Source organism: Bacillus sp. FSL K6-0268 (genome assembly GCF_038005425.1).
Classification (GTDB): Bacteria; Bacillota; Bacilli; order Bacillales; family Bacillaceae_G; genus Bacillus_A; species Bacillus_A thuringiensis_S.
This window is the reverse complement of sequence record NZ_JBBOTF010000007.1, coordinates 1-57,248: the sequence shown is the minus strand read 5'-3', so window position 1 is coordinate 57,248 and position 57,248 is coordinate 1. Positions and strand designations below refer to the sequence as shown.

Genomic DNA, 57,248 nt, shown 5'->3' with positions numbered 1-57,248 from the left:
TAAATGAATTCCATACTTTGCGGATTAGACGGGTCTGCGAATACGTGTAATTCATCTAAAAACAATGTCTTTCTCCCTGCTGTTCTCGTAATCTCATCCCATAGAAACGAAGTCGCATTGAACATCGCACAAGATTGTAAAGCTGAACCGACTCCTAGTCTGGAAATATCAAACGAAATGAGTTGATTACGTAAATCTACATTGGTAGGTCCATTAAAAATACGATTATTTGCACCTGAAACGTATTGTTTCAGTACATAGGAGAACAACTTTAATGTGTCGTCTCCTTCCTCGATTTTTTTCATCAATAGCGCATATAAATCTGCTAAAACAGGAAAATCCTTCGATTTCTTTTGCTCAAAGTCTGTATCAAATGTCATGCGAAAAGGCTCTGATTCGTATAATTCCACCAAGTAAGCATCTAATACCGCTAATTCATCAATCGTCATAGACGGACGCATAATCTTGAAAAAAATCTTCACTCTTTCTAAATGCTCCAGTAATGGATTTCCTTTCTTTTTTGTATCTCGCTCATAAAACACGTGTAACGGGTTGACACGCGTATCTGTGGTATTGGACAATTCAATCACTTGCCCGCCGAGTTTCTGAACAAATTCGCTATCTTCTCCTTCTGGGTCCATGTTAAAAATTCGAATCCCTTCCATAAAGTCGCGCATCAGTAACATTTGCTTCAATTTGGTTTTTCCGTACCCCGATTGCCCTAAAATAATGCCATTTCGATTCTGTAATTCCCATTTATTCACCACAATGAGCGATTTTGTTTTGATATTTCTTCCCATCGCAATCCCACGTTTGGTAAACAATTCGGTTTCATCAAAAGGAAAGAAAGTAGAGAATGCTTTTGTATCCATATTTCTTCTCGTATATTCTCCTACCTTATTTTCCAGAATGGGCAAACAGGATTCAAAAGCATCTTGCATACGTGCACTCGGCACATAGGCAAAGAGATTACGAGCTGAAAACGCATTGTTTACCTTATCCGTTAATTTCTTTAGCTGTTCGAGACTCTCGGCATGAAGCCGAATCAGGAAATGCACGAGTAACATGCCACCTGTATCATTTGCCACTAAATCCTCCAGCATATTATTGGCGCTCTCTAATTCCTGTTCCGCTCGTTTTCTCATTTCAGGATTTAATTTTCCCGACAGCAACCTTGCTTCTAACTCTTCAATCGAATTACTAAAGTTCTTAATCATATCAGCAGAAGAAGTTGGTTCTACATGATAGGTAAAGGAGATATTTCCTTCTAACCGATACAATTTGGATAAAAACCCCATGTAGCTACTTGATGGATAATCCGTCATACAAAGGATACGTTCATATCCCTCTCCCACCCGGATATAATCTATTTCTTCCTCAAATATAGCTGGTGCAATCTGATCCGCTACAGAAAAACGTTGAAAGGTTGGTTCTTCTTTTTTCTCTTTTCTCTTGAATCGTAACATCCGCTATTCCCCTCCTTTTATGTTTGGTCTACTTTTGGCATGTTTCACTGTAATATAGGGCGAGGACACTTCTTTAAAACGATTAATACGTGCTTGATAGTTGTTAAAATGCACCTGAAGAATTTGAACAATCTCATGAGCATTTAAGATATGGCATTCCAGACCATCTTCTGAAAGTTCCGTCAAATTCTCTCGCAACATCTCCGCTCTTTCTAAGAGCGTTTCCAGCCCGTTTTGAACGCTCTCTTCGCTGCCCTGTACTTTCTCCCTTAAAAGAAGGTAGTGCGCCTTTTTCAGCGTATTCTGAGCGTGTGAGGAGTTCTCTAAATAAGAAACATAGCCACTTCTTAATAATTGACGCATGGCATTCGATTCTTCTTCTATCTTTTGCTTCTGATCTTCCACATAATCCGATAAATCAACAGGTTCTGCCAGTACTTCAATTTGAAATTCACATGGAATCCCTGATACAATCGCACCAAATTCCTCCATCAACTCTAGTTTGTCTTCCTCACCCATTAACTCCAAGTTCATCGTCCCCACCCGAATGCCCACAATCAAGGTTTGCTTTTTCGTCAGAATCGCTTGATGATACAACGTTTGAATCGGAATTAAATCCTGCGTTCGTTTTGCTTGTTGTTTCTGTTTTCGATTTTCTTGCCATTTTTGGAAACCCATTTTCTCACCTACCTACTCTTTTTTATATAACAAGATCGTTTGTTTCTTTCTTTTTCGCTGATGAAAACGAAATACATCTAGCAAGTACGCACCTGCTTTCACGTTACATCCTTGAATCGCTGGTAGCACAAGTAACCCCGTAAATAGAACGAACAAAACTAAACCTAATCCAAGTTGCACAAAAATATGAATCGGTAACAAATACAATGTTCCGCCAACAAGTGGAAGGAAGAGAAGATAGTAACCTATCTCCTTCCACCCTATACCCGTATTCGGAATTAACTCAAACTTCGCCTCAATATTTTTTGGAATATGAATGTGTTTTGGACTCATCTTTCTTTACCTCAACTTTCCAACTACAAAATTCACAATTAATGTTCCCATAAAAATAACGCCTGTCACCATCACAATGGATAACATATCGCCTTTGCATTCTGCTTTCTCCGATGGGTTATTTGCCAGCTTCATTTTGATTCCTTTCCATCCAAACATACAAGCTCCAACGGATGGGGCAACGAATAGAATAATAGTCGAAACAGCATCTACAATACTTTTAATCTTTTGTTTAATCTGGTCTTCTTCACCAGCGGCAAAAGCAGTATGTGGAGTAAATATAATGACACATATCATCGTAAACATTGCATACTGCCAAATGATTTTATTTTGAAACAAGTTTTTTACTTTTTGTTTCATGACAACCACTCCCTCTCTTCTCTCCTCATTTTACGTCTAGCTCTCTCCAATTCGACTTTGGGTCAATGATAAACACCTGCCCTTTCTTACTTTGCTCAGCTGTATAGAGCATACGTGCGTAAGTATAATCCCCCATTCCCACTACACTTGCCCTCCTTGTTCAATTGGCGCCTGCTTGGATGTGTCTTCTGTAGATGATGGTTTCTCGGGTTCGTTTGGTGGTTCAACAGGTGGGTCTTGCTTTTGTTCTTCTACTACTTTGACTACCACTTTCGTAACAGAAAGATTTCCTGCTTGATCGGCTGCCATCACTTCTACTGAAATATCTCCTGCTTTGCTCGTATCATACGCTCCAATCGTTACTGTAGGGTTTGCATCCTGATTATCTTGTACGGTAACCAACTCTTGTGGTAATAATTTTGCTCCGACTTTTACGGTGACATTCTCTTTTGGTGTCATCACAGGCGCTTCCGTGTCTTTATTCTCATTTACATCTATTACTTTCACCGTAACCATGACACTTGCCTGATTTCCAGAGCGATCTACCGCAATAACTTCTACCTGTATCTCTCCTGCTTTGCTTGTATCGTACTTGCCGACAGAAACAATTGGATTCGCATCCTTGTTATCACTTACAGTAACTAAATCTTGTGCGGAAAGAATATGACCAACTGTCACTGTAATGTTCTCTTTCACTTTGATCACAGGCGCTTCCCTATCCTTATCTGCTTCGGGGTCGATAACGGTTACTGTTACCCTGATACTAGAACGGTTACCTGCTTTATCAATGGCAACCACTTCTACCTGCATTTCCCCCGTTTGACTTGTGTCATAGTTTCCGTTAATCGACAATAACGGACTCTGATCCATGTTGTCGGTTACGGTAACCAAATGATAAGGATTTAGATTCTGTCCTTTTTGTACCGTTAGATTCTCTTTTACTGTCATTTTTGGTGCTTCGCTATCTACGATTGGTTTCGGCTTTTCTGGCTCTATAGGCGGGTCTACGGGAGGTTTAGGCTTATCTCCCCCATTTCCACCTGTAGGTGTTATGATAACGGGCGGTTTGGGTTTATCCCCTCCTCCATCATCTGTTGGTGGCATAATGACTGGTGGCGTAGGCTTATCAGGTTCTGTTGGCAGTTCTACCTTCACCTTCGGCTTTTCTATATTGGTTGGTGACGTAGGTTTTTCAAGTGAAATGGATTCTTTTGCATTTGATGTATTTCCTAATGGTGTCAAGATAACTGGCGGTGATGGTTCTATTTTTGGTGGTTCGATTGCAGGCGTTGGTAACTTTTCTGGCTCTATTTTCGATTTTTGATTCGTTTGAAGAATCGTTGTTAATTGCTTCGTTTCATCTTCTGTTAAATATTTTTTTGCTATAGTGGTAGATATAGGTGAAGATTCTTTTTTAGAAGATACCTGCATGACATTTTCATCAGTAGGATGCGATTCTTTTTCTCCCTCCTTCTCTTTCCCTGACTTCTCCTTTTCCTTCTCAGGCTTCTTCTCTTTTTTTACTTCTTCTGTTTTCTTTTTGCCTTTTTCTTTAGATGACGCTTCTTCTTTTCCAAAACACCCAGTAAGAGAAGACAGCGCAAGCACTGTCCCACTTACAATCGTAACTTTCTTCAGAAATGCTTGTTTCTTACTCATTTTGACCCCTCCGTTTGTATAGTTCTCTAGTCATCTAGTGATTGCAATCTACCTGCTTCATTGGTACTTTTCGAGGAAGATAATACGTATCGAGTACAATCACTTCATTTTGTAGTAAAAAAAGTTCCATTTGATCATATCCACTCATTCGACTAAAATATTTTGCATCATCCATACTATTTGTGCCAAAAAATAGCGTTTGATTGCAATCCCCAGCAATTTGATTGGCAACCTGTTTTCCGTAAATCTGTTGAAGAACAGCGTGTGACTGAATAATCATGGAAACATAAATTCCTTTAGCTTTCACAACTTGTAGAACATGCAAGAGATTAGGAATGGGATACAACTCATATTCTTCTAAATAAAGGTGTACATCTCTTTCTAATGTTTTTTCTTGTAGTAGGTCAAAAACCTTTTGAAGACGCTCTCCCCGCTCTTGATACGTACTATCAAATAGATTAGCAGAAATATATAACACAAACTTTTGTTGTGTAGCGTTCACTATAATGCCTTGTAAGCGTTCTTCAAATTGCGGATGAAGGAGATCCAATTGTACGATTTCATATCCCTGCTCAGCCTTTGTTTGATTGGTAGCATAATAGATTTCCTTTTTCCTACTCTCTACAACGATGATGTTCTTTTCTTCTTTCTTTACATTTGGAATGGTATACCATCGTGTTTTTCCTGCGCCAGTAGGACCAACGACGTACACATTCGAATGATTTTCTTTTTCAAACTTGATTTCAGTAGCCCCGATTAACATTTCTTTCACCTATCTTTCTGATTTTCATTATAGAAACCATATCAGTAATATAGCTATCCATGTTGGAATGGCTAGTAAACATGCATTCTTACACCCTCTAAAAAAATGGAACGTTTCTTCCGCCTCATAAGAATCTTTCTGAAGCCTTTCTTGGGACAGATATTCCTTTTCCTGTACCAACCCAATATTTTCCCTTTCAAAAATATAGCTTTGACCCATTCCTTCTCCAGACTTTCGAACCACCAAGGAGTGTTTCTGCAATGGCTGACTCATATCCCTTCTCCCCTTCCTAGCCTTTTTGGATATTGCTGATAGATATCATGTTTTCGAAGAATAGAAACTAACTGTTCAATAATCCCTGTCCTTGTCATACGTTCTGAAGGATCAATTTTCTTAAAAATATGATACGATGGGTGATTTTCTCCAATTGACGTCATTAACTCTGCTACATATTCCTCTTGTTCGGTTGCTTTCTGTAGCAAGTCTAATGTCTGGTCTACATCAACATACAGAAGTTCTCCGCTCTTTTTTTGAAAATACATCATACAGCCTGCTAATAATTCTATGGCTGATTCTACCCAAAACCCTTCTCGTTCCGCTGGTTTGACAAATGTTCTCGCAATTGCCATTGCCTGCATATATTCATCCAAGTGGAGGGTATACATCTTTCCTTTCCCAACTGTACCGCCTACAAATCGCTTCTGGTTTTGGTTATACATGCTTACACCACGCATTTTTCTCCCTACCTTCCCTTTTAGATTATTCTCTCAACTGACACCCTTTATACGATTCCGTTTCCCACCAACCCTTTGTCGTTGAAAATCATTCATTTACTTGTGTCAAATAGTTACTTTCTCGGTAAAATACGCACAACTTTGTGCTGATTCATTATCCCGATTGTCAAACAATTCCCGGTAACCCCTCATCAAGCCCATCCATTCTTCTTTTGACATTTCCTGTGCTTCAGAATAACCGATTCCTACAGCTTTGGCATACGAATCAATTGTCCATTCTATCGTGTAACCACTGCCTTCTAGTAAACGCTGATTTCGTTCAAAAGATAGAATCGTTTCTTTGTCAAACAAACATCTTACTAACTCTGTTAGATAACAAGATGACCCGTTTTTCAAGAGAAGACGTTGATCTGTCAATTCCTTCTCCTCAAACAATCGCTCCTGTCCGTTTTCATCAAATACTTGAAACAACACATCGACACTCATGGAGCTCACGTCTTCTCCTTTATATACAATCGGTTCATTCGGTATAAATACATAGTCATAACCTAGTCGATATTTCACCACTGTACTTCACCCTTTCCTACAATTGATATCCTACTCATTCGCCTTTTTATTTGTACGATAGGCACGAATTGCGACAAATCCACCTAATAACATTACAACTCCACCAATCCACATCCAATACGGATTCTCTGCTTTTCCACCTGTCGTTGGAAGCTTATGTTCTACTTTCTTTGGTGCTGGTTCTACTGCTTTCACAATTGGCTTTTCTTTTACAGGCTGTTCTACTACTTTTGATTGTTCAAGCTGTGGTTGTACGGACTTCTCAGGTTGTTTACTTGGTTGCTCTGATTTCGGTTGTTCCGGCTTACTTTTGAACTTCACTGTTTGCCCTTTATCCTGAATGTCAGCGTGCGTTGCAACTAACACATCATTTTGATATACGTCTTCAAATACCACTACTTCTTTCCCCTCAAGTGCAGAAGCATTGAATGTGAAATCTAACGTAACAGAACCATCTTTTTCTTTCGCAGTAAATGTCGTTTCTGATGTAACTTCCTTCCCATCTACTTGTAATGGTTTGTTTGTTGCTTTATCCATGAGCTTTCCTTTCACTACATATTCTTTCCCTGCGATAAGGTCTTTGTACTCGACTTTATCTTGAATTGTTACCGAATCTGTAGCGTCTAACTCTTTTGATCCATCCGCTTTGTTTAGAGCTGTTGTTTTCACTTCAGGCTTCACAAACTTGACTGTTTGCCCTTTGTCGTTGATATCCGCATGTGAGGTAACCATTTTTCCGTCTTTGAATAACTTCTCAAATACCACAACTTCTTTTCCTTCTAAACCAGTTGCATTACATGTGAAGTCTAACGTAATCGTACCGTTTGCTTCTTTTGGTGTAAACTTCGCTTCCGCTGTTACTTCTTTCCCATCTACAACGAGTGGTTTCCCAGTTGACTTATCCATTACTTTACCTGTAAGCGTGTATTCTTTCCCTACTAATAGGTCATTGTAGTCCACTTTATCTTGGATTGTAACAGATTTAGACGTGTGCATTGCTTTTGCCCCATCCGTTTTATCCGTAGCGGTTGTTTGAATCGATGGAATCTTTTCATCTGCGACAATATGTTTCACGATTTCCCCATTTTGCTTGATTTCAAAAGAGAAGGTTTCTTCGTTCAACATGAACCCTTCGGGCGCTACAACCTCACGGTACGTATATGTACCGAACGGGATTTTACTAAACTTCGCAATTCCCTCTGCATTTGTCTTGCCTTGTGCTACGATGTCACCTTTTTCATTCCGAATCTCAAATTCTGCATTGGGAAGGTTGTGATTCCCATCAGCCACATCTACCTTTGTGATTTCTAGCTCGCCATAGATCGGCGCATTCTTTGCTTCTAATTCGATTGTCTTTCCGTGTTCTGCGATTTGGAATGGGATTGGTTCTTGCGATAACACATATCCTTCTTTCGCTTTCGATTCTACAAATGTGTAAGAACCAAATGGAATGTTCTCTACTTTGATTCGACCATTTTCATCTGTTGTATGCTCGCTGATGACTTTCCCTGCACTATTTTTCAATTGGAATGTAACACCTGCAACTTTCTTTTCTGGATGTTCCGCATCTACTTTCAGCAATTGTACGTTCCCTTTAATTTGTTTATTTTCAGCTGTCCACGTTACAATCTCACCCGTTTTGACTTCTAACGTTTGCGGGGTATCATTTAAGATATAACCAACAGGGCTTTGTATTTCTTTTACTACGTAAGAACCCATTTCAATGTTATCTATCGTAGCCATACCCTCTGCATTTGTTGTGATCGTTCCCATACTCTTCTGGTTGCTAGCTAACACTTCAAATACTGCTCCTGCCAGTGGTTTCTTGTTTTCATCCACTTTAAGGATTTTCAAACCGCCTACCGCTTTCCAAAAGACTTGTAAATCCTGACTGACTTTCTCTTGACTACGTTCTAATAGAACCGTTGCATCCTGAATCACACTTGTACCTTTATACATCACCGCATGTTGATTTGTCAGGTTGGCAGTTACTCGTAATGACAATTCCGCACTTTTAGAGGATTTCGGCACTTGTACACGGAATTTTTCACCTAGTTGGAATGTTTCTTTTGCTTCTCCCTGTTCTGTGACAACTCGTGTTCCAGCTGGTGCTTCTTGCAATTGAATCTTGTACTCACCTTTTTTTGCATTCGTTTCTACAGCATATGTTGTGGTTTCAAAATACTCACCATGTAACGTAGCTTCTTGCTTATCTGTTGGTTGTACATTCATATAAACATCTTGTGTGTCTCCTGTATGATCCGCCGCATACGTAATGGCTTTCGTTGCTTGCTCCACAGCTGCATCTTTAAATTGCAACTCACCTGTATTGATTTGTCCAAGTGCATGCCAAATGCTCAGCTGCGTTGCATAATGAGCCTGTTGCCATGTAGAAACTCCTAGTTGTTCAGGCGTTTTTTGCGGATATCCATTTAACAGTACACGGTAGACAACATCATCCGTTCGCCCTACCTCTGGTAAGTCTGTACCATTTGGAGACTTAAGCCCATATACTAAGCAATACGCAATTTGACCACTAGCGTTTTTCAAAAGCTCTGTACGGACATTTTTTCCGTATTGTGGACTGTAAGCCCACTTCATCTCGTAATTTTCACGATGAATTACCTCCGCACTCGCAGATTTCATCGGAATCAGTACACTGATGAAGAACATACATAAGCTCATCACCAAGGCCAAGGATTTGGAATACACGAATCTTTTCGTCATTGTTAGTAGCTCCTTTTTGAGTATGAAATTTTTAAAGGTCTAAATAGATTTAATATTTAAAAAATTCAGTCTAAGTTGAACAAAAAAATATACTTCATGAACATAGTTTCTACTTGCAGTTAAAAATGATTGAAATCTTTCCTATTTCCTATACAATGTACATTGAATGTATATTGTATGGGTATACTTATCAAGTTAATCAGAATTACGTAACTTTGGTTCGATAATATGTTGGACTAAATAGTTCGCTTACAGGTAGATTAAAATACTCTGCAATTATAATAGCTCGAGATGCAATTGTACTTTTTTTGCCTACTTCGATTTCATGAAAAACACCGCATGGAATATTTAAGTCTTTTGAACATTGGTTCATCGTAATTCCTTTACTTTCGCGAACTAACCTTAAATTCGTTACAATATTTTGATGAACATTCATACTTAACACCTCCCTTGGTTTTTATCTTATATCATCTTTAAGCTAAAAACAAGTAAAAATCACATTTTTTTATGTATTTTTTACAGATTTATTTCTTGTTATTTATTTTCGCTTCACTATCGATTTTATATTTTTTAATTATCAATGAAAGGAATTGGTATTTGTGGGAGTTTTCGGAACTAGATTAAGACAATTACGCCTAGAGCGCAGATGGAAAATGAAGGATTTTTCAGAAAAAGTTAGTGAATTAAGTGATTCCACTTTTACTGTGAACTCGTTATCAAATTGGGAACTAAAAGGCACTGAGCCACCATATGACATTCTAGCTGTAATTTCAAAAGTTTTAGATGTCAGCACAGACTATTTAATAGGAGCAAGCGACAACCCGTTAAATATTTCTATTTCAGATGAACAACAAGAAAGATGCAATCAACTTTATGAACAACTTTCAAATTTACCAACTATAAAACAAGACAAATTAAAATTTGAACTTGATGCATATTTAAATTTTTTTAACTATAAAGAAAAACAACTGCATATGGATTTTGAAACTTTTGCTAATTACCTTCAAAACGAAATAAAAAACTCTTAATAATTTCATTTAGATAAAAGCCGAAAACCCACTTCTAAAAAAGTGGGTTTTCGGTGTTCTTCGATCGCTTTCAAGAAAGCGGCCTGATAATCCAAGAATAAAATAAATTAAGTCTTGATAAAAATAACCAATCGATTAATTTCCCTTGCAACTTTCTATATGTAGAACCCCTTTTCACTCAAGACTCCTAAATTATCTCTGTAGATTTAACGTTTTTTCAAGTCGAATTTACTCGTTTATATATTGAAATTCTATCAAATTAGTTATAAGATTAAAGTATGTAAATTCAGATAAAGTTTTTCACAGAATTACTTTGGTCAAATTAACACGTAATTTAATATTATTTAAGTCATGTTACAAGATAAAAAAACTAATATGTCATCATAAATGCTTTTAAATAAAAAAAACCCTACCTCAACTCCATTTTAATTGTCTTATCAGTTTGGCGGCTGAAACAATTAAAATGACCCAAAAAGTAGGGGGTTTTCTTAAGTATATTTAACACAATACAATTATACCATATGTTAAATATCTTGTGAATCAAAACCTCCTATTTTCCATCCTTTGTTGAGTTAGGAAAAATAGGAGGTTTTTTTGTGTTCATTCGAAATTTTTTACTCAGCTCAGCTTTAAAAGATTTAAATCCACATATTCAACATTTATCCCCAAAAGAGGGTACAATTAATCGTCATGTAAAACATGTCATTTCTTATATAGATCATATTTTATTAGATTGCGAAGCAAAGAATACATATGATTACCTAGATTCTCCTCAAAAATATCGTGCTTTAGAAACAATCCTATCATTTTTAGTACAGAATGGTTATTCTCAAGTATCTCAGAAAAAATTAAGTCGAAAATCTAAAGTATCTCTTCCACTTATTAATGAAATAATATGTTTTTTAGAAGACCTTGGTGTTTGTCATCAAATTAAGACTAGACGCCACGGTAAGATTGCACCTTCTGTTTATATTCTCGCTTTACACAACAACTATTTAAAAATCTTAGAATATTTCAAGGAAAAATGGGCGTTAACTATTGATGTTTGTTCCACATTTACAGATTTTTTGTGTAAGAGTTTTAATAAGAAAAAAGACATACAATCTGAAGAAACGCAACTTTTATCTACTTCAACAGGATTAGATTTATTTAATCCTGTTGAAGTAGAACCTGAAGAAAAAGAAAATGAGGAACAAGAAACGAATTCTGACGAAGATAAAAAATTGGAAACTAGCTTACAAGAGATACTGGCGGCAAGATTACAAGAAATGAATGATTTTATGAGTGAAGATCAGAAGAAGCTTTATCTCTACATGTTAAGTAAAAATACAAATATTACTGAAAAAGATGCTTATACAATTGCATTGCGTATGCCACCAGACGTAGATTGGGAAGTAAGAAAGACTTTCGAGGAGTGTGTACGCTATTTTGAGCATACTCAATCAGATGTAAGTACTCCTGCCCATTTCATAGAAATGTATACAAATAAAATAAATGCTTATAGGGAACTGCGCAAGGAGAAATTAAAAGAACACATGGTTAATACGGAGTTTGATAAGCCATTTAAGAACCAAATTGATTTTAAGAAGTTACGAGAAATACTAGGTTTTAACTCTTAACTGCTATTTCTAACAACAAAATAAGAATCATATAGCCTTGTTGAAAAAATTACACCTCACAAGGCTTTTTGTCATGAAATTGTATTTTTAAATTTGAAAATCCTTTTAATCAATTATTAGTTTTTAAGTTTGAAAGGGTGTTTTTAGAATAAGTGAGCTAAATTCATACATAGAATGATAGCTACATTGAATAAGGAATTGAATAAGAAATTGAATAAGAAGAAATCTCTAACCCCTTGTGAGAGTAAGAGCCAATAGGATAAAATAAATCCTAATATAACTAATTTTTTTAATTATTTAAAACATGATTTAAATAATATAGATGGTGTTTCTTATAAAGATTTAACTATTTATATGTGTTTTTATAATAAAAAACACAGGAGGTAAAACTTACCCTCCTGTGTTTCCATGTTGATATTGCACTATTATATTTTCTGATTTTTGAAGAGTATTTACATTATCAATATTTAAAACACTTAATAATACTATAGCACTTAATACAGTGAATTTTACTATTTGCATGAAAGCACCTCCTTTTTATTAGTTTGTTTTGCATAATTGTAAGATAAACTATAACATTCGCAAGATTTAAAATATTCATTTTCCTGCTTATACTTATGTGCAAGTTGCTCAAAGTACCTTTGATTATACGCTGTTAAATTTTGCTTTTCAAAATATAATTTCCCTTTTAAAATTATTTCTTCAATTTCTATACCAGGTAAATCTAGTACAAAAGCTTGAAGAATATTAAAGTGATGTAAATATTCTTCATGATGTAAAGATTTGCAAATATGTACCCCTCTTTCAATACAATCAAGTGCATCCGCATTTTTTCCCAATTTGAAAAGTTCTTTTGCTTCAACAAATAAAACTTTATAATTATTTAATACTTTTTTGTTTACCTTAGAAAGATAATGTAAAGATTGTTCAGTTAGCTCTTGTTCTGAATACATAAAACCTAAATTTTGCTGAACCATTAATATCCAATTTTCTTCATTAAGTTTTTGAAACGTATGTAATGCCTCGTAATAAAAATCTGCTGCTAATTCATAATTTTTTAAATCTGTACACATTAATCCGAGTAAATTGTTACAAAAAGCAACATTTGTTTCAAAAGTATCGTTTTTAAGAAATACTTTCTTAGATACTAAGACCTCTTTTATTCCTAAAAGAGATTCAAAATTGTCATATAAAGAAATGGCTAACATATAATGGAATTCTGCATATTCTAATTCATCAGGAACATCATGTAATAATTCTTTTGCTTTATAGAAATAAGCTTTTCCCTCAATATAATTTCCCACAGCGTTAAAATAAATTGCTTTAAAAAATGTGTAGTAGTATCCTAAAATACCTGTAAGCGGTATATCGAAAGTATCAATAACATCAAAACTATCTTTTGAAATATTGAAATTATCTAGTAAGAAATTATATCGAAAGTGAATAAGGTGATAGTGAAGAGCCAAATCAGAGTTTTTTTGGAATTCATCAAAATGCAAGTCGATTTTTTCTTTTAAGATAATAGAACTGTTTAAGTCCCTTTTACGAATAGCTGCATACAAATCATTTAATTGCTGTGATAAAGATTCGATATTGTGTAATGAACTGTTCATTATATCCCCCTCTTATATTTCCACATTAAAAATCCCCTTTAATTATAACAAAATAAAAATATTTCTGAATAATAAAACTATATTTCTCAAGTTTATTATGACATAAACTTTCAATATATATAAATTTTTCTGTAATTGGAGTATAACAACCAATTCGTAATATATTTCATGCATATATGCATATCCAACATTTACATCATTTTGGATTTAAATGTAAAAACATATTTATTTGAAGGGAAGACTGTTAAGATTCGTCTACTATTGGCTGAATATGACTCTACAAGGATATAGCAAATTTCTTTAGGATTCCCTAAAAATCCCGAATAAAATACTAGCAACCATCCCCCAACCCCTTCCAAGCTTGGAAGGGACACGCTCGGCGCTAGCCAGGCAAACAGGTTTGGAAGACCTTCAAACCTATTTGCATAGGTCCAAGCGTTTGAGATAGACGAATCTGTCCATTCCTTATCCTCCCTCGCAAAGAACGCTCAGTCCGGTACCATGGACAGATACAATGTGTACACCACCACTGTTTGATCGTGGGGACCAATGATTTTAAAAAAAGGAAACTCTAAATATAGCTTAGAGTTTCCTTTTTATCTTTTTAATTAGTAAGGTAAAGGGCTGTATTCTGAATTATCCGTTCTAAAATCACAATACCGACAAAAATTTATCCAATTAGGGTGTTCGTCATACATTGGTAGTAAACTTACAAGTCTTGTTTATTGAAATGTAGGAGAAAAATATTTAAATTATATAAAAAGAATACATATTTTATATTTTATTTATATATCAATCCCTTCTGAGTTTTTGTGCACTCTATTTTATATATAATTAATACATTGAATGTATTAATTATATATAAAATATAAAGAAAAAATATATGTGAATTTCTTTCTGGTTAAAAAGGTATAATTTCATATAAATATTATATAAAAAATACATAAAATAAATGTGTATTACATTGAAAACTAAAGGTAGATAGTTTACAATATAATTAATACATGAAAAATATATAAAAAATACATGAAAAAGGTGGTTTTCGAATATGATGATGAGAACAGTCGCTGATATCGGAAATAGTGAATTGAAAATGGTGATTAATGGTGGAAAGGTAATCAAACTGCCAGATGTAAATAAGCGTGTATTTGGCCGCGTGAAAAATAAAGAAGGAAGTTTAAAACAAAGCGTAACTAACTTAATGAATGAGATTTGTGTTCATGTAACGAGTGATGCAATTGAACGTGATGGGAAATTCTATGTAGGATATCGTGCTGCACATTCAAACGGTAAGCCTGATGCCCTTGATATTGAATTAGGAGATAAATATAAACGAGATATACCAGTGGTTAATGTTCTATCTGTTATGGCAACTAAAGCGGTTCAAACGATGTATGAAGAAGTAGGAGAATTACCAAAAAGTATAGAGGTACCTGCATCACTAATATTAGCCATTCCAGCTTCTGAATATGAAGGGAAGAAAGCTCGTTTTCTAGAAAGCCGTTTTAAAGAAAATGTGCATATTGTGATTGTGTATGTGGGTGAAGAAAAAGTAACAGTACAAATCAAATTTGAAACTGTAAAAGTAACTCGCGAAGGTATTCCGGCTTTATATGCCATCTTTGAAGGAAATCAAGATATGTTCGATGACTTTAATAAGTTGTATAAAAAAGAAATAGATAGTAAAGAAGATGATAAAGAGGTTAAAAAGAGAAAAGCTAATCTAATGGTAGAAGAAGTAGTAAATGGTGAATATTTTAAAAACAAAAAAATTCTGCACGCTGATATTGGAGACGGTACCTCTGAATACATTTTTTCTAAGGGTTTAAACCCTGTTCCAGACGCTTGTTGGGGAGAAAAAAGAGGAATTGGTCATGCAATTGAGGGAGCAATTAAATTGTTGCAAGAAGAATACGAGGGTGGCGTAGATATCAATCGTCAACAATTCAGTGAATTAGTTACTGATCCTAATGATAAAAAGCATGATAAGGCTGTAGAATTCTTAGAAGAAACTCGTTATATACAAGCTCAAGGGATTTATGATGATATCGAAAAAGCATATGTTTATAAAACAGCTAGCCAAGCTGAAGTTCTCGCGGTTTACGGAGGAGGAAGCATTGCGCTAAGAGAAGATTTGTATAAAAAAGCATTTGAGTTTTGTGAAGTAAATGATATGCAATTACTGTGGATTTCACCAACTTATGCAACAGAAATGAATGTTAGAGGTATGGAGATTTTAAGTAAGAAATTGGCTTCTAAGGTGGCTAAGAAATGAGTAAACAGAAACAGAGAGAACAATATAATTGGAATTTTAAAAAAGAGACCAACCCAAAATTTTATGATTGGCTCAATGCACAAACGAATCTATCGGAATCGTTAATTACGTTAGTTTTACATTTTGTAGATCAGTACGGAATAGATGATGTAACAGATTATGAAGTATTGAAGAAAATGCAAAGAGATCTGTTTATGAAGGAAAAGTTTTATCAAGACATTTCAGCGTTGCTAGAAAACGCGAATATAAATAATGTTCATCAAAATAAGAATGTTCCAATTGCTGAAGTAAAGGAACAAAAAGTCGAGAAAGAAGAAAAGCATATTGAGAAAGTGGATATGAGCGAGAAAGTAAAAGCACAACAAGAATCAGAGTCAATTGAAGAGAAACAAAAAGCTAATGCTTATTTGGATGACGTTGATGAGAGTACAATATTTGGCGATTAGTTCAAGATGATAATTTTCGGGAATTGATAATTAATTTTTAGCATTTTGTACAATAGAAAGGGAGAGATGAAATGTATATAGAATTGGATTTCGTCATGCAATATTTAGATCATAAGAAGATGCCTTGTACGTTTGTGCTGCAAGGTGGGAAGTCGGTAAAGGGAATTATAGATGGGAGAGATACCTATACTATTTTTGTTCAAACAGAAGAAAAGACGCATTGTTTGTTTAAAGGTTCCATTATAGATATTATTCCAGCGGAGAAATTAGATTTGAAAGAAATTAAAGATATCACCTTTGAATGGAATCAAGAACAAATGAAGAAAAAACAAATGAGCCCCAAAAATTAATGTCAGTAAAAAATCCCTGTTCATAGAAACGAAATTCTAAGACAGGGATTTTTCTTGTTGTATGGCTTTTATTCTCATAATTGTTGTGAGGTATGCTAAATCTTCTAAATAGCAATATTCACAAATTTTTTTGTTGGAAAACTGAAGTGCGGATATTTTAATTTTGTGTATTTCTTCTTTATCCGAATGCTTGAACTCAGCGGCGGATTTTTTGATTTTACGTAACGTACTATAACTTAGGTGTTCAATTATATTATTGCATTTTATACAATGTTTCATTGAACATCACGTTTCAATAGGGAACTTTTTATTTGAATCAAGTGAAGTCCTTCTTTCACTAAAAATTTAAAAAATGAAGAGAGGATTTCATCATTTATTGTGATAAGACATCTCTCTAAATACAGTTTGAAATTTACCTTTTTCTTCATCCCATTTTCTCTTACTCATAATGTGATGTTAGACTAAAAAGTAGACACAGGTTATTATAATAAAAATGAACCGAACGAGGTGTTTACATGGGGAAAGTAAAACAATATGAAGAAGAATTTAAACGCCAAAGCGTAAAACATGTTTTCCAAACAGGTAAAGCTGTAGCTCAAGTTGCCCGAGAGTTAGGAATTTCAGTGAATACCCTTCACGGTTGGGTAAAGAAATATAAACAAGAGCCCAAGGTGATACAGCAACGAACGTTCCGTTCTGAGGACAAAAAAACAAATGAAATGGAGCGACGTATTCGAGATTTAGAGGAAGAAAATGCAATCTTAAAAAAGGCGATGCACTTCTTCGCGAAAGACCATCGGTAAAATTTCAATTTATCCATCGACACCGCTTCACATACCGAGTGGAGAAGATGTGCCAAGTTCTACATGTATCCCGAAGCGGATATTACAAATGGAAACATCACACCAAAAGCCCCAGGCAAATACAGAGAGAACAAATAACCAAAGAGATCCACCGCATTTTTCTAGAATCGCGTTGTTTATATGGAAGTCCGAAAGTAACGTCTGTCTTACGTCAAAAAGGAAAGCAAATCTCACAAAAAACAGTGGCCAGAATCATGAAAGAACAGGGATTACAATCAAGAACTGTAAAAAAATATAAAGCTACTACAAATTCCAAACATTCTTATCCGGTACAGGACAATGTGTTAAATCGTCAATTCAAGGTAAAAAAGCCAAATCAAGTTTGGGTAGCTGATATTACCTATGTATCGACGAAAGAAGGATGGTTGTATGTGGCAAGTCTGATGGACTTGTATTCTAGAAAAATTGTGGGCTGGCATGCTGATCGTACGATGACAAAAGAATTAGTATTGAAGGCTTTACAACAAGCTTATTTCCGTCAAAAACCGGAAGGTTCAGTCTTGCATCACTCTGATCGAGGAAGTCAATATGCTTCCCATGATTATCAAAAACAATTACAACAGTATGGAATGCAATGTAGTATGAGTAGAAAAGGGAACTGTTATGATAACGCTTGTATCGAATCCTTCCATGGTGTCTTGAAAAAAGAACTTATTTACCAGCAACAATACGCAACACGTGCCCAAGCACAGCAAGATATTTGGGAATACATTGAAATTTTCTATAATCGTAAAAGAATTCATTCAGCGAATGATTATTTATCCCCGACAGAAAAAGAACGTATGTACGACTTGGAGGCTACATAATTAAATTTATCTGTGTCTATTTTATTGACTTAATATCAATGAGATAACGAACGTAATGATTGTCGGATTTATTGTGAGCTGATATCATAATTACATCTTTTTTGCTATAACAAGATATATCGTGTATTCTCCACATCTTTTGCAAGTCAAATGAAGAATGTTTCAGATTTTCACAAGCTTGTTCTAGGTTACTTGCTTGGATGAATAAAAGTGTACTATCAAACATATTTAACGCAACGTACGTTGTAAGATGCATGGAAATAATAATCTCCTTTTGTATGAGTATAGTTACTTTAAAAGGCCTATAGAGCTACAGAAGAATGTTTGGAAACAGTATTGTTATTTTCATCTTCAGATGAAACATATTTTATTTGCTGTGCGCTAGAAAATAAATTCTCGATTTTTTCATTAACACGAATAGAAATTGATTCAAATAATACTTCTCGTTCTTCGATAGATAGATGCTCAATATTGAAATATTTTTCTGTTAGTTCACCAGTATCTTTACACAGCTTCTCTCTTTTTTTCTTTTCCTCAAGTTTCATTTTTCTTTTTAATTCTTGTTTTGCTTTCTTGAGTTGTTCTTCTTTTTCTAGAAGTGCTTTTAGTTTTTCTTCGGTTTTATTACTCATGTAATCTACCACCTTTTATAAATTACTTTGTTAATCTACTAAGTATTTTCTTTTTTATGAAAACGATTAGGTGTATTCGCTTTGATGTAATTAGAAAATATTTTAAATACTTCCTCTCGATCTTCAATTGTCATGTGATACATATCGAAGTATTTTTCGCATAATGCACCAGTTTCTATTAATCGTTTCGTTCGTTTTTTTCTATCATGCTGCTTATCTTGAAATTGCAATTCTCGTTTTGTGATTTTTAAGTATTCTAATTCTCGTTCAATCTTTTTTAGTTCCGTTTCATGTTTCATTTTTTATCACCTGAATTCCAGTAGATAGAAAAACTATGTACATCAATTATAATTTGTGTGGATAATAAAATCAATAAAAATAATTCAGAAAATTATAGAAAGAAAGAAGAAAAGATGGTAAAATACTCACTGTAAGGAACGTACAGTGCGCACTTACACAAACTTTCAGTTTGTACGTTTTACCAACCGAAATACATCGGTTGTTCCCTACGGGGTTTGTATAGTGGAAGTATCAAATTTGAGGAGGTGAACTAGGATATGGCGATCTATCATTTAAAGGTAAAAACAATTTCAAGAAAGAAACAACAAAATGTAGTAGCGAGTGCTGCGTATCGAAGTGGTGAATCATTGTATTGTGAACGAACAAAAGAAACAAAATACTACTCTCGTACCGTGCAACCTGAGACGCATATCCTAGCACCTTCTGAAGCACCATCATGGGTTTTTCTTCGTCAAGATTTATGGAATGAAGTAGAACGTTTTGAAAAAAGAGGAAACAGTCGCTTAGCAAGAGAAGTGGTTGTAGCAATCCCAAATGAATTGTCAGAATCGGAGCAACGAGAACTTGTTTTAACATTTGCACATGATACATTTGTACAACAAGGAATGATTGCTGATGTTGCCATTCACCGAGATGACAAAAATAATCCTCATGCCCACATTTTATTGACAACTCGTGAGATTTCTCAGGATGGATTTGTAAAAAAGAAAAATAGAGATTGGGATAAGAAAGAAAATCTACTTGCATGGAGAGAAGCATGGGCGAAGTATGCGAATCTGTCTTTAGAAAAAGAAAATGTACAAGAGAGAATTGACCATCGTTCTTACGAAGAACGAGGAATTGAGTTGTTACCAACAAAGCATGTTGGTTATAAAGAACATCAGTTAGAGAAACGTGGGATTCGTACAGAAACAGGAGAATATAATCGTCGTGTGCAAGCCTATAATCAGCGTCTCATTTCCTTACAAGAAAAGAGACAATCGGTCGTTAAAGAACAACAAAAGAGAGAAACAGATTCGATTTCAAAAGTAGAGATATCCGTAAAAGGATATGTCGCTCTTCATAAAAAAATCGAGCTTGTTACGAAACAACAAGAACGTTTACAAGATAGTAAATCGAAACAGAAATTACATTCTTATACTTGGTTAAAAGAGCAAATTGAAACATCTGCTTATCGACAGTTAGAAGAGAAAAATCTGCACGTATATATTCAAAAACAGCCAATGGAATTACAAGGTGAATATTCGGTTCGCATGTATGAAAAAATGAAAGAATTGCAAACAGAAGATATGGTGTCACTTGTAGAAGCGGTCGAGCGTGACATGGTTATGGAAAAGGCTGAAAGTCATATGAAGCAATCTGTAACTTATGAACGTCTACAATCACATGTAGTCCTGTTAGATCGTTGGGAAAAGAGTATGCAAAAACAGCAGAATGATGGACGTATTTCGGATACTCGTTATGTGTCAAATATGAATATATTACAAGCACAAAGAGAGGATACGAAGCAAGCCATTCAGTGGTATGAATTGCAAGCGATGTCCTATCTTTCTCGCCAAGGATACAGCGTATATCTTCGTGATTGGAAGGAAGCAAAACACCCAGAAATAGCGATTCAATTGTTAGAAGAAATGAAACAATCTCCTTCACTTTCTATGGGCATGATTGTGCAAAGAGTGAAAGAAAATGAAGTGTTATCAGAAGCGGAAAAAATTATCAGAAAAGAAGTAACCATTGATGCCATTGATAAGCGTAGAAAACAACTTCATAAATGGAAAGTGGCGGAGCAAAAACAAAAACGTTCGGAACGTGTGGAACACATTATTGAGCAAGCAAAAGTGTTAGTGAAAGCTCGTAAAATTTTAGTAGAACGTTGTGAACAAGAGTTGAAACAATATCCGAAAACACAAGGGATTATTCAATCATTAGGGATGACAGAAAATAGCCCTGTTATGAGTAAGTGGTTAAGCTGGAAACAAGCGATGGGAAGAGATGTAACAGAAGAAGAAAGTATGTCCTATGTAACAAAACTTTCGGTACAGCAAAAAGAAGAAAAAATGTTACAGGAAGCCAAACAAGTATTAAGAAAAGAAGTAACCTATCACAATGTTTCTTTAGCCATTAACAAATTACAAGATCAATTAACGAATACACCAATTAAGATTATATTAGATGAAGCTAGAACAAAAAGAATGGCATATGAACTTGCGATTGAACGAGCAGGTGAGTATCAAAAACTTTCTTCAAAGTGGAGAAAAACAAGTTCTCATCAATATCAATTAGAGAAATTAAAAACGTGGTTAACTCAAAAAGGGATTGATGTAAATAACCTAGCATATAGTTTACAACGAATGAAGTGGAATGTAGGGAAAATAGAGAAAGAAGCGCTTCGGAAAGAACGGATAGCGGAAGTACAGTTACCACTTATTCAACAAGCGAAAAAGGTATTGGAAGAACAAGCGATTCGCTATGTAGGAGAAACGTATCCAGAACTAAAAGACTTGTATACGAATCGTCATTTACTGAGTCAAAAAGAGCGACAAGTATTGGTTCAAATGAAACTGTGGAATGAAGAAAGTGGAACGGTTTACGATTTTGTGAATCGTCATGGGAACTTGGAAGACCTACAAGATAAAATTATTCGAAAAAAATTGCATGTGAAGCAAAGTATTTCGCATGTATCAGCGGTGGTACAAAAATTTGCGAAAGTGCAACAGGCAGAACAAGTCTTAGCACAAGCAGAAGAAGAGAAGAAAGAGTTAGAAACAAAAGGGAATACGTTCAAGCGAGTGGTACTACGAGACCAAACATTACTAAAAGAGTATCAGGCTGTACAGGAGCGCATTGAAAAAGCCAAAGAGGTTCTACAACTCAAGCAAGAGTTAGTCAAAGAAAATGGGGAAGCACGCCAAGCGGAGTTGGAAGAACTGAAGTTGTCGTATCATCAATTCCAAGAAAAAGAAAATCGTTTAGATGGCTTACTGGAAGTATCAGATATTCTGGAGCGTACGCGTCAAAAAATGCGTCAAGAAGCTAAAGAAAGAGAATATGAGCACCAACAAGAAATCAGAAGGCAAAAAATGAAAAACAGAGGATTGGAACTATAATGGGAAAGGGTGAATAGCGTGAAACAGACAAAGGTGTTATATAGTGTCATTGGTGCGTTATTAGTTGTAGTGGGAGTGATGGTCGGAATCATCGTAGCCAAAAGCGGTGATTCCTCTCCTACGGAACAAGTAGCAATACAGGAAGTACAACAAACCTCTCAAAAGAAAGAGCAAAAAAAGAAATTAACAGCTGATGATGTAAAAGTCGTGGAGCAACGTACAAAAGAATATTTAGATCCGTATGTGTTTAAAGAAGACTATAAAGTATCTGATGAAAAGTTGCGCGAAATTCAACAAACATATTTAACGAAACGTGTACAGGAAGAGTTGTTGCCGAAGTATTCTTATTTAGGAAGTTGGAGAGCTGCTACAAAAGAAGGGAATATCCAAAGTTTTCAAGTATTGGATACATACAGTCAAATTGATCAGCCCAATCAAACGATCACAACATATGTGAAATATAGTAGACCTGCCAGTGTATATGGGCAAATGGTAGATATTGAAACTTGGATCGAGTGGATAGAAGAAAATAAAGAATGGCGCATCAATAGTTGTTCGAACTGGATTAATCGTTCTACGGGAGAAATGCTTCCTGAAGCAAAACCGATATCTGATAATAAGAGGAACCTTTCAGGCGGAAGAGATATTCGCTTCCCTATCAATCATTGATGAAAAAATATAACCTTGAGTAGAAACGCTATTTGATGAAATAGCGTTTTTTTGTGTGTACAACTTTAATTTTCTTCTACTCCCTCATATGTATCTAAAGAACCTAGAATCTTATCAGGATGGTGAGGATACATGGGACAATATCAGATGTTGTACAGCACACCATATCTTTATTCTTCTCGAACGTTACAGGAAATGTATAGGGGTGCAAGAAAAGAAGAGGATATCACTGCCATACAAGGGCATATGCTCCGTCATGACGTGTATTTAGATCGTCAATATCGAGGGTACTATTCTTTGAGTGAAAAAATTGAAGATGATTTGTATGGAAACGAACATCCCGTCTCTTGGAATGAATTATTAGAAGATTATCAGTTGTTTAAGGGTTCCCAAGGGAATTTATCCATTCAACCGAAAGGATGGCGATAACATGACCATTATAGGCGAATTAGGGATTGTATATGGCGTGACAGGGGCAACTGTTATGGGTATTAAATTACTGAAAAGAAAAGGGCTTCACCTTCCTGATTGGATGCTACGTGCGGGTCTCAAATGCTTGTTAATTGGTACGGTGTGGTATGTGCTACGTGATATGCTCGATGTATTTCTACGCTAGTATTTAATCGGGTAGTTGAAGGGAGCTGTCGCAATGCATGGAAACAACTTCTTTCTTATGTACTACATAACCCCAACTACCTCTAGGGAGGTATGGAGTTTATGTTTTCGCTTTTGGTAATTCCAGTTACTTTTTTAACAGTGGCGTATTTTTATAGGGGAAAAGAGCTAAGTGATAAAAAGAAAATCAAAGCATTTTTTGAAATTACGAAAGTATGTGTGCAGCATAAAGGAGAAATCCAGTACCCTGTATTTTTGAAACAAACAGAGGACGATATCAGTACGACGTTTGTTTATCGGCTGCCATTAGGTGTGCCGAGTCAGCTCATACAGAAGTTAGCGCAAGTATTAGAGGAAGGGCTGTATAAACCCGTTATGATTTCTTTTCAACAACGGGAGCTGTTTATACGAGTATTCCAGCAATGTATTCCTGAAAAATGGCATTGGTCCAATGAATTGTTACGAGAGAAGACATGGAACGTCATCATGGGAAGAGCGTTAGACCGAATGATGTATCATGATTTTGAAAAAACACCGCATATGTGCGTGAGTGGGATGACTCGCTTTGGTAAGACTGTCTTTCTCAAAAATATCATGACCAGTTTAATTTTACAGCAGCCAGATCATGTTAAATTGTATGTGATTGACTTAAAAGAAGGTCTAGAGTTTAGTCCCTACAGGGACTTATTGCAAGTAGAAGAAGTGGCGGAGAATCCCATGCAAGCATTGGATATGTTGACACGAATTCGTGAAAAGATGGTGGAACAGGTAGTACGCATGAAAGAATCTTATTTTACCAACATTGTAGATACACCAATCAAAGAACGCTATTTCATTATAGTTGATGAATCAGCGAACTTGTGTCCAACACAGGGATTGCCAAAACAAAAGAGAGATATGCTCTATATGTGTCAAGAAATGTTATCGGAAATAGCGAGGATTGGCGGAGCATTGGGGTTTCGCTTGATTTTTTGTACCCAGTACCCGACTTCTGATACATTACCGAGACAGATTAAACAAAATAGTGATGCGAAAATAGGGTTTCGCTTGCCGACAGTAGTGGCTTCACAAGTGGCGATAGATGAAAGTGGATTAGAAGAACTTCCATCCATACCAGGGCGAGCGCTTTTTAAAACAGATCGTGTAGAAGAAATTCAAGTGCCTTATCTGTCCAATAAGGAAATGTGGAATGCATTAAAACAGTATAAGGTGGTGAAACAAATTGAAACACCAAAAACTGAAACAAAAAGCGAGACACATCGAGATTTTATCAAGTTTAAGTAAGTTGGACTTTGCGTCTAGACGACAGTTGCAAGCCATTCATTGTCTAGGTAGCATTCGGAATGCCAATCGTATTCTGAAGGATTTACGTTCCTACTGTCATGTGACTTCGCACAACCGAGAGTATGTATACTATCTCAATAAAAAAGGGATAGCACTACTCGGAATACAGGCAAAAGAACGAAAAAAGAAACATCAACTGGAACATATCTTATTACGTAATGAAGCATGGATGTGGCTAGATTTTCCTGATTGGAAAACAGAGCAAGTCATCACTCTGCGCTATCAAGGAGAAGAAAAAACAATTGTCCCAGACGCATTTTTCACAAAAGATAATGTACCTCACTTTGTAGAAGTAGATCGGCTACAGCATATGAAAGTAAATGAAAAGAAAATACAGTATTATGCTTATTTAACTAACATTTATCAGAAGCAAAAACAAATAAAGCCCATTATCATTTTTTGTACGATTTCTGACTGTAGGGAGAAGCAATTAATGAAGTATGCGCTGAAACATAATGTGTATGTGCAGACGTATTTAATGAAAGATGTATGGTAAGTACTTACTTTACACTAAAAAAAATCTTCGTATTTAACGTCCTTTTTCAATTTCTTTAGTCCTTTGTTAATTTTAAAAATTGTAGAATATTTAGGTTGATAGGATTCTTCATTGCATATTCTAGAAATCGTTCCTCTACTTAATTTTGAGGTGTTTTCTAAGTCTAATTGAGTGATATCAGATTGTTTATCTATCCATCTTCCAAATTTGCTACGCTTTTTACCTAAATTAAACCAGTTCATAATTAACACCCTTATATTTTAATAGTTGCTACAAGGTTGTCCAAGATGTCCAATTTTTATACAGAAGAAACATTTGGACATAAAAGTGAATGCTGATGAATAGATTAATAATAGTAAAATGGATAATTAAAATGTAATTATTTTGTGGAATATAGCATACATATTAATAGCTACAAGTTGCGACTACACTGAAGTATAAATTGCAACTTGTTGTAAAGGGTATGCTAGTAAAATAAAAAAGCGAAAACTCTTACTCTCGCAAGGGGTTTCGCTTTTTGTATGGAGTGAGGAAGTGGAAGTAGATAAGTAGAAAACTAATAATTTCACGTACTATAATGTAAAAAAAATGTAAAATAAGAGAGAAACATCTCAAATAAGGGGTTTTCTCTGTCATACTGTCGATATTTGCTGTATAATAAGGAAGATCAATTAATATGACTCCCAATATGCGGAGTTTAACATGTTTCACTTTTTTCATAGTAGCAGCTTCAACAAAAATCAAAATCCCTATGGATAGCAGGCACACAATACTGACGTTGTATTGTATGCCTGCTCTTTTTTAGTATAGGTAAGGCGTAGCAAAGCACACAGTCTTGGCAACGGAATGGCTATAGAATAAGAGAGTAGTGGCGAGGTGTGTAAAGGGAATCCCCTTGAAAGTCACATGCATGTTTCATGCGATTCCAAGGGAATTTTGTGTAGGAATACATGATGGATTTTCCAGTATTCCTCTATATGAGTATATGATACAATCAAGGTGTTCCGTATATTCCATTATATTGAACACCCATAGCAAATGCCTACAAGTAGGAGGCATTTCTTCTTATTTTTCCCTTCAGGTAAGCTAACGACCTGAAGGGTTTTTATGGTTAGAAAAGGGACAGTTGGATTGGTTCTTGTTCTTCTTCTTGATTTTTACAAGAGATATGTCGATGGTAGCCCTCCCCTAATCTTCGCTGAATTTCTTTGTCGAGTAACGCAATTGCATATTCCTGTGATTGGGTATACATGACCATTTCCTGAGTAGGGTACATTTCTCCACTTGGTGCTACAATGGTATAGGAAAGTGTATAGGTATGGATTTTCAAAAAAACAACTCCTTATTGCGCATAATAGTGAATGCAATAGAATACATACGTGATGAGGACACCTACAAATATGATACCGTATAATTTTAATCCGATCAGTGCGAATTTAGAAAAAATAGATAATCCTTTTTTTAGAAATGTAAATAAAACACCAGCCAAGAATAAGACAACAGAACCACTTATGAGAAAACTAAGCAATGTTTCCACCTCTTTTCTGTGTATGCTGTATGATCCGTTATAGCTCTTCCAAATCTGTTTCCATAATGTATACAGGTGCGACATGTTCTTGTTCCAGCAAGGTTTGCAACTGTTGTTGGAGTTCAAATCCATCTCTCGACTCAGCCAACAAAAAAGACTTTGAAAAGTTGTTTCCATCCACAGAATAGCTTACATCAAACATGTACATACTCACTGTGCCACCTTTTTACAGGATTTGAATGGAACGGGTTTATATTGCTCATGTCGAACAACTTGGCGTCCATCAATTCCAAGTTGGAAAAAGGATTCCATTTCAGAAATATCCACAATACTAGTATGTTCAAGCACCTTTACAATATATCCTGTTACTTGCAGAGAGGGGTTATGACGGTAAGGAAATGTTACATAATCTCCAACATTGATTTTGTGAATGCTGCCATTAGAAGCCATAGCAGACACCACTCATCACGTACGTTATTGTGAATAGAATAATAGGGGCAAGAAAAGTACCGAAAAAGTATAGTTGAGACTCTTTACAACCATCAATTCCAAACCATTCACACAGTACATGATATTTGGTGAGTAGCTTATCTTTTGGCGTCTGTTGTGGTCTTTCAGAATGTGATATAATAGCTTCATCATTTTTAATTTGTAAAGCGTTTGACATAACGTTCATCCTTTCTAGATTAGAAATGTTTATGTAAAAGTCCTTTGTGCTTGGTAGGCTGGGAGGGCTTTTACTATGTTTTGAGAGGGAAGTTTAAGAAATGCCTGTTCGTTCTAGCGCTGTGTTCTCTTCTGTACTTTGTATGCGTATAAATCTTCTCGCAAGTATAGACGAGTTTTTCTAATCGTTCCAAATTCTACAAACGGTAGTATTTTACCATTTTGTACAGATTGATTAAATGCTGATGTAGTTTGGCCTGTAATCGTGCGAGCTTCCTCTTGCATAACTAAATTCTGTTCAATCCACGTTTTGACTTTGTTTCTTTGCATTTGTGTTCATCCTTTTAATGTAGCTTTCGTTCAGGATAATAATACCACGTAAATAATTGCATGTAAATATTTTTATGTAAGAGGTTAAAAAAAGGTAGCTACATGTAGCTACCTCAAGTGCAAAAGGAGAATAAATATGAATTGTTAGCATTGTTTTCTACAAATCTGCGCTCTATAAGTATGGTGTATAAAAACGTTGTTCGGTCTTATTTCAAGGGAGGAGTATCAATTTGAATCGAGAACTGGTATTGCTCGTGTGATTCTTCTTCTAACAAAGTAGCAAGCGCTTGTAATTGGTGAATGACTTTCTGTTTTGATTTACGACCTGTATAGTGGATATGAAAGGATTCTGGAATAGAAGACTCTATCGGTGCTGACGGAATTGTTGTCGGTTCAGTTTCTGGTAGTACGGGTACTTCTTGTATGGGAATGGTTGGTGTAAGTATTTGCGTTTGAGTTAGTTCGGTGGAATGAGTATATTGTAGATTGTTAGGTGTATCTTCTTTGGGAGTAGTTTTTTCTTTTCCTTTTCGTTTTGCCTGCATGTGCCCTTGGGTCGTAATTTCATGTTTTTTATACAAATCATAGAGTTTATTTTTATAGGTTCCTAATCCTTCTAAGATTTCTTTGCTTGAAAAGTGCTCTTTCCAATATTGTAGTCGCATCTTTTGTTCTTCCACAGGTAGTGCTTCTAAAGAAGCCAATGGCAAGAATGTGTTGAGTTCCTCAATTTTTACTGTTTCTGTCAATGAAAATCACTCCTTAAAAATTGATATGGTGTACAAATTCTATATGAGGACAAAATCTCCTTTGAAAAAGAATGAGTGAGTCAAAAATGAACAATTTTTTCTTATAGCGCACGAAATATATTGTGAAATTTCAGAATATTTACTTTTAATTTATTTCCTGCTGTGATATGATGTTTCCAACCCTTTTGTATGACATGATTTGACACGTTTCGCAAATAAAAAGGGAAAAGAGGAGGAATATAAGTATGAAACCGTATAAGGTAATCAGTGCTACAGCTTTAGCAGCGATGTTAGTAACCGGCTCATCCACATTCGTATTTGCTGCAGAAAAAGAAACGACCATGCAACAAGTCGTAGAAGCATCTCATGTATTCTCACCCCATTTTATTGAACAAACGAAAAATCTAGATGCTATTCCTATGAATAATCTCGATAAAGCGGTTCAAGCTGCTTTGTTAGGACCTGAAATTAAAAAATTAAAAGTATTTGACCATGAATTTAATGTGAAACCAGCTTACATTTCGAAACTAGGCAATCAAACTGTCGTAAATGGTCAAATTTCACATCATTTAAGTTTTCGTTTAGATGATCAAGTCTATTATCGCTTTGTAAAAGAAGATGGGGTAATCAAAAATTTAGAAATTAAAATCGATCGTGGTGGATGGACAAAAATTACAGCACCTATCGGTGCAATCATTGCTCAATATTTTGGTGTTCCGATTACACCAGATCTCCTATCACAAATTGGCCAACAATTAGGAGCTTTAACAGATGGAAAATGGGAATATGCTTCGGAAGCGATTGTTGCCGCAATTGGTTTATATGTAGAATAAACGGTAGTAATTTCTTTTATATTATTTCATAACAAAAGGGTGGGTTTTACCCAAGAACTACCTTCTTGTTTCTCATATAGTTCGAAAAGTGTGGAATGGAGATATGCAAAGTTACATATGACAAACGCTCCATCAATCGTATAAGATAAAGCAAATATGGCAAAAAGAAAAAGTTTCAAAGGGGAGGAATTGAGATGTCAATTGCAATCGCAGTCTTAACATTCATTGGGGGCGTTGCTCCATTAGTTACACAATTGTTAAAAGCATTTATGTAGTATATCGTTTCTAACATGTTGAAAACGTGATAGAATATGATTGTTTGTTATTTGTTTTCATTCATTTGCCCCTTTGGGGCTTTTTTATATAAAAAAATAAACACCACATCCGCGGTGTTTAAGGAGAAGATCATCTGAATTTAGTAAAAGTATTAGCATCTTGTATTTTACAGGAAATTATATATATTGGTATTGAGAAAGTTATTCTCTAAATTCGAGATAACAAATAATACATCCAACGATTATCCCCATAATGAGATAACCCAATAGAATATCTATGCCAAGTACAAACATGATGTTTCTTCCCATCTATTGGCTATTTTGCTAGTTGCAATTCATATTCTTTTACTAATTTATAGAAAGAAGAACGTTTAATTTTATATTTTTTCATCGCTCCCACCGCTGTAATGTTTCCATCGTGCCATTCTTCGTAGGCTTTGATGAATTGTTCGGTAATTTGTACAGGCGGTCTGCCTAACTGTTTCCCTTGCTTCTTTGCAAGTGCGATTCCTTCTGTTTGTCGTTGTTTAATATCATTCCTTTCTTTTTCTGCGAAGGCAGAAAGAATAGTAAGAGTTGCTTTTTGTACAGCCTGTTGGATAACATCATTTGTACTTTCTCCATTATAATTCACATTAATAAAAGGTTCTTTAATAAATTGTAAGTTAATTCGCTGTTGTTCAAAGTAACGAAATTCTTCTAACACATCATTCATACTACGACCTAACCTTGTCAAAGAATCAAAAACAATTGTATCGCCCGTACGAGCTAATCGTTTTAACATTTGATAATTTTCTCTCTTCATATTTTTACCAGATTGCTTATCTATAAAAATATCCCGATCTTCTATTCCAAGATATTTCATATTTTCAATCTGACGTTCTTCATTTTGGTCTTTACTGGAAACTCTGACATATCCAAACTTTTTATCTTGCAACATTTTCACCTCAATCATAATTATAGCTCATTTATATCTTTAAAGGTGAAAAAGATTTAAAGATATCTGTAAAATTAAAAATGAACTTTTACGGATGTAGGTTTCCCTATGTTTCTATGAATCTGTAAAAGTACACCTTTACGAACTATTAAATAAAAAAGAACAGACTATAAAAATAGTCTGTTCACAAATTAGGTGATATGAAACTTACGGTATCTTTATACTATACGAAAATGGGAAAAAAGAATAGGGACCTCCACATAAAAATGAAAATAGTACATCAATGAGTGTTTTTACAATATTTTTCATCCTATCTGTAAATTATTTATCAATTTCTATCTAGGGAGAAAATTGGAGGCATTTGTAAAAAGAAAGCGAATGTTTATATATGCTAGAGAAATAAAAAATAAGGGGATGTTAAAATGGAAAAAACAATGATGGAAGGTACAACAAGTATGATGATGTCTATGGAAAAAATGATGTGTGAAATGAAGTGTATGAAGATGATGATGAACAACATGATGCAAATGAATGTAAACATGGATAAAGCTATGGTTAGCAAAATGCACGAATGCGATGAAATGATGACTTCTACTATGTCTATGATGAAAGCTACAAAAGAGAAATGCTGTTAAATTAGATGGAGTATGGTACACGGTCTTCTATATGATTTGTAATTGTTATATAGGAAGTTTTTTTAGAAGACGGTCCTTTTTCGACCGTCTTTTCACCATACATGACCAACAGGTGGAAGATGAGCACAATATAAACGTTTCTATATTCAGTAGTTTGTACATAGAGGATATGTTAATATTAATCTAATAGGTTTTAATTTTCTGAACTTTACCTATTTTATGACTAGAGAGGTGGAAAAGATGGATAAACAAAACATTTTGTCGGAACTAAAGAAAGGTATGGAAGCGGTCATTTGTGAAATAGAATTACAGGAACAATCAATTGTGAAAACTGAGGAGGTTCTACAGAGCTATCTACATGTGATGAAAGATATCCTTCGTTTACCAGATGTAACCATCGTACAAACACCCTATAGAGAGAAGGAATTCACAGAACCAGAGACGAATCCCCTTCATACAAATTCTCTTGCTAAAACAGAACCTTTTGAAAAGAGGGAATCGTATGTATTTCAGCGTAAATTAAAGGGAGGAGAATTACAAGGAATAGGATGTTTTGTTCCCGAACGCATTGTCAGAGCGTTAGAATTAGAACATGGGGATTTCGTGTATGTAACAGAAAATGCATCTGTGTCGGATGGACGGTATAAGCATAGATTTGAAGTGGCCGAAAGGCGACATATGCCACCAAATGAAGAACGTGGTTGTTGTTCCTATGCCATTGTAGAATATGATGAAGAACGACAACAATTTTTTGTGGAGAAAGACATGCAACAGAATCGTATATATGTCAATGGAGCTCCTCATCGATTTTGGATTCCGCCCAAAGATGCTGCTTCTGTCGTCCAGGGAGATATTATTGATCTTGCCTATTACAAAAGTTCTCCAGACATTGTCAGGGTTGCTTGGACGTATCCGTCTAGTTTTGTAAATGATTTTAGTAAACCAGCCCGTATGAAGAGAAAGCAAGAAAAAAATCAAAAAGAGTATGTACAAACGTTGGAAGGAAAGACAATTTTGATGGTAGGATTTGAACCAGGTCGAGCAGCCATTGAAGAAGAAATTACCGTTAGAGGTGGGAATTTTCAGTGGGTGCATGGGAAAAGGGAACGAGAAGTTACATTACGCAAAATGATACGGAATGCAGATATTGTCATGCTCATGTTAGAACATATGGGGCATGGTGGTACAACCTCCGGCTCTAAAGGTGTGGTACGGATAGCAAAAGAATTAGGCGTTCCCTTTGGTACGACACATACACTAGGGAGAAGTTCTTTTGTCCATAACGTTCACCGCATACTAGGCATAGATAGTGTAAACATGCAATCCGTAAGCTAGGTGAAGAACGAAGTAGGGTAAAAGAACTCAAAACAAAAAATATAAACCATGATAAAAAAGATAAGCCAGATTGGAAATATCCAGCTAAAATGAAATAACAAATTGAATAGTGACTTCCCCTGATATCTAATGAATATAGACCATTCTTTTATTCAGTTGAGGGAATAAGCGGATGATACAACAGTTATACGATTCTTATTCTCTCTTATATCTTCACACATCATATGAAAAGGATGTGCTATGTGTAAATGATTTTCTTATATCGATTTGATGTAAAAGAAAATGGCATTCAATTCGTTTTAAATAAACAAATTGCTGCTGATATGCTTCCACACCATGATATTCTATTGAGACCATTAGTGACAGTATTGGCTGAAACCTTACAATTGTATTGCTTGTTAAATAAAGAGCCGACCTTATTAACGAGTAACATGCGAGAAAACGGTGAAATAGAAGTCATATTAAATCAAGAATTAAGACAATGTATAGACGGGTATACAACAAATCACATGATTTTGAAAAATGGCAAACGAATTGCTGATATTTTAATAGAAATTCGGAATGCTTATACCATATACCACTAAACTTACAGGAATAGTCATACATATATAAATTTCAGTTATAAGGCCTCACCATACATGCCCATCAACTTAAGGATAGACACAATATTAACTTTTGTTCATTTGAACTTAAACTTTCCCCACAAGGGAGCCAGTTATTAAATTTCAGCACGCCAAATAACCCCTAACGGGTTTCATTTTTTTCTTATGCAACTTTCTTTTGCTTGCAACATCCACTATACTCATAGATAACACCCATGATATCAAAGACGGTTTTCTTCTCGTATCGATGAGATTTCCGCCCGTTTTTCTCTAGAAGGTGGAACAGGCGGATTAAAAGCTTTGTTATCTCTTGGGTGTCTTTCTGTATAGCTTGATAGAGAAGAAATAGATGATCTTGAATCATTCCAATCGCTTTATATTCACTTAATTCCTTTTGCTTCTTCTGTAACAACAGTTGACGCATTTTAAACATCGTAGAAGAACATAAGAAAATAGCAATCAGTTTCCCATATAAATGGCACTCTATTCGTTCTCGTTTGACAGTGCGACAATGATCAATATCAAATAATGATTTCCACGTTTTAAAAACAATTTCAATCTGCCAACGTAAGGAGTAGAGTTCATGGACTTGCTTCATCGAAACCCACTCCCACGGAGTGTTGGTTACATATACATTTAGCCCAGATAATATTTTGCTTTTTTGTGAATACGGTTTTCCTTTTTTCTTTTCACTTTCTATTTGTTTTTTCTGTCGTTCTCGTAATTGCTGTTCTGTTAGACGATACAGGACCAATCGGGCAAACAAAACTTTTTGATCTCCAACATAAACATTACCTACTTCATAAGTTTCACCAGGTAACAAGCGTCCCACCATCATTTCTAAATTGACTTTCATATATTCTGTTTGTTTTTTGATGTCCCCATTTTTAAAGTATTCTGGGTTTGGATTTTTTACATATACATTCGTATTTAACTTTAATCGAGAAATATAATAGGTCCCACGTTGATCCATTTGATCTAAGTCCTCTAATGAAAAATACCCTAAATCACGAATACATAAATCTCCTGGTCGTAACGTATCTAAACATTCCGTTCCGAATGTTTTATCATTATTTTTTCCAGGCCCCACTTGGAAATTCAGAAATTGTCCACTATGTAAATCATATTCTAATTGAATTTTAATCCCAGCTGTTTGCGCACAACCACCTGAACCAGGATAGATATGTTCTAAAGTATTAGGCACTTGAAACATGGTGGCATCCATGATACGAATACGTTTAAAATAATTATAAAGATGATTAGAAATATGAGTTTGCTCACAGATTTTTTGTTGTAACAACAAAGAGAAAATATGCTTTAAAAATAACACTGATTTTTCATTAAAGCGTTTATTTAAGCCCTCGGGGCTAAGTACAGTACCTGTAACTGCGTGAAGCCTACTACATAATCGGACTAAAGGATCACTGGCCACTCTTTGGCTAATCCAAACACAAATAGTAGCTAAATCTGATCCTGAAAATTTGCGTTTTCTCTTTACAAATTTCATCTCTCTTGCGAGTTTTTCCAAAAAATCAGGTGTGATATAGCGCTGTAATTCTTCTGCAAATGGCTGTAACTCCTCTTGAATCGAGCGATTCATAAAAAAACGTCACCCTTCCTTATAGTCTATTAAGAAAGAATAACGTTTTTTTGTATTTGGGGGTAGTAAAAATGCTTAAGTTGATGGGCATGGGCCTCACCATACCATTCCGGGAAAATTGTACGTTTAGACACAATTTGGACACATTTTACCGATTCCTTATTTAAAAAGGGAATCGGTAAGGGATGTTAGTATCCATTTTTTGCATATCTTGTTCGCAAAGGTCTTAAATGATGAATCGATGTCTTTTGTTGTACATTCCAGATATAATCACCTGTTAATGCAATATGTTCCCAACCTAATGGAGAAATGTGTTGCACATATTCTTCTGGAATCTCCATTCCTTGAGATCGTAATAATTCAATCGCTTTTTCAATATAAACTGTATTCCAAATGACAATTACAGAAATTAATAACTGTAGGCCATTCACTCGATGCAGCTGATCTTCATAAGAACGATCACGTATTTCTCCTAATCGATGAAAACAAACAGCTCGTGCAAGCGAATGTTTCGCTTCTCCTTTATTGAGTCCCACTTGAACTCGCCTTCTCAGTGCAGGATTTTGCAGCCATTCTAATGTATATAATGTTCTTTCTATACGTCCAATTTCTCGTAATGCTACCGCTAAACTATTTTGTCGTGGATAAGATGCTAACTTTTTTAAAATAAGAGATGCAGTAACCGTTCCATTTTGCACAGAACTGATTAATCTTAATAATGCATCCCAGTTGTCTCGTATATGTTTCATTTGTATGGTGCCGCCAATCATAAAATTTAGCTCTGGATAATAGGAAGGTTTGTCGATTGTATAAATTTTTGTCTTATCTATACTTTTAATTCTCGGAGAGAATCGAAATCCTAACATATGACACATAGCAAATACATGATCTACAAATCCGGCAGCATCCGTATAATGTTCTTCAATTCTAGTATCAGCTTCATGATATAATAATCCGTCTATAATATGAGGCGCTTCCTCAGAAGAACTAATGACTTGGGCATAAAAAGGATCATATTGATCTGAAATATGAGTATAGAAGTTTAGGCCAGGATCTCTTCCATGTTTGGCATTCACTTGAGCTAATGGACTAGAAGCACCACTTGACCTAAAATATTGCCCATCTGAAGAAGAAGTCGTTCCATTGCCCCAATAGGTAGCATGCCTATTTTGCCGTTGAAAATTTGATAAGACTCCCAGAGCTTTTGTGTAATTTTCATCACTGATATACCAATCTGCTATCCAAGCAAGTTGTGTATAGGTAATAGTAGGACATGCATCAGCCATTTTACTTAATCCAAGATTAATCCCCTCGGCTAAAATAGCCGCAAATAATGCAGTTTCATCTTTTGGCCCCGTTTTCGTATGAAGATGTACAAACTGTTGACTAAAATGGGTCCAAGAGTCTACTTCTACCAATAGTTCTGTCAGTTTAATACGGGGTAATACATCATAAATAGCCCTTGTAAGATCTGCCACATCGTCTGGAACATCCTTTTTTAAAGATGGAATTTGGATGTGACCTCCATAAACAGAAACATCCGATAATTCTTGGTTTCGAATGAGTTGATTTACCATTGTTAATTGGTCTTGCATCAATCCGCATCGCTTTTGTATATACTCTTCTACATTTGTAGCAATAGACAACGGAATTTGTTGTTTCTTTTTGATTTCTTCCCAGGTTTGTACCGGTAATAAGTACTCATCAAAGTTTTTGTATTGTTTACTTCCTGGTACCCATATATCTCCCGAACGAAGGTGATTACATAATTCTGTCCATACACTAAATTCATAGTAATGACGGTCAATGCCATCTTCTTTTAAAACATGTTTCAACCATTTGGATTTTATAAAATCCATGGGAGCACATTCAGGAACTTTTCTTTTCTTGGATGTATTCAGTTCCTTTAAGATCTCAAGTGCTTCACATAATGTTTGGGTGATACCAGAAGATTGAAACGTATAAATCTGCAAAAGTCGCGGGGCAAACTTGCGAAATTGTCCATAATAAGTATCCAGCAATTCTAAATAATCGAATTCTGCAGGCCTCGCCAACGCTTCCGCTTGTTCTACCGAATGAACAAATTGGTCCCATGGTATAACAGCTTGTAAAGATATAAAAGGATCTTGTTCGGTTTCTTTTGCTTCAATTAAAACCTTCCCAAGTTTTGCAAATAAGCGGATTTTCTCATTAATTAATTTTCCGTCATTTTGAAACGAATCGTTATGTATTTTTTCTCCTCGTTTAAATATGCGCCCAAGTAGCTTTTCATTTACATATAAACCTTGGTCGCTTAAAAAAGCATAAATATGAATTAAAAATGCCATTAAAGTTGCATAACGTTTCAGAGAATGGAACCGAGACAAATGTTGGGGGGAATACCGAGAGCCTTCCCTAGCTAATTGTAGCAATCTATTTTGGTGAATCTCTTGTCCGTTTTCTAATGGTAATGCGAGCTTTTGAATAAATTGAATGCGGTCTAATATTTTATGAAAATTTTTAAGTGAAACCGTTCCAGGTGGTTTTCGTAACCAGGATAAATTCGTAATATGATTGTCTGCAGACTTTGTTAATAGCTGGTCTAATTGTAAAAGTTGTTGTGGAGATAACGCTTTTGTTAACTTTTTAAACGTTCGCCTTTCTGCACGTTCACATACCGCCCAAACTAAATGTTCTATGGCATACATGGCAGGAAGAATGATTTTTCTTTTTCGCATTTCTTGTATTAAAAGATCAACCAAAACCAGGCCTTTCTCGGTTCCCATAGCAGTTGGAAGAACCCAGTTTGCTAACTCCCGATATTCTCGTAAGGTAAAAGAACGGAACCCAAAATGTTTTCGAATTTTGCTGATGTGTTCTCGCCTTGTTGTATCGCGAATTTTCGCATAATTATGTATAGCTGCAGGCACGATTCCTAATCTTTTTGCAAGCAACGAAACAAGAAAATCGGGTATTTTTTCTCCAGAAGCGAATGGCCGACCAGGAAATCGTAAATAAGCCAATTGAACCGCAAAACCTAATTGATTCGTTGCGCCGCGCTGTTGACGGATGATTTGTATATCTTCTTCAGATAAGGTGTAGTATCGTATACGTTCTCGTTCACTCATCCGGTCTGATAATTCATAAAAATATTCTCGTTGTGCCTGAGTCAGAACCTCTCTCGTCGCCATCAGAACTTCCTCCTATTTATGTAAATAACGATACACTGTTGTACGAGAAATCTTTAATATTTGCGCAATATCTTTTATGGGGGTTTTCTTAGCCACGAGTGTTTGTATCATGTGTTGTTCTTTTTCTCCTAATTTTTCAGGTCTTCCACCAAAACGTCCCCGAGCCCTTGCAGCAATTCTTCCCGCCTCTGTCCGTTCACGAATGAGGTTTCTTTCAAATTCTGCAAAAGAAGCAAATAAGTGAAACATTAATTGTCCTGTAGCGCTAGAGCGATCCATCGTGATATTTTCTTGTACACTATAAAAACTAACGCCCTGTTCATTTAATTCATTTACAATTTGGATGAGATGATGCATCGTTCTTCCTAAACGATCGAGTCGCCAGACTACCAAAGAATCACCAGGTCTCACATATTGAAGAGCCTTTTCAAGGCCGGGCCTTTTTCCAGCGATGCCACTCAACTTGTCTTCAAATATTTCATCACATCCATACGCCTTTAAAGCATCTATTTGTAAATCCAAATTTTGATCTACAGTTGATACACGAACATAACCAATTTTCAATTTGCAGCCTCTCCCTGTTCAATAATTTAATTTTAGATAGATATCTGAACATACATAATTGTACACTGTTTTTGAACACGATAATAGGAAAAATTGTAGTGTTTTTTACTAAAAAATAAAGTGTACAGAAATATACAATTTTCTGTACACGAAAGAAATAACTTTCTTTTATTTGAAACATGTTTGTATACTTATATAGCATAGAAAAAAATTGAGAGGATATCATTCATCAGGAGGAATTATAGTGCCACTACTTTTTATCTTGCTATTTTTTATCGTAAATGTTCTTATTTATGTCAAATCATCTCGATGGAGAAAACAACAACATCTTTACGTTCAGTCCTTTACATTTCTTATCGATTATTATATTTTTATTATTCCTATTACCGTACTAGTATTTGTAGTAGCTCTTCCTGGCATTTTTATTACTGGTAACAGTACGTTAGATACGATTATGATAAACATATTTATGATTGAGCTGTATTTATTTAGTTTACCTGTGCTCTTATTATGGAATTTTTATATGGTATATCCGAATCTAAAATTTCTTTGTTCTTTACATGACACAAAAATTTTGAATTACGAAGTTTTGAAAAGAGGTACTTTATGCTTAGAAGTCATTCTATGTTGCGTTCTTATTCCATCGATTCATTACATAGTCATCATTTTTTTAGTTGGAATGAGCCTGTTTTTAGAGTATAAAATTGCAGATGCCTCTTAATCAGATTGTCATATAAAAAGACTGCTGTGTGAAATTCAACAACAGTCTTTTTTATTCAAAATATATAAATCAGGGTTTCTTTGTACTGTAGGTATTCATTAATCACAATAGGTTAATCCCTTATTTACCTCTTGTATATCGAATGCAGTAGGATCAAAATCTAATAAATCCCATTCTGCGAAGAGTTTATATTGTGGATGTGAAGAATCTTTTATTGCCTCTAAAAATTCAATATATCCCGGAATACCTCCGATATCCTCTAAAGGAGCTGCATTTTCTCCCCCAATGCATGTTATTTCATCAAAGTTTTGATCGAGTACATCTTCAACTTGAATCTGTAGCAACCAGTGATCTCCAAAGTCGTATACATATTGAAAAATTTGCCCCTTCTTTTTGATTTGTTCAAGTAGCATGGTTCTATGAGCGCGCAGCATTCGAGATGGTGTTGTCAATTCCAACATGGAAAAGGGAATACTCGAATCAGGTGGATCCGATATAGTATATTTTCCTACAGTGAATTCAAATAAATGTTGGTGCTCCCATTGAAATAAGCATTGAATCACATCATGTAAATCATCAAAAGTTAATTTCGCAGGTAAAATAACTTTTCTCCAAATAGGGAAAGGGCATCCCACTAATTCCAAATGTAATTGATAGCATTTCATTCTTGTTTCCTCCCGTCTGAAATAATAACATATTTCTCATTTTCACCGAAATCATGAGAAATAGATAGTAAAAGTCAAATGAAGGAATCAAAAATTTTGATATTTTACAAAGAATCACTTGAAATGTGTCCAAATTGTGTCTAAACGTACAATTCTCCCGAAATGGTATGGTGAGGCCTATAAAAACAATTGAAAAGAATGTAACAGCAGAAGTGTATCGTTTGAATTTCTAGGTTTCCTTTTCTATTTTTCCATAGTAACATGAAAACTATCAGTAAGTTGGATGCAAATAGATATAGAAAGACAGGAGAGGAATTATACGTGGATAAGTCATGGTCTGGTAATTCTACACAATTGTTACAAGAAATTGATTGGAAAATGAGCAGAATTGAATCGATCCTTCAGCAGGTTTCTATAGATGGTTTGATAGAAGAATCATATGAGATTCACGAGATGCTTATAAAAGTGTCTCAATTATTGCTCATTTTACAACAAGACCTCAAAATGACACCACTGGCAAAAGGACTACATTTTCAACTCCAAAGTATACAGGAACAGTACAATCGGTTGTTTGATAAGGGAGAAATGAATCATAAATATTCTGAATAATAAGATAATAACAGAGAGACATCCCACCGATTAAGATGTCTCTCTGTTATTGTTCCAAAATATGGCGTACATCCGACAGGTCCATATTCGTAAATTTTGCAATATCTTCGATATCCATACCGTTTTTATGCATGCCACGGATTAATTGCTCTCTTTCGGCTAATTTTCCTTTTTCCATTCCCTCTTGAAGCCCTTCTTCTTTTCCAACTTTTTTCCCTTCTTCAAGTCCTTCTTCTCGCCCTTTTTTCTCTGCATACTTGAACTTAGAAGCCTCATCAATCAGAGCCTTTTGTCTTGCTTCATATGACATACGGAATGCAGGGTCTTGACTCATCTTTTCCCATTTTTGCATCGCATCTTTTAAAATCGGGTCTCGGTTCATAGCGATCTCCTCCAGCGTATGCGTTAATTGTGTATCCTCATTGGCAGATAATAAGAGTAACCATCGTACAAAATCGTCTTCCCACGGATTGACTTGTTCTTGTTTCCATTGCGTCATTAATTTAGGGATTTCAATGATGTGCAATTCGAGATCATCTAAGAGTAACTTTTGTAAATCGATATCCCACAGTTTCCCCGTTGTATGGAACGTTTCGTATTCTGGAAATACCGGAAAGTTCAATATATTAATCGTAATTGTCTTCCGTAACGTATCATACGAACTCCCTTTTTGCATTTGAGAAGCGTATAAGCGACTCCAGTAATACAAACTACGTTTCAGAAAATCATTTTGGTCATTCAATTGTATTTCAATTGCAATTTGGGTCTTATCGTCTAAAGTTGCTAATACATCTAGAATGGACAATTTGTCCTTTTCGTATTCACGGTGCATATGTGGGTCTTCTATTGTCAGCGATTGAATAGGTGAAGAGAGCGAAGAGGCTAACGTCACGTTCAAAAATTGCATTAAAATCTGTTCATTTCCTCTTGTTCCAAATAATTGCTTAAAAGCAAAATCCACTCGTAAATTCACTAAAGGTTGATTCATAATATGAGTTACCTTTCTGATTTCATATTCTATCTTGTTTGTTAGTCCCCTTTTTCGGGGGACTGGGCAACGAAAGTATATATCTATTGTATCGGAAAAAGGAGAGAAGAAGCAACCTTTGTTGTTTCTTTTGGTGTGTTTTATTTTTTCATTATGGTACGTGAAATTTTACAAACCACTTGTATATGCACTTATTCTCACTAATTTATATCCCTTTCTACCTGGAATATTTACTACCCATCTTTTCATCCCCTTATCTACTCGTGTGGGCGCTTTTTATCTTTCAAGATTTAAATGGATTCGGTGCTTTCTTCTCTTTCGTTATAGAGGCATCTGAGCGTTCGTTTTTATCACCCTCGGCTAATAAATCGGATCTAATTGCCATTTGTTGGGTAGCATTCAAGTGAACAGAACATGATCCTGTCCATCCTGAATTACATGTGAATCGTCAAATGGGCCGAACAGTAAGACACCGCTCGTTGCTTCAACTCTTCGTACGTGCATAACCTTTGTTTCTCAAATAATTTCGGATGTTTCTGTCTATAGTATTGGAACAATTCTTCTCCATTATTCCGTATACGATACCGACGTGTTTCTCTAATGGTGCCTGGGATTTCTTGCGGATCAAATTGTCCTAGAATTTGTAATGCTTGTGAAGAGGGAATTTCTTTCCCTGTCACATAGGCATGGATAAAAATAATTTCTTTTATTGTGATATACGTGTCATATAAATTTCCACCCATAGAAGAACCCCTCTCCTCGTTTTATTTTGTATCCGAACATAACTTTAGGTACACAAAATCGCGCTATTCAGCCCATCAGTACGTCAAGCGCTTGTTTCACTTGTTTATCGTCCACTCGATAAAATACTTCTGTTCCTTTGCGTTCATGTGATAACACTTTATGATTTCTCATTTTATGGAGATGTTGTGAAACCGTAGATTGCGGTAATGTTAAAATCTGTTGTAATTCGGTCACATTTAAAGTCTGTTTCCTGACTAATTGATGTACAATTTGTAGACGAACAGGATGTGCCAATACCCTCAGTATTTCCGCACTTCGTTCGAGTTCATGATTCAGATCATTGAGCTCCATATAAAAAACATTTGTCATCTTCTTTCGCCTCATTCTTTGTTCAGGGTATGTTCTCACATCCACGTTTTTTCGTTCGCAAAAAATCTAACATGTTACACGTACAAACTATCTTGCACCGTTCTCTTTCTCCCCTTATACTAAAATAAATACAATTGACAATAAGAGGTGCTATATGAATAAAACAGAATTAATTACACAAGTAGCAGTCAAAACAGGACTAAAAAAATCACAAGCCAGTTTAGCTGTAGAGACCCTATTAGAATCCATTCAACAAGCGTTGCAAAATGGTGACAATGTCCAACTACTTGGATTTGGGACATTCGAGGTCCGAGAACGCGCTGCACGAGAAGGACGGAATCCAAGTACTGGGAAGTCTCTTATCATTCCCGCGAAAAAAGCACCTGCCTTTAAAGCTGGAAAAGTATTAAAAGAAGCCGTAAACAACTAACTATATATCTGTCTATTTTTCGAAAGAAGCATGATTCCTTACATTCATGCTTCTTTTCTGTTAAAGACGAATCGTTGAAATCGCATGTTTATAGATCAATTGATTTTTGTTATCGGATTCTATAAAAATAGAAAATGCATCATATTCTTTTACGATTCCTTTCATATGGAATCCGTTGATTAAAATCAACGAAATAACCTTCTTCTTTTGTATGACTTCTTGTAATAACCGTTCCTGCATCGATACGGTATTTCTAGCTCTTTCTTTTAAAACAGGTTGTGATTTTTTCTCCATCCTGCATTCCCCCCTCGTATTCTCAAACTCTTTCCAGATACTGTTCTAATTCCTCCAGAAGCTGTTTCGCTCCTTCTGGACTCAACGTTAACTGTCCGTCTGCTAGTTTGATATTCTGGGAAGAAACCTCTCCTGTTACGAGACACGCACCATCCGATTTATATTTCTGTAAAATGATACTCTCCTCTTCTACAAATACTTCTATGGCATCTTTTTCGTGGATATCAAGCGTACGCCTCGTTTCCCTCGGTATCACAATCCGTCCTAACTGATCTATTTTCCGTACAATACCTGTTGATTTCATTCTTCTATTTTTCCCCTTTTCAAATAGAATATTTTATCTCTCATTACCATTTTCATTCCGATGAAATGTATGTATACTGTATAACATATTGTATACAGCATCGGAGGCTATTCATGTCTACATCTTATATTGCCTATTTACAAAAGAAAATTAAAAAGAAACAAAAAATACTTCGGAAATTAACAAAATTATATGGATTCACACATCCTGTAGTTGTCGCCTATAGTCAAGAATTAGATCCATTAGTCGTTCTTGTCATGCGCTATCTTTCTTCTTGATAGAGGAGAGATTCGAATTCGGAAGAACCGAATTCAAATTCTCTATACACATGTCCCCTACATTTTACCATACTTTTGCATAGAATGGTTTTTATAACCATTTTCGCATAAATTTTTTCTTTTTGCACACCCTAACATTACAATCCCATGCTACTACTGTTATTTGCACCAAAACTACACTATTTCGTGGGATTGTCATTGCTTATTTTTCCTTAACTCCATTCAAAATGAGGGCAAAACATGTCAAATATACATCGTTTTGTCCTTATTTTATGATTTCTCTCAAAAATAAAAGGGCATACATCCCCTAGAAAACGTATAAAAAAAACAGATTTCACATATAGTAAAAACAGCAATTCCATCCTACATCTATAACAATTGTATACCGATTATCTGACACAATCGACATTGGAATTGCGCTTTCTCCCGAAAGGCTTACGGACACAGAAAGACGTACTGTATTTCAGTACGTCTTTTCTCATACATCCCTATTTACCTTAACAAATCGGCGTTCCGATTCTTTCATTTTTTAATCGAATCTGTTCCTCTTCTTCGATTCTTCTGTTTTCTAACTCACTTTCTAATTTCCGATACCACTTTCCCTTTTTACGTGTGAAATACGTCTTTACTTCTACATACGGTATCCAAATATCACGTGCCTGCATTCGTTCCATCACACTATCTATCATATATTCTTCTTCAAAGCGTTTAGGTTTTCGCAAATACATGGCGATAAAACCTCGATATTCTTCTTGTAGCCATTCTGCGATCAAATTCTTTTGATTCTGCTTCAAATGTGACCATTTCTTGTTCGTTTGGAGAATTTGACCATTCACGATATCATGATTTTTCATCGTTCTCCCTCACTTTTCTCACCGTTATTTATTCTTTTATTATACCATATTCTCATTTTTTCAATGACAGACTATGCAACTATACCCCAAAAGGCTAACAGTTCCGCAAGGAACAGGTCGTATTTTCTTCCGTTTCTCTTCAGAAAATCTCCACCTTTGGAGAAGGGCCACTTCACCTTGTTTCGCAGCCCTCTCCATCCTTGCCCAACTCTTTTCGGCACGTCAACGTATCGTTGCTAAGCTGACGACAAAAAAGGAAATCTTTGCGTTCTTCAGCTTACACGTCATATTGTACGTGCCGAACCGCCTGTACGATCGTCCATTGATTCCACGTATTTCATGTATCGTTACGTCAATCATGGGGACTAGCCCCCATACCCCCAGCTAGCTTCTGCCAAAAAAGAAGGGGCCATTCTAAAATAAAGATATGCATTATTACATATCTTTATTTCTAAGAAACATGGTATGATGTATACTATTCCCTTTAACTGTATAGCAAGTTACTACTCATTTGTATTTATCTATTTTCAGAAAACGCCTGTATGATACAGGCGTTTTCTCATTCATGTCTGGGCTACTTTCTTTTTCTTCGGAAATACAAACTGAATTTTCCCAGCGTCCAATTTTAAATACGCATCGAATTCCTTTTCCGATTTCCCTTTTAATCCTTTAAGTAACGTCGTTTTCTTACCCTCTAACAGCTTTATCATATTACTTTCACTAATCTTCTGTCCTAAAAATTCTTTCGAAACAGAAAACTTACAACTCTTTAGATTGTCTTTCGCATATCCTGAACAACCATATATCGTTTTCTTATCTACGACTGGCTTCCCACAGGATGGGCACTCTCCTATATGATGTTCGATTTTTCTATCTTCTACAAAATCATTTATCGCCCATGTGTTTACTTGGTCCTTTGCTTCGTTGATGAGTTTCTGCGCTAACTTTTTGGAGGTTTCTACGAAAGGCTTATCCTTTTTCTTCCCTTCTCCAATTCCCTTCAAATATACTTCCCATTTTGCAGTTAATTCTGGTGAACCAATTGCGGTATCCTTAATTGCTTCCACCATCATTTTCCCTTTGTTTGTTACATGTACTGTATTCTTTTCAATTTTGATATACAACAGTGTTTTGATTCTCTCTATAATGCCTGATCTCGTTGCTTCGCTGCCAATATCATGCTTTGCCATTACTGTAATCAGTTGCCCTTCTGTATATAGTTTAGGAGATTGTGTTTTCCCTTCATGTAACTTGATCTCTGTTGTCTCTACAGATTGACCTTGTTCTACAAGTGGAATCGTCTGTTCTTTTTGATTCTCTTCCTCTTCTTTTCCAAACACGACTTGCCATCCAAGATGGGTGATTTGCTTCCCTGTCGATTTAAAGACATCTTGATTCACTTCAGTGAAAAGGTCTGTTTGATTATACGTCATAGGTTCATAGAACGTTGCTATAACGCTACGTACAACCTCATCATAGAGCCATCTTTCTTCTTTGGATAAGTTTTCTAGGTTAGGAACTTGATTCGTGGGAATCAGTGCGTAATGGTCTCCGCATTTCTCATCGTCCACGTATGCTTTCTGATTTACGATGGTTTCTCTTTCTTTCTTTTCAATCAAAGTTTGATAGTCCGTGATATTTGCTAACTTTTCTAGAATACTTGGTAATTGTTCCGCTTCCGCAACAGGAATATGCTGATATTCTGTTCGGGGATACGAAAGCATTCTTTTATCGTATAGGCTTTGTGCAGTTTCTAGTACCACTTTAGGGGACATCTTATACTTCTTATTCAGCTTTGCTTGTAAGCTCGACAGATTATATAATTTCGGCGCTTGTCTCGATTTTTGTTCTACTGTCACCTTTTGTATACATGCTGTATGCTGTCTCAATTGTTGTAACTTTTCCTGCGCTTCTTCTTTTGAATGGAGTTTCATAATGTTATGATCTTGGAGGAGTTTTCCGACATAGGGTATTCCATTCGCCTCAAAATACCCATGAAGTTCATAGAATGATTGCACTTTGAAATTCTCTAATTCTTTCTCGCGTTGGCGAATTAGGTGTAACAAGGCTGATTGTACCCGTCCAGCACTGAAGACTTCTTTGACACCTTTCTTGTCCCGGAACAACAGCGTAAATACTCGTGAGGCATTCATGCCTATAATCCAATCGCTAACAGAACGGGCTTGTTCTTCTAAATAATAACTATATGTTTCTTCTGCATCTCGCAAGTTTTGAAATCCTTTTCGAACCGCATCATGCGTCATACTTTTTACCCACAAGCGTTTTTGTGGTTTGTCGTTCACGCCTGCCATAATAATAATATTTTTGGCAATGGCCTCTCCAGCTCTAGCAGGATCAGTCGCAATAATGATTTCATCTGCTTTTTGTAGCCATTGTTTCACATGTTGAAAAATTGACTTTTTATCTTTTGACACCTTCATTTGAAACTCTTCTGGAATAATAGGCAGTTGGTCCATACTCCAGTTTTTCCATTCTTCTTTATACTCATCAGGGTTACATAATTCGATGAGATGACCGAGTGCCGAAATCATTACGACTTCTTCGTCTCCAAAGATTTCTTTGTCCTTCACCGTAATATGTGTACCTTCTCGTTTAGCACTTTGAAATGCTTCGGAATAACTTTTCATTTGTTGCGGTTTTTCACATAGTATCACTTTCACGTGGATTCCCCCTTGAATTGAATTACAGTTAGAACTTCCGTTCTTCCTATTACTGTTCTATTTCCGCCCATCCATCTGTATCGTATTCTGTAAAAAGGTTTGCAGGGTCTGCATTCCATTCTTCTATACACACTTTGCCTAGACTATTTTTCAAATTTTTGAACGTAATCTGAATATAATCCTGTAAACGCTTCAGCTCATGTAAGTTATAATTCTTCAATTCTCCTTCGACCAGCGTTTCATCTCCATACGGAATAGCCATAAGTTCCTTGATTTTCTCCAAAAACTTTTCATTTTGTTCTTGTTCTAATAGCATTTCTTGCTCAATTATTTTTTTGAAATTACGTAAATGAAACCAGCTTGGCTCGTGAATATGCTTTAAATAAACACCTTCCCAATTGTGATGCATTTCAATTTCAACATACTCTTGATTCCATCTTCTTGCATGTGAAGTAAATCCAAAATATTTACACAATATATTTTCTAAAGGAGCACCAATGAGCCAATTATCCTTTACTCGTGTACTTTTCATAGTTAACACGATTTCTTCAATATGTTGTAACAGTTTCCGAACAATCATTTCGGAATGATGCGCTGATACATATATCGCTTCCTCATCATGTTTTAAACTCAATTTATGATAGATTCTGTATACCGTTTCTTTTCTGTCTTGCACTTCTATATATTCTTCCAACTGTTCTTGTTTCATCATGATTCACCTCTTCAAATGTAGTCATTTAGCAATATACACATGCCATGATTCTAATTTTCTTTTGCAATACTCAATATGCTCTTCTACTGTGCAAGTCGTACCCGTATTAATATATAACTCATTTGTTGTTTCTTTATATAGAAGGGAAAGAAGCATGGAAAAAATAAACTTCACTTCTCTCACGTAAGGTTGCAATTCAGATATCGGCATGTCAATATCGCCCATTGTAAGATAGTACCCTCGATACCCTTTACATACATCATTCTGGTAATCTCTTGGACTGGTATGAAACTTTTCAAAATCTCCCACATAACTGCACCAATTGAATTCTGGAAGTGTTACTAAGAATCTTCCGTTCCCTTCATGGTTATACACCTGAATTTCCATATCTCCCACGTGTGGAATACCAACTTGTGCATATACACATCCTGTAGCATCAACATGAATCCTCCATATTGCCAAATTCACTTCACCATATCGAAATTGTTGTTCCAAATCCTTCACCTCAATTTGTTATATAGAATTAAGTTAGGGTCAACTCACATAATACATCCCAATTCAAATCTATTCTGTGAAAATAAATAGCCCTGTTACTCGCTCTCCTTCTACTGTTTTATAAGGGTCTAGCAATCCAATTCCTAAGCACTCTCTCATAAAACCTTTGTATTTCACTGCTGTTACATCGTTAAAGACAAAATCTATCTTATTAAGATCCTCAAGAATCGTTTCTTTCGCCATATTTACTACCGCTAAATCACTTGGCGCATCAAAGCAACGACTTAGCATCATACTTATTTGTTTACTCTCAATCGGGTCTAATACATCTCTCACACCTTGCATCATAGTCTTTGTATCAATTTCCATTGGGATTTTTCGAGCTGACACAGACACAGCATCGCATAAGTAACAATCTGTTGATTCACAAACATTTTCACATCTTTCACATACATATACTTCTCTCGTTTTTTTCTCCCCTTTTGGATTATGAATCTGTACTCCAGCATTAAACTTTATAAGCAAGCTTCTCCTCTGCACTGGCGCTGAACCTTTGATATTCTCATAATCTTTTTCTTCGATTTATTCATTTGCTCCCACATATATTGAAGAACCCGAGCTGTAATTTTTTCTGGAAAGAATCCCTGACGTTCTAATAGAATGTTCTCAATTACCCATGCTTTTCTTGTGTAATATTCATATTCTCCGCCTGTTTCATCTGCTGTCGCTTGCAAAGTACGTTCTTCTTTAGATGCTTTGTTGAGTAGCTGTAAACCGTAATACGTTTGACTGCGTGCTTCTCTTACTTCCTTCAGCAACAAATACAAATCGTAAGTATGATACTGCTTCAACTCTTCTACAGACTGATGAATGTGTTCTAAGAAGAGTTGTTGTTGCATCTTAGTAAATTCAAAACGCTCCCCATCCTGACAAAGCTGTAAGATACCTGTTTGTTGTTCCCGAATACAACCACCACAGAATTCACAAATCTCTTGTACGACACCATTCTTATCAACTTGTATCGGAGTTGCACAGTATGGACAGTTCACGATTATCACACTACCTTTCGTTTAAGATTCTAAATTTATTATACAACTAACTACATGTAGTTACAAGTAGTTGAAAGTAATTTGAATCATTTATATAATTACATTAGAGGTGGTAGAAATGGAAAACCGAGGCTTAAAAAATCGTAAGACACTTTCGAATGCAATTGCTAAAGAACTTTGGTATGATTTAGACCAATTAGCGAAAGACACTCGTATTAATAAATCTAAATTACTAGACGAAGCTGTTAGCGATTTACTAAAGAAGTATGAGAACCCTACAAAGAAATAACAACGTAGGGTTCTATTTTGTTGTCCACTTCTTATTTTTCGAAACTCACTGAAACCTCTTCTTCCATCACGATTTCTTCTTGTTTTTCCTTCACTAAATCCGCAAATTTTTCTACCTGCTTTTCGTCTGTTACTTCTTCTGCTATGACTGCTAACTCTTCTTTTTGATCTATAATCTTGGCTTGTTGGTTCACTAGTAAAATATGTGATACTTTTTCAATCCTTGTGACAAATTCTTCCGCATTCACTTGTTCAATTCGATGAATATGCGGATGCTGTTCTACAATATATTCCCGTAACGCTTCCATTGTCGCTTCAGGGTGTTTTTGAAATTGTTCTGTTACAATTGATTGAAAATCCTTTCGTACTGGATTTTCTACAGATGGATTTTCTTCTGTACGTTGGGCCGAATCAGGCATTAATGTCTCTGTTTCTTTGACAGTTTGCTCTTGTACCACTTCTTTTTCTAAAATTCGCTCCTTTTCATGGACAACTTCCTTCTGACTATCCTTTTCCTCTACAACAAGCGTTTTCTCCTGATTCGGTCTAGCCATTTCCATTTTCTGATTCAGTTCTTGACTCTTTTCGATAATAAGATTGTTCACCCGAACAACACCATCAATCAATTTATTTTTCGCATACTGTTTCACTTGCTCAGGTGCACCTTTTACCGTTTGTACGTTTTGTTTTACCTTTTGTACAAATGCTTCTTTAAATGTTTGGTAACTTTGCTTTACATTCTCTTTTAACGTATGAATAGATTCTTTCCAAGAAACACCTTTCTCTTTCTGTTCGTAATACTGATGAAGTGTCTTTTCCAAACTTTTAACATGCTGATCTAATAACTCTTTCACATCCTCTTTGGTCAATGTAGAACCTTTCGGATTTTCTAAATCGCTTTCAATCAGTTGTTGCACTTCTTTCATGCTCTTATTTAATACATTTTTCACCGTGACCGTTTGTAAATTGTCACGTAACACCCCTATTTCAGCATCTAACCCCTTCTCTTTTGGAAGTTGACCTTCGTATTCAAATGTAGGGTTCACTTGATATACGCCTGATTGAACCCTTTGAAGAAAATCGGATTCTTGTAACGTCTTCATGGTATCTCCCACTGTTCGTTCGGAAACGTTTGTTTGTTCCGCTATTTCCTTTTGTGTCATATGCAATTGATTTTTTGCATCTAATCGTTCCATCACAAAATGTAATACTTGGATTTTTTTCTCCCCTTGTAACTGTAAATCCAATAGCGCATTCCAATTTCTATCATGCTTCATTTTCATATAAACCACTCCCTCTGTATAAAATAATTAATTGATATATCCTTCTTCACCTAAAGGCTGTTGAATACTAATGTTTCCTACAATCCATTTTTTCTTTTCAGGACTATATACCATCTCAATATCTAATACCATTTGCATGGTACTCGTTACACCGTTTACAGTCGTATTGATCCACACACGAGAAAACACATTCGCTTTCTCACCATTTTGCACAGCTGTATAGTATAACTTGACATCTTTTATAGCTGAAACAATCGTTGTTTCTGGTGGTGTTTTTTCTGGCTTCTTTTCTTCTCCTGCTGGCTTTAACTTCCCTCTTACAGACTCTGTTGTATATGCATCAATTTTTGACCACCCTTGTTCCCCTTTTGACGTATCATACGTAAAGAAGGCTCGTAAAAAGGCGTCTGTATCCTTTTTCACTTTTGTTTCCTCATTGTTCTCTTTTGCCTGCACCTTCTCTTTTAAGCTGGTATTTTCTTTCAAAACTTGTTTATATTTCGTTTCATATACTTTCACCTCCCCTTTCTGTTTCCAAGCATACCCAATTAATACCACTATACCTATAGATAAAATCAGAATTGCTATACTACGTCTCATTTTCATTCACCCTTTCTCATCGTTACTGTACTCGACCAAACCCTGCGAGATGTTGCTGCCAATACGGTTTATTTAAATCAGCATAATCAAGGGGGTCACCAGCATGATACATTTGCATATTTCCTTGATAAATACCTACATGCGTAATATATGTCCCTGAATTATATGTTCCATGGAAAAACACTAAATCTCCGGGCTTTGCTTCTTCAGCAGAGATACGTTTTGTTTGATTCCATTGCATTTGTGCGGTTCGATCTAATTGCACACCTGCTGTTCGGAATGTCCACTGGGTTAAACCACTACAATCAAAACTTGCAGTTGGGCTTGCTCCACCAAATACATATTTATAACCTTTATATTTAATGGCTTCAGCCATAACTTTTTGAAAAAATTCGTCTCCAACAGCTCCACCACCAGCAATTTCACTCGTTTGATAGTATTTCAAAACTTTTTCAACATAGCTATAATCGCCATAACAAAATGGACTTCTGAATCCACATTGTGTACGTCCATTTGCCATTTTCAAGGCAAAACTTTTGGCTAATTCTAAGGTGTATTCTCCGCCATTACTATTAATATAGTTCAAAAATCCTGGACCGAAATTATATGTTTGAAGGGCTAATTTTATTCGATTGATATCAGATGGACCCTGCACATTTGCTATTGTAATAGAATGTTTAAATTCTTGTACGCCAGCCCATATGCTGTAGTCCGGGTCTGTGATTCCATTCTGAATTTTCGGGTACTTCGTGTTAAAAGCACCCTCTGCCGATTGCATGACATCGAGCAAACGTCCGCCGCTCTCCTGCATAATTAAACTAAGCATTAACGGTACATATGGCTCTACACCAAATTCTTGGGCGTATTTACGAACCGTAGGTTCCCATTTTAGAACTTCAGGTGGAACAGTTGTTGTTCCTGTCCCCATTGGTGTTTGTGGCTTACTCCCTCCTCCCCACATCAAACAGATGAAGAGACTAAACAAAACCAGTATGCCAATCAGTATAGGCTTCCAATTTCGTACAACGGTTACGGTTGTTTTGATATACACGTTTCGTCATCTCCTCTTCATCAACACTTGACGTGTCATAAATTTCATCATGCTTCCTGTACCACTTGCCACACCTGTAGAATAGACAAATTTTTGTAACACGGCTGGTGTTGTCACAACCCCTATTAAAATACCTGTTCCTAAAATGGCGTGACCCGATAACATACAATTGAGACCTAAATATAAGAAACTTACTTGGGCGGCTGCTGTTCCCACAATAGCAATCGTTTCTCTCCACCAAGTTGAATACATATCCATCTCTTCATTTAATGCGGATAACGCTACAAACGGTATTAACACATAACAAAAGACAATTTGCCCAAGTCTCATAATCATTTGAATGTACATTAAGACAAACAAGATAGCGAGTAAGACTAAAAAGAAAATAGCGACAAATACAACCGTTCCTGCCATTTGTAATTGATACGTCTGTGCGATATTTCCTAACACAATTTCACTAACGGATTTGTCTCCTTCGTCTCCTGAATTGAGTCCTAAATATTTTACAAATTGATCTACTACCAGCCCCTTATCTGAAATAAATCCCACCCAGAACGAATTGATTTTAATCATGATATCTAAAAATAACGGTAACATCAGGAGGCGATACGCAAACTTTCCGATGTCTCCCATGATTTGGGACGTTGTTCTTCTTTGAATCGAACCCGTGGAAATCGCTAAGTATTGTTTAAATAATTGATGAAGGACAATGACTCCTACTAAGGCATAGACGAGAAAACGAACCCAAGAAAATACATCTTGTATCACCTGTACCTTTTGATATTCCGTATCAATTTTCGTGACACTCACAATCGAACCTAAGAAAAAATTTAAGAGCTGAATCGACAATTCCACAATCCACCGAGAAAAGGCTTCAATGGGATTCGTTACCGTTGTAAAAAAGTCTTTCACCGCTTGCCACATGCACGTTCACTCCTTTTTGTTACTGCGCTGGAGGCACAGTCGCTTGTTTTTGTTGTAACTTTTTATTTTCTTCAATGACAATTTTCAGTTGTCCCACAATTTCTTTGATTTCAGATTCTTTATCCTGCATTTTTTGTTGTAACTTTGTTTTCTCTTGTTCTAGCATTTGTATGTGTTTCTTTTGTTTTTCACTTTGTTCATCCTGTTTCGCATTCACCATCGCTGGCTGGATACTGTCTTTTGTGATAACATACAAATTACAGGAAACCGATAGTGTCAACAAAGCGACACATAACTTGGTGGAAAGAGGGAAAGAGAAGGGTGCGAATGACCAATTTCTCTTTCTCTTTTTTTGTTTTTCTTCCGTTTCTTCTGGTTCTTTCACGAGTTCTTGCAACGCTTCCCATGTTGTAGATTGATAGATATGTTGTAAGAATTCATCCCTCATTTCTATTGGCTGAAGCATGCAAGCTTCAAATGATTCGTTCGAAAAAGCAAAGGCAAGTAAACGTTTCGTATGGGTCAACCTATCATTTCGATTAAATCCCGTTACAGGCATGTGGTCCATCGCTTGATACATGAGTTTCACTTCCCCTTTCTTCGTGTAAAAAATATTGTCTGGAATGGGGAGGAGCATCGTTTCTTGATGTGTTTGGAAGAGGTGGACCAAGCGAGACACCACTTTCCGTTTAATCGCTTCATTTTCTTGTTGGATACGAGAAAACGATAATAAGTGGGATTCTTTTTCATACCGAAGTATGACATCTCCTCGTATAATTTCCGCAAAGGTACACGGTAACAAATACGATTTGGTTTGTTTGATGCTGTCAAATGGAGCTTCTTGTTTTAACTTTGTTTTCGAAAACCGATACACATATTCTGTAGCGGTTTCCTCTACTGTCCCGTCCCCAAATACAATAATCATACCTACACCTCCGCTTTCTCTTTTTGTTCTTTCCTTCTTTGTGCTTCTTTCTCTTCGATATGTTCCACTGGCGAAAAATCTCGTTTTTGTTCTTTATAAATCAAGAGGATTGTAATTTGCTGAATCGCTTCTGTCACTCGTATCAGAAAATGCTCTTCTGTTTCCTTTACGTCATGGTGAGGCGCAAAATCTATATCTGCCATCATGCAAGTTGGATTCTTTTTCACCAAAAACTGCACGCCTTCTTCTCCTTCTTCCTCCGCTTCTAAGTCCATCGTATACGAAGCATGTATCCGTCCATTTTTGTTTTCTACCCGTACAGGTTGTAACACTTCGTCTCCCCACAATTCACGTTTCACCGTAATGGGCAAGGATACGGTTCCTTCTGTGTTTTGTCCTTCCTTTAGTTGCTTATTTTCTGTTGTTTCCGTTGTTGTCTGCTCTTCTCCTGTCGTAGACGTAGCCGTTTGCGATTCATCTTGTTTCTCTTCTTGTGTTTCCTTTTTAGATGCCATATCAGACTCTACCGCTTCTGTTGGTGCTTCTTCTTTTGTTTCATTTGCTTGTGCTTTTGTTTGTTTTTCTGGTAAATGCCATCCCATGTCTGTCTTTTCTCCTACTTGGTCAGCGAACCAGTTGGCTACCCATGCTTTTTGCGCATGAATGGGTAATCTACCACGTTGAAATACATAACAATCATTATTTTTCATCTGATTCAAGAGTTCATCGGGTGTCTTGAGCGGTCTCTGTACGTAGGTATACGCTTGTTGATTGCTATCAAATTCTCCAGGTGTTTGGCTATCATTTCGCAACCGTTTGGTCGTCACACCCAGTCGTTCTGAGAAATATTTCGCTGTGTCGAGGTCATTTGTGCCTAAAAAAAGAGTCGTATCACAATTGGACATAATCTCACCAGTTTGTTTCTCTCCATAACGATCCATTAATTGCCCAATACTTTGCGCAATGATTGATACTTCCATCCCATAGGAACGGACAGTGGAAAGTCGTTCTGCAAAATCAGGCATTTTTCCAATGTTCGCAAACTCGTCTAACAAGAACCGCACAGGAATATCTAACGTATTATGATTTGTATCCGCATAGGCACATAATTCTTGAAATAATTGAGCAAAAAATGTATTGATTAGCGCTCGATACGTACGGTCTGCCAATGGAATGACCACATATAAGGCAATTTTTCTTTTCCCAATATCCGCTAATTTAAAGCTACTGTATTTTGAAAACGTACGAACCGATTTTAATTTCCATAGTTTCATTGCCTTGGCTGCGTTACTCACAATTCCGCCCCATGTTTTATCTGTCGCATTTTTCACGACACCAAAAGCGATTCTAGCGGACGATTCTTCTTCTAAATTTGCAAACAGATTCTTCAATTCCTTTTCTGAAGGTTCTGTTAATAAGTTGTATACATATTCCATCGAATGCTGTTCTTTCTGCAGATTTTCTCTTACATATAGAATACCCGCAGTAATCAACGAGACCGCTTGTTCCTGCCAAAAACTATCTCCCGACTGCTGTCCTTCTTCTCCGCCTAAAACAAGCGTTGTTGCAAATTTTTCAGCATCTTGATCTAATCCTACATAGTCAATCGAGTTGTACATGTCTGATAATTCCATATTCGAAAAATTAATGAGGTACACTTCATACCCTTGTTCTCTCTTCTCACGAGAAGTAAGTTCATAGATTTCACCTTTGGGATCTGACACGACAATTGATTTGTTTTTCGTATTGACGACATTGTTTAAGATATAACATTTTGTTTTTCCTGAACCAGAACCACCTATGACACATACATGTCGATTTAAAAAACTGTCTTCCTTATGAATCATCAATTTATCATTATAGACCGCTAAAACAGTTCCTTCTTCTTTCCTGTCATCCGTAATATCTATCTCATCAAAAATGGTTACCTCATCTGAAAGAGAAGCACTCCCTAATCCTCCGTATTCGCTTGCATCTTCCACCGTATGTGGTTTTAACTTTCTCCATGTTTGGAAGGTTGTATAAGCGAAAATACCAAGTAGAATCAGTTGCGCATATTGATACAATTCGAGTCCTATTGCGAACGATACGGTTTCGATTGGACTCGTCAAGTAGGTGACCGCAAGGTCTTTTGCTGTACCATCTGGCAACTCCATTAACTCGTCTTTATGTTCTAATAAAAAATCAATCATTCGAAGGCCAAATGCCACCACATAATCAATTAAGAGACAGAAACTGAAAATCATTCCGACTGACAACCAAAATGTTTTCCGAGAATCCGCAAGGGGTTTTTCCTTCATACTCATCCCG

65 protein-coding genes (1 of these 65 running past the window's edge) are annotated in these 57,248 nt (G+C 35.9%); 21 read left to right on the top strand and 44 right to left on the bottom strand.

Annotated elements, in window-relative coordinates:
• The 10 genes from MHI28_RS35875 to MHI28_RS35830 all read right to left on the bottom strand — a co-directional run.
• On the bottom strand, positions 1 to 1,466 hold part of the coding region annotated (locus tag MHI28_RS35875) for a VirB4 family type IV secretion system protein (protein WP_340829590.1) (this coding region is incomplete at its 3' end). The annotated region extends 344 nt beyond the left edge of the window; 1,466 of 1,810 annotated nt are visible.
• Between the two features lie 3 nt (positions 1,467 to 1,469).
• On the bottom strand, positions 1,470 to 2,144 hold the full coding sequence (locus MHI28_RS35870) for a hypothetical protein (protein WP_075717014.1): 675 nt from the start codon (positions 2,142 to 2,144) through the stop codon (positions 1,470 to 1,472).
• 12 nt (positions 2,145 to 2,156) lie between these two features.
• Positions 2,157 to 2,477: a hypothetical protein gene (locus MHI28_RS35865; RefSeq protein ID WP_000074651.1), complete on the bottom strand. Its 321-nt coding sequence runs from the start codon at positions 2,475 to 2,477 to the stop codon at positions 2,157 to 2,159.
• A 6-nt stretch (positions 2,478 to 2,483) separates the two neighbouring features.
• Positions 2,484 to 2,837 (bottom strand): TrbC/VirB2 family protein, encoded by a 354-nt coding sequence (locus tag MHI28_RS35860; RefSeq protein ID WP_075717013.1) that lies wholly within the window; start codon positions 2,835 to 2,837, stop codon positions 2,484 to 2,486.
• A gap of 141 nt (positions 2,838 to 2,978) precedes the next feature.
• Entirely contained in the window at positions 2,979 to 4,496 is a 1,518-nt protein-coding gene (locus tag MHI28_RS35855; RefSeq protein ID WP_075717012.1) for a hypothetical protein, read from the bottom strand.
• 34 nt (positions 4,497 to 4,530) lie between these two features.
• Positions 4,531 to 5,259, bottom strand: a complete 729-nt coding sequence (locus tag MHI28_RS35850; RefSeq protein ID WP_075717011.1) for a type IV secretory system conjugative DNA transfer family protein — start codon at positions 5,257 to 5,259, stop codon at positions 4,531 to 4,533.
• 269 nt (positions 5,260 to 5,528) lie between these two features.
• Positions 5,529 to 5,993 carry a hypothetical protein gene (locus MHI28_RS35845; RefSeq protein WP_075717009.1) on the bottom strand — a complete coding sequence of 155 codons (465 nt, stop codon included), beginning with the start codon at positions 5,991 to 5,993 and terminating at the stop codon, positions 5,529 to 5,531.
• Between the two features lie 105 nt (positions 5,994 to 6,098).
• Positions 6,099 to 6,560, bottom strand: coding sequence for a hypothetical protein (locus MHI28_RS35840; RefSeq protein WP_075717008.1), 462 nt, complete (start codon positions 6,558 to 6,560; stop codon positions 6,099 to 6,101).
• A 30-nt stretch (positions 6,561 to 6,590) separates the two neighbouring features.
• The gene (locus MHI28_RS35835) at positions 6,591 to 9,287 is read right to left on the bottom strand and encodes a VaFE repeat-containing surface-anchored protein (RefSeq protein WP_340829578.1); all 2,697 of its coding nucleotides are present in this window, start codon (positions 9,285 to 9,287) and stop codon (positions 6,591 to 6,593) included.
• A 205-nt stretch (positions 9,288 to 9,492) separates the two neighbouring features.
• Positions 9,493 to 9,723 (bottom strand): helix-turn-helix domain-containing protein, encoded by a 231-nt coding sequence (locus tag MHI28_RS35830; protein WP_075717006.1) that lies wholly within the window; start codon positions 9,721 to 9,723, stop codon positions 9,493 to 9,495.
• A 163-nt stretch (positions 9,724 to 9,886) separates the two neighbouring features.
• Here MHI28_RS35830 and MHI28_RS35825 point away from each other — a divergent pair, with 163 nt between their 5' ends.
• Together MHI28_RS35825 and MHI28_RS35820 are read left to right on the top strand one after the other, a co-directional pair.
• Positions 9,887 to 10,315: a helix-turn-helix domain-containing protein gene (locus MHI28_RS35825; RefSeq protein ID WP_043935277.1), complete on the top strand. Its 429-nt coding sequence runs from the start codon at positions 9,887 to 9,889 to the stop codon at positions 10,313 to 10,315.
• Between the two features lie 596 nt (positions 10,316 to 10,911).
• Positions 10,912 to 11,934 carry a Replicase RepFR55 gene (locus MHI28_RS35820; protein WP_075717005.1) on the top strand — a complete coding sequence of 341 codons (1,023 nt, stop codon included), beginning with the start codon at positions 10,912 to 10,914 and terminating at the stop codon, positions 11,932 to 11,934.
• Between the two features lie 390 nt (positions 11,935 to 12,324).
• Here the strand turns inward: MHI28_RS35820 and MHI28_RS35815 are convergent, their stop codons facing one another.
• Positions 12,325 to 12,456, bottom strand: coding sequence for a hypothetical protein (locus MHI28_RS35815; protein WP_254915330.1), 132 nt, complete (start codon positions 12,454 to 12,456; stop codon positions 12,325 to 12,327).
• Positions 12,447 to 13,547, bottom strand: a complete 1,101-nt coding sequence (locus MHI28_RS35810; RefSeq protein ID WP_075720262.1) for a response regulator aspartate phosphatase — start codon at positions 13,545 to 13,547, stop codon at positions 12,447 to 12,449. The genes MHI28_RS35815 and MHI28_RS35810 overlap by 10 nt, the downstream gene beginning before the upstream one ends.
• A 1,048-nt stretch (positions 13,548 to 14,595) precedes the next feature.
• Here MHI28_RS35810 and MHI28_RS35805 point away from each other — a divergent pair.
• The 4 genes from MHI28_RS35805 (at position 14,596) to MHI28_RS35790 (ending at position 18,287) form a co-directional block, all read left to right on the top strand.
• Positions 14,596 to 15,822, top strand: coding sequence for a ParM/StbA family protein (locus MHI28_RS35805; protein WP_075718439.1), 1,227 nt, complete (start codon positions 14,596 to 14,598; stop codon positions 15,820 to 15,822).
• Complete coding sequence (locus MHI28_RS35800; RefSeq protein WP_075718437.1) at positions 15,819 to 16,268, top strand: hypothetical protein; 450 nt, start codon at positions 15,819 to 15,821, stop codon at positions 16,266 to 16,268. The genes MHI28_RS35805 and MHI28_RS35800 overlap by 4 nt, the downstream gene beginning before the upstream one ends.
• A 71-nt stretch (positions 16,269 to 16,339) precedes the next feature.
• Complete coding sequence (locus tag MHI28_RS35795; protein ID WP_075718435.1) at positions 16,340 to 16,618, top strand: RNA chaperone Hfq; 279 nt, start codon at positions 16,340 to 16,342, stop codon at positions 16,616 to 16,618.
• Positions 16,619 to 17,133: 515 nt separating this feature from the next.
• A protein-coding gene (locus tag MHI28_RS35790) for an IS3 family transposase (RefSeq protein WP_340827731.1) occupies positions 17,134 to 18,287 on the top strand; the annotation gives its coding sequence in 2 pieces (ribosomal slippage) (positions 17,134 to 17,389 and positions 17,389 to 18,287; 1,155 coding nt in all).
• Between the two features lie 16 nt (positions 18,288 to 18,303).
• Here MHI28_RS35790 and MHI28_RS35785 read toward each other — a convergent pair.
• The 3 genes from MHI28_RS35785 to MHI28_RS35775 are packed head-to-tail and all read right to left on the bottom strand — an operon-like array spanning position 18,304 to position 19,218.
• Entirely contained in the window at positions 18,304 to 18,543 is a 240-nt protein-coding gene (locus MHI28_RS35785; RefSeq protein WP_340829565.1) for a hypothetical protein, read from the bottom strand.
• Between the two features lie 46 nt (positions 18,544 to 18,589).
• On the bottom strand, positions 18,590 to 18,919 hold the full coding sequence (locus tag MHI28_RS35780; protein WP_075718431.1) for a restriction endonuclease: 330 nt from the start codon (positions 18,917 to 18,919) through the stop codon (positions 18,590 to 18,592).
• A 38-nt stretch (positions 18,920 to 18,957) separates the two neighbouring features.
• A complete protein-coding gene (locus MHI28_RS35775) occupies positions 18,958 to 19,218 on the bottom strand; it encodes a hypothetical protein (protein ID WP_000680007.1) in 261 nt (86 codons plus the stop codon).
• A 258-nt stretch (positions 19,219 to 19,476) separates the two neighbouring features.
• Here MHI28_RS35775 and mobQ point away from each other — a divergent pair, with 258 nt between their 5' ends.
• From mobQ to MHI28_RS35745, 6 genes are all read left to right on the top strand, one after another.
• Positions 19,477 to 22,326 carry a MobQ family relaxase gene (gene mobQ, locus MHI28_RS35770; protein WP_075718429.1) on the top strand — a complete coding sequence of 950 codons (2,850 nt, stop codon included), beginning with the start codon at positions 19,477 to 19,479 and terminating at the stop codon, positions 22,324 to 22,326.
• Positions 22,327 to 22,344: 18 nt separating this feature from the next.
• A complete protein-coding gene (locus tag MHI28_RS35765; protein ID WP_340829556.1) occupies positions 22,345 to 22,995 on the top strand; it encodes a hypothetical protein in 651 nt (216 codons plus the stop codon).
• A 132-nt stretch (positions 22,996 to 23,127) separates the two neighbouring features.
• Entirely contained in the window at positions 23,128 to 23,424 is a 297-nt protein-coding gene (locus MHI28_RS35760) for a hypothetical protein (RefSeq protein WP_075718425.1), read from the top strand.
• 1 nt (position 23,425) lies between these two features.
• Positions 23,426 to 23,611 (top strand): hypothetical protein, encoded by a 186-nt coding sequence (locus tag MHI28_RS35755; protein ID WP_075718423.1) that lies wholly within the window; start codon positions 23,426 to 23,428, stop codon positions 23,609 to 23,611.
• A 101-nt stretch (positions 23,612 to 23,712) separates the two neighbouring features.
• Entirely contained in the window at positions 23,713 to 24,894 is a 1,182-nt protein-coding gene (locus MHI28_RS35750; protein WP_075718421.1) for an FtsK/SpoIIIE domain-containing protein, read from the top strand.
• Positions 24,833 to 25,450: a replication-relaxation family protein gene (locus tag MHI28_RS35745; protein WP_075718419.1), complete on the top strand. Its 618-nt coding sequence runs from the start codon at positions 24,833 to 24,835 to the stop codon at positions 25,448 to 25,450. Before MHI28_RS35750 ends, MHI28_RS35745 begins: the two co-directional genes overlap by 62 nt.
• 14 nt (positions 25,451 to 25,464) lie before the next feature.
• Here the strand turns inward: MHI28_RS35745 and MHI28_RS35740 are convergent, their stop codons facing one another.
• The 7 genes from MHI28_RS35740 to MHI28_RS35710 all read right to left on the bottom strand — a co-directional run bounded on the left by MHI28_RS35740 (position 25,465) and on the right by MHI28_RS35710 (position 28,723).
• Positions 25,465 to 25,692 (bottom strand): transcriptional regulator, encoded by a 228-nt coding sequence (locus tag MHI28_RS35740; protein WP_075718417.1) that lies wholly within the window; start codon positions 25,690 to 25,692, stop codon positions 25,465 to 25,467.
• An 869-nt stretch (positions 25,693 to 26,561) separates the two neighbouring features.
• On the bottom strand, positions 26,562 to 26,780 hold the full coding sequence (locus MHI28_RS35735) for a hypothetical protein (RefSeq protein ID WP_075718415.1): 219 nt from the start codon (positions 26,778 to 26,780) through the stop codon (positions 26,562 to 26,564).
• Positions 26,781 to 27,015: 235 nt separating this feature from the next.
• The gene (locus MHI28_RS35730) at positions 27,016 to 27,186 is read right to left on the bottom strand and encodes a hypothetical protein (RefSeq protein WP_180232177.1); all 171 of its coding nucleotides are present in this window, start codon (positions 27,184 to 27,186) and stop codon (positions 27,016 to 27,018) included.
• 2 nt (positions 27,187 to 27,188) lie between these two features.
• Positions 27,189 to 27,428 (bottom strand): DUF2187 family protein, encoded by a 240-nt coding sequence (locus tag MHI28_RS35725; RefSeq protein WP_016099627.1) that lies wholly within the window; start codon positions 27,426 to 27,428, stop codon positions 27,189 to 27,191.
• Positions 27,418 to 27,645 carry a hypothetical protein gene (locus MHI28_RS35720; RefSeq protein WP_075718411.1) on the bottom strand — a complete coding sequence of 76 codons (228 nt, stop codon included), beginning with the start codon at positions 27,643 to 27,645 and terminating at the stop codon, positions 27,418 to 27,420. The genes MHI28_RS35725 and MHI28_RS35720 overlap by 11 nt, the downstream gene beginning before the upstream one ends.
• A gap of 113 nt (positions 27,646 to 27,758) precedes the next feature.
• Positions 27,759 to 27,974, bottom strand: coding sequence for a hypothetical protein (locus MHI28_RS35715; RefSeq protein WP_016099625.1), 216 nt, complete (start codon positions 27,972 to 27,974; stop codon positions 27,759 to 27,761).
• A gap of 206 nt (positions 27,975 to 28,180) precedes the next feature.
• Positions 28,181 to 28,723, bottom strand: a complete 543-nt coding sequence (locus MHI28_RS35710) for a hypothetical protein (RefSeq protein WP_075718409.1) — start codon at positions 28,721 to 28,723, stop codon at positions 28,181 to 28,183.
• 239 nt (positions 28,724 to 28,962) lie between these two features.
• Between MHI28_RS35710 and MHI28_RS35705 the strand changes: the two genes are divergently transcribed.
• The gene (locus MHI28_RS35705; RefSeq protein WP_075718407.1) at positions 28,963 to 29,556 is read left to right on the top strand and encodes a methyltransferase; all 594 of its coding nucleotides are present in this window, start codon (positions 28,963 to 28,965) and stop codon (positions 29,554 to 29,556) included.
• Positions 29,557 to 30,147: 591 nt separating this feature from the next.
• Here MHI28_RS35705 and MHI28_RS35700 read toward each other — a convergent pair.
• Positions 30,148 to 30,786 carry a recombinase family protein gene (locus tag MHI28_RS35700; RefSeq protein WP_075718405.1) on the bottom strand — a complete coding sequence of 213 codons (639 nt, stop codon included), beginning with the start codon at positions 30,784 to 30,786 and terminating at the stop codon, positions 30,148 to 30,150.
• A gap of 404 nt (positions 30,787 to 31,190) precedes the next feature.
• Between MHI28_RS35700 and MHI28_RS35695 the strand changes: the two genes are divergently transcribed.
• The 3 genes from MHI28_RS35695 (at position 31,191) to MHI28_RS35685 (ending at position 33,322) form a co-directional block, all read left to right on the top strand.
• A complete protein-coding gene (locus MHI28_RS35695) occupies positions 31,191 to 31,403 on the top strand; it encodes a hypothetical protein (RefSeq protein ID WP_065486595.1) in 213 nt (70 codons plus the stop codon).
• A gap of 240 nt (positions 31,404 to 31,643) precedes the next feature.
• A complete protein-coding gene (locus tag MHI28_RS35690) occupies positions 31,644 to 32,738 on the top strand; it encodes a hypothetical protein (RefSeq protein WP_340829521.1) in 1,095 nt (364 codons plus the stop codon).
• A gap of 248 nt (positions 32,739 to 32,986) precedes the next feature.
• Positions 32,987 to 33,322, top strand: coding sequence for a hypothetical protein (locus MHI28_RS35685; RefSeq protein ID WP_075717135.1), 336 nt, complete (start codon positions 32,987 to 32,989; stop codon positions 33,320 to 33,322).
• A gap of 181 nt (positions 33,323 to 33,503) precedes the next feature.
• On the opposite strand, the gene MHI28_RS35680 is transcribed toward MHI28_RS35685, so the two are convergent.
• From MHI28_RS35680 to MHI28_RS35670, 3 genes are all read right to left on the bottom strand, one after another.
• Positions 33,504 to 34,940 (bottom strand): IS4 family transposase, encoded by a 1,437-nt coding sequence (locus MHI28_RS35680; protein WP_340828013.1) that lies wholly within the window; start codon positions 34,938 to 34,940, stop codon positions 33,504 to 33,506.
• A 188-nt stretch (positions 34,941 to 35,128) separates the two neighbouring features.
• Complete coding sequence (locus MHI28_RS35675) at positions 35,129 to 38,110, bottom strand: Tn3 family transposase (protein WP_340829517.1); 2,982 nt, start codon at positions 38,108 to 38,110, stop codon at positions 35,129 to 35,131.
• Between the two features lie 12 nt (positions 38,111 to 38,122).
• A complete protein-coding gene (locus MHI28_RS35670) occupies positions 38,123 to 38,674 on the bottom strand; it encodes a recombinase family protein (RefSeq protein ID WP_340829512.1) in 552 nt (183 codons plus the stop codon).
• Between the two features lie 244 nt (positions 38,675 to 38,918).
• Here MHI28_RS35670 and MHI28_RS35665 point away from each other — a divergent pair, with 244 nt between their 5' ends.
• On the top strand, positions 38,919 to 39,395 hold the full coding sequence (locus MHI28_RS35665) for a hypothetical protein (RefSeq protein ID WP_340829507.1): 477 nt from the start codon (positions 38,919 to 38,921) through the stop codon (positions 39,393 to 39,395).
• Positions 39,396 to 39,493: 98 nt separating this feature from the next.
• Here the strand turns inward: MHI28_RS35665 and MHI28_RS35660 are convergent, their stop codons facing one another.
• Positions 39,494 to 40,060 (bottom strand): plasmid pRiA4b ORF-3 family protein, encoded by a 567-nt coding sequence (locus MHI28_RS35660; protein ID WP_100910645.1) that lies wholly within the window; start codon positions 40,058 to 40,060, stop codon positions 39,494 to 39,496.
• A 321-nt stretch (positions 40,061 to 40,381) separates the two neighbouring features.
• Here MHI28_RS35660 and MHI28_RS35655 point away from each other — a divergent pair, with 321 nt between their 5' ends.
• A complete protein-coding gene (locus tag MHI28_RS35655; RefSeq protein WP_340829505.1) occupies positions 40,382 to 40,669 on the top strand; it encodes a hypothetical protein in 288 nt (95 codons plus the stop codon).
• Positions 40,670 to 40,715: 46 nt separating this feature from the next.
• On the opposite strand, the gene MHI28_RS35650 is transcribed toward MHI28_RS35655, so the two are convergent.
• The 3 genes from MHI28_RS35650 to MHI28_RS35640 form a co-directional block, all read right to left on the bottom strand.
• Complete coding sequence (locus tag MHI28_RS35650; RefSeq protein WP_075717133.1) at positions 40,716 to 41,657, bottom strand: Rpn family recombination-promoting nuclease/putative transposase; 942 nt, start codon at positions 41,655 to 41,657, stop codon at positions 40,716 to 40,718.
• 434 nt (positions 41,658 to 42,091) lie between these two features.
• Entirely contained in the window at positions 42,092 to 42,400 is a 309-nt protein-coding gene (locus tag MHI28_RS35645) for a hypothetical protein (RefSeq protein WP_340829500.1), read from the bottom strand.
• 67 nt (positions 42,401 to 42,467) lie between these two features.
• A complete protein-coding gene (locus MHI28_RS35640; protein ID WP_327941177.1) occupies positions 42,468 to 42,770 on the bottom strand; it encodes an ArsR/SmtB family transcription factor in 303 nt (100 codons plus the stop codon).
• 154 nt (positions 42,771 to 42,924) lie between these two features.
• Here MHI28_RS35640 and MHI28_RS35635 point away from each other — a divergent pair, with 154 nt between their 5' ends.
• Complete coding sequence (locus tag MHI28_RS35635) at positions 42,925 to 43,200, top strand: HU family DNA-binding protein (RefSeq protein ID WP_340829489.1); 276 nt, start codon at positions 42,925 to 42,927, stop codon at positions 43,198 to 43,200.
• A 60-nt stretch (positions 43,201 to 43,260) separates the two neighbouring features.
• Here MHI28_RS35635 and hfq read toward each other — a convergent pair whose 3' ends face one another.
• On the bottom strand, positions 43,261 to 43,494 hold the full coding sequence (gene hfq, locus MHI28_RS35630) for an RNA chaperone Hfq (RefSeq protein ID WP_075718006.1): 234 nt from the start codon (positions 43,492 to 43,494) through the stop codon (positions 43,261 to 43,263).
• 22 nt (positions 43,495 to 43,516) lie between these two features.
• Positions 43,517 to 43,798, bottom strand: coding sequence for an AbrB/MazE/SpoVT family DNA-binding domain-containing protein (locus MHI28_RS35625; RefSeq protein WP_340829485.1), 282 nt, complete (start codon positions 43,796 to 43,798; stop codon positions 43,517 to 43,519).
• A 113-nt stretch (positions 43,799 to 43,911) separates the two neighbouring features.
• Between MHI28_RS35625 and MHI28_RS35620 the strand changes: the two genes are divergently transcribed.
• Positions 43,912 to 44,076 (top strand): aspartyl-phosphate phosphatase Spo0E family protein, encoded by a 165-nt coding sequence (locus tag MHI28_RS35620; RefSeq protein ID WP_075717981.1) that lies wholly within the window; start codon positions 43,912 to 43,914, stop codon positions 44,074 to 44,076.
• Between the two features lie 497 nt (positions 44,077 to 44,573).
• Here MHI28_RS35620 and MHI28_RS35615 read toward each other — a convergent pair whose 3' ends face one another.
• The 6 genes from MHI28_RS35615 to MHI28_RS35590 all read right to left on the bottom strand — a co-directional run bounded on the left by MHI28_RS35615 (position 44,574) and on the right by MHI28_RS35590 (position 49,867).
• Positions 44,574 to 44,930: a transposase gene (locus tag MHI28_RS35615; RefSeq protein ID WP_075717979.1), complete on the bottom strand. Its 357-nt coding sequence runs from the start codon at positions 44,928 to 44,930 to the stop codon at positions 44,574 to 44,576.
• Between the two features lie 563 nt (positions 44,931 to 45,493).
• Complete coding sequence (locus tag MHI28_RS35610; protein ID WP_075717977.1) at positions 45,494 to 47,611, bottom strand: type IA DNA topoisomerase; 2,118 nt, start codon at positions 47,609 to 47,611, stop codon at positions 45,494 to 45,496.
• A 49-nt stretch (positions 47,612 to 47,660) separates the two neighbouring features.
• Positions 47,661 to 48,323 (bottom strand): hypothetical protein, encoded by a 663-nt coding sequence (locus MHI28_RS35605; protein ID WP_340829478.1) that lies wholly within the window; start codon positions 48,321 to 48,323, stop codon positions 47,661 to 47,663.
• A 21-nt stretch (positions 48,324 to 48,344) separates the two neighbouring features.
• Complete coding sequence (locus MHI28_RS35600; protein ID WP_340829474.1) at positions 48,345 to 48,818, bottom strand: hypothetical protein; 474 nt, start codon at positions 48,816 to 48,818, stop codon at positions 48,345 to 48,347.
• A gap of 69 nt (positions 48,819 to 48,887) precedes the next feature.
• The gene (locus tag MHI28_RS35595; RefSeq protein ID WP_256703179.1) at positions 48,888 to 49,343 is read right to left on the bottom strand and encodes a hypothetical protein; all 456 of its coding nucleotides are present in this window, start codon (positions 49,341 to 49,343) and stop codon (positions 48,888 to 48,890) included.
• Entirely contained in the window at positions 49,334 to 49,867 is a 534-nt protein-coding gene (locus MHI28_RS35590) for a hypothetical protein (protein WP_142238858.1), read from the bottom strand. Before MHI28_RS35590 ends, MHI28_RS35595 begins: the two co-directional genes overlap by 10 nt.
• A 118-nt stretch (positions 49,868 to 49,985) precedes the next feature.
• Between MHI28_RS35590 and MHI28_RS35585 the strand changes: the two genes are divergently transcribed.
• Positions 49,986 to 50,156, top strand: a complete 171-nt coding sequence (locus MHI28_RS35585; protein WP_000431537.1) for a ribbon-helix-helix domain-containing protein — start codon at positions 49,986 to 49,988, stop codon at positions 50,154 to 50,156.
• Between the two features lie 31 nt (positions 50,157 to 50,187).
• Here MHI28_RS35585 and MHI28_RS35580 read toward each other — a convergent pair whose 3' ends face one another.
• Genes MHI28_RS35580 through MHI28_RS35555 form a run of 6 tightly spaced genes read right to left on the bottom strand, consistent with a single transcriptional unit; the run spans position 50,188 to position 57,244 of the window.
• Positions 50,188 to 51,438 (bottom strand): replication/maintenance protein RepL, encoded by a 1,251-nt coding sequence (locus MHI28_RS35580; RefSeq protein WP_075717971.1) that lies wholly within the window; start codon positions 51,436 to 51,438, stop codon positions 50,188 to 50,190.
• A 27-nt stretch (positions 51,439 to 51,465) separates the two neighbouring features.
• On the bottom strand, positions 51,466 to 52,038 hold the full coding sequence (locus MHI28_RS35575) for a hypothetical protein (protein ID WP_075717969.1): 573 nt from the start codon (positions 52,036 to 52,038) through the stop codon (positions 51,466 to 51,468).
• Positions 52,039 to 52,060: 22 nt separating this feature from the next.
• Entirely contained in the window at positions 52,061 to 53,089 is a 1,029-nt protein-coding gene (locus MHI28_RS35570) for a bifunctional lytic transglycosylase/C40 family peptidase (RefSeq protein ID WP_445661821.1), read from the bottom strand.
• A 6-nt stretch (positions 53,090 to 53,095) separates the two neighbouring features.
• The gene (locus MHI28_RS35565; protein WP_075717018.1) at positions 53,096 to 54,013 is read right to left on the bottom strand and encodes a conjugal transfer protein TrbL family protein; all 918 of its coding nucleotides are present in this window, start codon (positions 54,011 to 54,013) and stop codon (positions 53,096 to 53,098) included.
• Between the two features lie 19 nt (positions 54,014 to 54,032).
• Positions 54,033 to 54,938, bottom strand: a complete 906-nt coding sequence (locus MHI28_RS35560; protein WP_340829450.1) for a hypothetical protein — start codon at positions 54,936 to 54,938, stop codon at positions 54,033 to 54,035.
• A gap of 2 nt (positions 54,939 to 54,940) precedes the next feature.
• Positions 54,941 to 57,244 carry a VirD4-like conjugal transfer protein, CD1115 family gene (locus tag MHI28_RS35555; protein ID WP_075717016.1) on the bottom strand — a complete coding sequence of 768 codons (2,304 nt, stop codon included), beginning with the start codon at positions 57,242 to 57,244 and terminating at the stop codon, positions 54,941 to 54,943.
• Between the last annotated feature and the right edge of the window lie 4 nt (positions 57,245 to 57,248).

Excerpts from the sequence above, each read along its gene's own strand:
- MHI28_RS35870 (WP_075717014.1), bottom strand. The coding sequence starts at position 2,144 with ATGGGTTTCCAAAAATGGCAAGAAAATCGAAAACAGAAACAACAAGCA.
- MHI28_RS35865 (WP_000074651.1), bottom strand. The coding sequence starts at position 2,477 with ATGAGTCCAAAACACATTCATATTCCAAAAAATATTGAGGCGAAGTTT.
- MHI28_RS35860 (WP_075717013.1), bottom strand. The coding sequence starts at position 2,837 with ATGAAACAAAAAGTAAAAAACTTGTTTCAAAATAAAATCATTTGGCAG.
- MHI28_RS35855 (WP_075717012.1), bottom strand. The coding sequence starts at position 4,496 with ATGAGTAAGAAACAAGCATTTCTGAAGAAAGTTACGATTGTAAGTGGG.
- MHI28_RS35850 (WP_075717011.1), bottom strand. The coding sequence starts at position 5,259 with ATGTTAATCGGGGCTACTGAAATCAAGTTTGAAAAAGAAAATCATTCG.
- MHI28_RS35845 (WP_075717009.1), bottom strand. The coding sequence starts at position 5,993 with ATGCGTGGTGTAAGCATGTATAACCAAAACCAGAAGCGATTTGTAGGC.
- MHI28_RS35835 (WP_340829578.1), bottom strand. The coding sequence starts at position 9,287 with ATGACGAAAAGATTCGTGTATTCCAAATCCTTGGCCTTGGTGATGAGC.
- MHI28_RS35830 (WP_075717006.1), bottom strand. The coding sequence starts at position 9,723 with ATGAATGTTCATCAAAATATTGTAACGAATTTAAGGTTAGTTCGCGAA.
- MHI28_RS35815 (WP_254915330.1), bottom strand. The coding sequence starts at position 12,456 with ATGCAAATAGTAAAATTCACTGTATTAAGTGCTATAGTATTATTAAGT.
- MHI28_RS35810 (WP_075720262.1), bottom strand. The coding sequence starts at position 13,547 with ATGAACAGTTCATTACACAATATCGAATCTTTATCACAGCAATTAAAT.
- MHI28_RS35805 (WP_075718439.1), top strand. The coding sequence starts at position 14,596 with ATGATGATGAGAACAGTCGCTGATATCGGAAATAGTGAATTGAAAATG.
- MHI28_RS35800 (WP_075718437.1), top strand. The coding sequence starts at position 15,819 with ATGAGTAAACAGAAACAGAGAGAACAATATAATTGGAATTTTAAAAAA.
- MHI28_RS35795 (WP_075718435.1), top strand. The coding sequence starts at position 16,340 with ATGTATATAGAATTGGATTTCGTCATGCAATATTTAGATCATAAGAAG.
- MHI28_RS35785 (WP_340829565.1), bottom strand. The coding sequence starts at position 18,543 with ATGCATCTTACAACGTACGTTGCGTTAAATATGTTTGATAGTACACTT.
- MHI28_RS35780 (WP_075718431.1), bottom strand. The coding sequence starts at position 18,919 with ATGAGTAATAAAACCGAAGAAAAACTAAAAGCACTTCTAGAAAAAGAA.
- MHI28_RS35775 (WP_000680007.1), bottom strand. The coding sequence starts at position 19,218 with ATGAAACATGAAACGGAACTAAAAAAGATTGAACGAGAATTAGAATAC.
- mobQ (WP_075718429.1), top strand. The coding sequence starts at position 19,477 with ATGGCGATCTATCATTTAAAGGTAAAAACAATTTCAAGAAAGAAACAA.
- MHI28_RS35760 (WP_075718425.1), top strand. The coding sequence starts at position 23,128 with ATGGGACAATATCAGATGTTGTACAGCACACCATATCTTTATTCTTCT.
- MHI28_RS35755 (WP_075718423.1), top strand. The coding sequence starts at position 23,426 with ATGACCATTATAGGCGAATTAGGGATTGTATATGGCGTGACAGGGGCA.
- MHI28_RS35750 (WP_075718421.1), top strand. The coding sequence starts at position 23,713 with ATGTTTTCGCTTTTGGTAATTCCAGTTACTTTTTTAACAGTGGCGTAT.
- MHI28_RS35740 (WP_075718417.1), bottom strand. The coding sequence starts at position 25,692 with ATGAACTGGTTTAATTTAGGTAAAAAGCGTAGCAAATTTGGAAGATGG.
- MHI28_RS35730 (WP_180232177.1), bottom strand. The coding sequence starts at position 27,186 with ATGTACATGTTTGATGTAAGCTATTCTGTGGATGGAAACAACTTTTCA.
- MHI28_RS35725 (WP_016099627.1), bottom strand. The coding sequence starts at position 27,428 with ATGGCTTCTAATGGCAGCATTCACAAAATCAATGTTGGAGATTATGTA.
- MHI28_RS35720 (WP_075718411.1), bottom strand. The coding sequence starts at position 27,645 with ATGTCAAACGCTTTACAAATTAAAAATGATGAAGCTATTATATCACAT.
- MHI28_RS35715 (WP_016099625.1), bottom strand. The coding sequence starts at position 27,974 with ATGCAAAGAAACAAAGTCAAAACGTGGATTGAACAGAATTTAGTTATG.
- MHI28_RS35700 (WP_075718405.1), bottom strand. The coding sequence starts at position 30,786 with ATGATTGAGGTGAAAATGTTGCAAGATAAAAAGTTTGGATATGTCAGA.
- MHI28_RS35695 (WP_065486595.1), top strand. The coding sequence starts at position 31,191 with ATGGAAAAAACAATGATGGAAGGTACAACAAGTATGATGATGTCTATG.
- MHI28_RS35690 (WP_340829521.1), top strand. The coding sequence starts at position 31,644 with ATGGATAAACAAAACATTTTGTCGGAACTAAAGAAAGGTATGGAAGCG.
- MHI28_RS35685 (WP_075717135.1), top strand. The coding sequence starts at position 32,987 with ATGATTTTCTTATATCGATTTGATGTAAAAGAAAATGGCATTCAATTC.
- MHI28_RS35680 (WP_340828013.1), bottom strand. The coding sequence starts at position 34,940 with ATGAATCGCTCGATTCAAGAGGAGTTACAGCCATTTGCAGAAGAATTA.
- MHI28_RS35675 (WP_340829517.1), bottom strand. The coding sequence starts at position 38,110 with ATGGCGACGAGAGAGGTTCTGACTCAGGCACAACGAGAATATTTTTAT.
- MHI28_RS35660 (WP_100910645.1), bottom strand. The coding sequence starts at position 40,060 with ATGAAATGCTATCAATTACATTTGGAATTAGTGGGATGCCCTTTCCCT.
- MHI28_RS35650 (WP_075717133.1), bottom strand. The coding sequence starts at position 41,657 with ATGAATCAACCTTTAGTGAATTTACGAGTGGATTTTGCTTTTAAGCAA.
- MHI28_RS35645 (WP_340829500.1), bottom strand. The coding sequence starts at position 42,400 with ATGGGTGGAAATTTATATGACACGTATATCACAATAAAAGAAATTATT.
- MHI28_RS35640 (WP_327941177.1), bottom strand. The coding sequence starts at position 42,770 with ATGACAAATGTTTTTTATATGGAGCTCAATGATCTGAATCATGAACTC.
- MHI28_RS35635 (WP_340829489.1), top strand. The coding sequence starts at position 42,925 with ATGAATAAAACAGAATTAATTACACAAGTAGCAGTCAAAACAGGACTA.
- hfq (WP_075718006.1), bottom strand. The coding sequence starts at position 43,494 with ATGGAGAAAAAATCACAACCTGTTTTAAAAGAAAGAGCTAGAAATACC.
- MHI28_RS35625 (WP_340829485.1), bottom strand. The coding sequence starts at position 43,798 with ATGAAATCAACAGGTATTGTACGGAAAATAGATCAGTTAGGACGGATT.
- MHI28_RS35620 (WP_075717981.1), top strand. The coding sequence starts at position 43,912 with ATGTCTACATCTTATATTGCCTATTTACAAAAGAAAATTAAAAAGAAA.
- MHI28_RS35615 (WP_075717979.1), bottom strand. The coding sequence starts at position 44,930 with ATGAAAAATCATGATATCGTGAATGGTCAAATTCTCCAAACGAACAAG.
- MHI28_RS35605 (WP_340829478.1), bottom strand. The coding sequence starts at position 48,323 with ATGATGAAACAAGAACAGTTGGAAGAATATATAGAAGTGCAAGACAGA.
- MHI28_RS35585 (WP_000431537.1), top strand. The coding sequence starts at position 49,986 with ATGGAAAACCGAGGCTTAAAAAATCGTAAGACACTTTCGAATGCAATT.
- MHI28_RS35580 (WP_075717971.1), bottom strand. The coding sequence starts at position 51,438 with ATGAAAATGAAGCATGATAGAAATTGGAATGCGCTATTGGATTTACAG.
- MHI28_RS35575 (WP_075717969.1), bottom strand. The coding sequence starts at position 52,038 with ATGAGACGTAGTATAGCAATTCTGATTTTATCTATAGGTATAGTGGTA.
- MHI28_RS35565 (WP_075717018.1), bottom strand. The coding sequence starts at position 54,013 with ATGTGGCAAGCGGTGAAAGACTTTTTTACAACGGTAACGAATCCCATT.
- MHI28_RS35560 (WP_340829450.1), bottom strand. The coding sequence starts at position 54,938 with ATGATTATTGTATTTGGGGACGGGACAGTAGAGGAAACCGCTACAGAA.
- MHI28_RS35555 (WP_075717016.1), bottom strand. The coding sequence starts at position 57,244 with ATGAGTATGAAGGAAAAACCCCTTGCGGATTCTCGGAAAACATTTTGG.